Annotated in this window: 54 protein-coding genes (1 of these 54 cut by a window edge); 25 read left to right on the top strand and 29 right to left on the bottom strand. The window is 70.6% G+C overall.

The annotated features are described in order from the left end of the window. Positions 1-333: 333 nt before the first annotated feature. The 4 genes from ACSQ14_RS07905 (at position 334) to ACSQ14_RS07890 (ending at position 6,642) form a co-directional block, all read left to right on the top strand. Complete coding sequence (locus tag ACSQ14_RS07905) at positions 334-3,060, top strand: Rne/Rng family ribonuclease (protein ID WP_436011415.1); 2,727 nt, start codon at positions 334-336, stop codon at positions 3,058-3,060. Positions 3,061-3,165: 105 nt separating this feature from the next. Then, entirely contained in the window at positions 3,166-4,569 is a 1,404-nt protein-coding gene (locus ACSQ14_RS07900) for a M48 family metalloprotease (protein WP_436011413.1), read from the top strand. A gap of 72 nt (positions 4,570-4,641) precedes the next feature. Further along, a complete protein-coding gene (locus ACSQ14_RS07895; RefSeq protein WP_436011411.1) occupies positions 4,642-5,370 on the top strand; it encodes a DsbA family protein in 729 nt (242 codons plus the stop codon). A 93-nt stretch (positions 5,371-5,463) separates the two neighbouring features. Then, positions 5,464-6,642: a cation:proton antiporter domain-containing protein gene (locus ACSQ14_RS07890; protein ID WP_436011409.1), complete on the top strand. Its 1,179-nt coding sequence runs from the start codon at positions 5,464-5,466 to the stop codon at positions 6,640-6,642. Positions 6,643-6,782: 140 nt separating this feature from the next. Here the strand turns inward: ACSQ14_RS07890 and ACSQ14_RS07885 are convergent, their stop codons facing one another. Together ACSQ14_RS07885 and thiS are read right to left on the bottom strand one after the other, a co-directional pair. Next, a complete protein-coding gene (locus ACSQ14_RS07885; protein ID WP_436011407.1) occupies positions 6,783-7,574 on the bottom strand; it encodes a thiazole synthase in 792 nt (263 codons plus the stop codon). A 1-nt stretch (position 7,575) separates the two neighbouring features. After that, positions 7,576-7,776, bottom strand: coding sequence for a sulfur carrier protein ThiS (gene thiS / locus ACSQ14_RS07880; RefSeq protein ID WP_436011405.1), 201 nt, complete (start codon positions 7,774-7,776; stop codon positions 7,576-7,578). 72 nt (positions 7,777-7,848) lie between these two features. Here thiS and aroQ point away from each other — a divergent pair, with 72 nt between their 5' ends. The 4 genes from aroQ to aat all read left to right on the top strand — a co-directional run bounded on the left by aroQ (position 7,849) and on the right by aat (position 10,895). Further along, positions 7,849-8,286: a type II 3-dehydroquinate dehydratase gene (aroQ, locus tag ACSQ14_RS07875; RefSeq protein ID WP_436011403.1), complete on the top strand. Its 438-nt coding sequence runs from the start codon at positions 7,849-7,851 to the stop codon at positions 8,284-8,286. A gap of 30 nt (positions 8,287-8,316) precedes the next feature. After that, positions 8,317-8,799 (top strand): acetyl-CoA carboxylase biotin carboxyl carrier protein, encoded by a 483-nt coding sequence (accB, locus tag ACSQ14_RS07870; RefSeq protein ID WP_436011401.1) that lies wholly within the window; start codon positions 8,317-8,319, stop codon positions 8,797-8,799. 3 nt (positions 8,800-8,802) lie between these two features. Beyond that, on the top strand, positions 8,803-10,149 hold the full coding sequence (accC, locus tag ACSQ14_RS07865; protein ID WP_436011399.1) for an acetyl-CoA carboxylase biotin carboxylase subunit: 1,347 nt from the start codon (positions 8,803-8,805) through the stop codon (positions 10,147-10,149). 101 nt (positions 10,150-10,250) lie between these two features. Continuing rightward, on the top strand, positions 10,251-10,895 hold the full coding sequence (gene aat, locus ACSQ14_RS07860; protein ID WP_436011397.1) for a leucyl/phenylalanyl-tRNA--protein transferase: 645 nt from the start codon (positions 10,251-10,253) through the stop codon (positions 10,893-10,895). Here the strand turns inward: aat and ACSQ14_RS07855 are convergent. Then, the gene (locus ACSQ14_RS07855; protein ID WP_436011395.1) at positions 10,838-11,488 is read right to left on the bottom strand and encodes a DUF2155 domain-containing protein; all 651 of its coding nucleotides are present in this window, start codon (positions 11,486-11,488) and stop codon (positions 10,838-10,840) included. The genes aat and ACSQ14_RS07855 overlap by 58 nt on opposite strands. Positions 11,489-11,507: 19 nt before the next feature. Further along, positions 11,508-11,909, bottom strand: coding sequence for an NADH:ubiquinone oxidoreductase subunit NDUFA12 (locus ACSQ14_RS07850; RefSeq protein WP_436011393.1), 402 nt, complete (start codon positions 11,907-11,909; stop codon positions 11,508-11,510). 189 nt (positions 11,910-12,098) lie between these two features. On the opposite strand from ACSQ14_RS07850, the gene ACSQ14_RS07845 reads away from it, so the two are divergent. After that, positions 12,099-14,588, top strand: coding sequence for a TSCPD domain-containing protein (locus ACSQ14_RS07845; protein WP_436011391.1), 2,490 nt, complete (start codon positions 12,099-12,101; stop codon positions 14,586-14,588). A 117-nt stretch (positions 14,589-14,705) separates the two neighbouring features. Then, a complete protein-coding gene (locus ACSQ14_RS07840; RefSeq protein ID WP_436011389.1) occupies positions 14,706-15,560 on the top strand; it encodes a pentapeptide repeat-containing protein in 855 nt (284 codons plus the stop codon). 132 nt (positions 15,561-15,692) lie between these two features. Here the strand turns inward: ACSQ14_RS07840 and aspS are convergent, their stop codons facing one another. From aspS to parC, 6 genes are all read right to left on the bottom strand, one after another. Further along, entirely contained in the window at positions 15,693-17,471 is a 1,779-nt protein-coding gene (aspS, locus tag ACSQ14_RS07835) for an aspartate--tRNA ligase (RefSeq protein WP_436011387.1), read from the bottom strand. A gap of 173 nt (positions 17,472-17,644) precedes the next feature. Further along, positions 17,645-18,487: a flagellin gene (locus ACSQ14_RS07830; protein WP_436011385.1), complete on the bottom strand. Its 843-nt coding sequence runs from the start codon at positions 18,485-18,487 to the stop codon at positions 17,645-17,647. A 287-nt stretch (positions 18,488-18,774) separates the two neighbouring features. Further along, a complete protein-coding gene (locus tag ACSQ14_RS07825) occupies positions 18,775-19,644 on the bottom strand; it encodes a DUF2189 domain-containing protein (protein WP_436011383.1) in 870 nt (289 codons plus the stop codon). 139 nt (positions 19,645-19,783) lie between these two features. After that, positions 19,784-22,102, bottom strand: a complete 2,319-nt coding sequence (locus ACSQ14_RS07820) for an HWE histidine kinase domain-containing protein (protein WP_436011381.1) — start codon at positions 22,100-22,102, stop codon at positions 19,784-19,786. A 131-nt stretch (positions 22,103-22,233) separates the two neighbouring features. Further along, on the bottom strand, positions 22,234-22,740 hold the full coding sequence (locus tag ACSQ14_RS07815) for a thermonuclease family protein (protein ID WP_436011379.1): 507 nt from the start codon (positions 22,738-22,740) through the stop codon (positions 22,234-22,236). A 14-nt stretch (positions 22,741-22,754) separates the two neighbouring features. Beyond that, positions 22,755-24,995 carry a DNA topoisomerase IV subunit A gene (parC, locus tag ACSQ14_RS07810; protein WP_436011377.1) on the bottom strand — a complete coding sequence of 747 codons (2,241 nt, stop codon included), beginning with the start codon at positions 24,993-24,995 and terminating at the stop codon, positions 22,755-22,757. A 116-nt stretch (positions 24,996-25,111) separates the two neighbouring features. Here parC and ACSQ14_RS07805 point away from each other — a divergent pair, with 116 nt between their 5' ends. Together ACSQ14_RS07805 and ACSQ14_RS07800 are read left to right on the top strand one after the other, a co-directional pair. Next, positions 25,112-25,585 (top strand): VOC family protein, encoded by a 474-nt coding sequence (locus ACSQ14_RS07805; protein ID WP_436011375.1) that lies wholly within the window; start codon positions 25,112-25,114, stop codon positions 25,583-25,585. A gap of 37 nt (positions 25,586-25,622) precedes the next feature. Next, positions 25,623-26,564, top strand: coding sequence for a GNAT family N-acetyltransferase (locus tag ACSQ14_RS07800; RefSeq protein ID WP_436011373.1), 942 nt, complete (start codon positions 25,623-25,625; stop codon positions 26,562-26,564). Between the two features lie 769 nt (positions 26,565-27,333). On the opposite strand, the gene recO is transcribed toward ACSQ14_RS07800, so the two are convergent. The 4 genes from recO to lepB form a co-directional block, all read right to left on the bottom strand. Beyond that, complete coding sequence (recO, locus tag ACSQ14_RS07795; RefSeq protein ID WP_436011370.1) at positions 27,334-28,065, bottom strand: DNA repair protein RecO; 732 nt, start codon at positions 28,063-28,065, stop codon at positions 27,334-27,336. A 165-nt stretch (positions 28,066-28,230) separates the two neighbouring features. Beyond that, a complete protein-coding gene (gene era / locus ACSQ14_RS07790) occupies positions 28,231-29,163 on the bottom strand; it encodes a GTPase Era (RefSeq protein ID WP_436011368.1) in 933 nt (310 codons plus the stop codon). Further along, complete coding sequence (gene rnc / locus ACSQ14_RS07785) at positions 29,160-29,885, bottom strand: ribonuclease III (protein WP_436011366.1); 726 nt, start codon at positions 29,883-29,885, stop codon at positions 29,160-29,162. Before rnc ends, era begins: the two co-directional genes overlap by 4 nt. 10 nt (positions 29,886-29,895) lie before the next feature. Next, on the bottom strand, positions 29,896-30,678 hold the full coding sequence (gene lepB / locus ACSQ14_RS07780; RefSeq protein ID WP_436011364.1) for a signal peptidase I: 783 nt from the start codon (positions 30,676-30,678) through the stop codon (positions 29,896-29,898). A gap of 140 nt (positions 30,679-30,818) precedes the next feature. Between lepB and ACSQ14_RS07775 the strand changes: the two genes are divergently transcribed. Further along, positions 30,819-31,721 (top strand): EamA family transporter, encoded by a 903-nt coding sequence (locus tag ACSQ14_RS07775; protein ID WP_436011362.1) that lies wholly within the window; start codon positions 30,819-30,821, stop codon positions 31,719-31,721. Positions 31,722-31,734: 13 nt separating this feature from the next. Here the strand turns inward: ACSQ14_RS07775 and ACSQ14_RS07770 are convergent, their stop codons facing one another. The 8 genes from ACSQ14_RS07770 to folK form a co-directional block, all read right to left on the bottom strand. After that, positions 31,735-32,169 carry a hypothetical protein gene (locus ACSQ14_RS07770; protein ID WP_436011360.1) on the bottom strand — a complete coding sequence of 145 codons (435 nt, stop codon included), beginning with the start codon at positions 32,167-32,169 and terminating at the stop codon, positions 31,735-31,737. After that, complete coding sequence (locus ACSQ14_RS07765; RefSeq protein ID WP_436011358.1) at positions 32,166-32,801, bottom strand: DUF5671 domain-containing protein; 636 nt, start codon at positions 32,799-32,801, stop codon at positions 32,166-32,168. Before ACSQ14_RS07765 ends, ACSQ14_RS07770 begins: the two co-directional genes overlap by 4 nt. Before the next feature lie 18 nt (positions 32,802-32,819). Beyond that, positions 32,820-33,221, bottom strand: coding sequence for a holo-ACP synthase (acpS, locus tag ACSQ14_RS07760; protein WP_436011355.1), 402 nt, complete (start codon positions 33,219-33,221; stop codon positions 32,820-32,822). Beyond that, positions 33,218-33,979 (bottom strand): pyridoxine 5'-phosphate synthase, encoded by a 762-nt coding sequence (locus ACSQ14_RS07755; protein WP_436011353.1) that lies wholly within the window; start codon positions 33,977-33,979, stop codon positions 33,218-33,220. Before ACSQ14_RS07755 ends, acpS begins: the two co-directional genes overlap by 4 nt. Then, positions 33,976-34,560 carry an orotate phosphoribosyltransferase gene (gene pyrE, locus ACSQ14_RS07750; protein ID WP_436011351.1) on the bottom strand — a complete coding sequence of 195 codons (585 nt, stop codon included), beginning with the start codon at positions 34,558-34,560 and terminating at the stop codon, positions 33,976-33,978. The genes ACSQ14_RS07755 and pyrE overlap by 4 nt, the downstream gene beginning before the upstream one ends. Before the next feature lie 82 nt (positions 34,561-34,642). Then, the gene (locus ACSQ14_RS07745) at positions 34,643-36,721 is read right to left on the bottom strand and encodes a RelA/SpoT family protein (protein ID WP_436011349.1); all 2,079 of its coding nucleotides are present in this window, start codon (positions 36,719-36,721) and stop codon (positions 34,643-34,645) included. Between the two features lie 245 nt (positions 36,722-36,966). Continuing rightward, entirely contained in the window at positions 36,967-37,326 is a 360-nt protein-coding gene (gene rpoZ / locus ACSQ14_RS07740) for a DNA-directed RNA polymerase subunit omega (protein ID WP_436011347.1), read from the bottom strand. A gap of 48 nt (positions 37,327-37,374) precedes the next feature. Further along, a complete protein-coding gene (gene folK, locus ACSQ14_RS07735) occupies positions 37,375-37,869 on the bottom strand; it encodes a 2-amino-4-hydroxy-6-hydroxymethyldihydropteridine diphosphokinase (RefSeq protein WP_436011345.1) in 495 nt (164 codons plus the stop codon). A gap of 137 nt (positions 37,870-38,006) precedes the next feature. Here folK and ACSQ14_RS07730 point away from each other — a divergent pair, with 137 nt between their 5' ends. After that, complete coding sequence (locus ACSQ14_RS07730) at positions 38,007-38,669, top strand: uracil-DNA glycosylase (RefSeq protein WP_436011343.1); 663 nt, start codon at positions 38,007-38,009, stop codon at positions 38,667-38,669. A 135-nt stretch (positions 38,670-38,804) separates the two neighbouring features. Here ACSQ14_RS07730 and smpB read toward each other — a convergent pair whose 3' ends face one another. Together smpB and dapA are read right to left on the bottom strand one after the other, a co-directional pair. Further along, entirely contained in the window at positions 38,805-39,260 is a 456-nt protein-coding gene (gene smpB, locus ACSQ14_RS07725) for an SsrA-binding protein SmpB (RefSeq protein ID WP_436011341.1), read from the bottom strand. Between the two features lie 199 nt (positions 39,261-39,459). Continuing rightward, the gene (gene dapA / locus ACSQ14_RS07720) at positions 39,460-40,344 is read right to left on the bottom strand and encodes a 4-hydroxy-tetrahydrodipicolinate synthase (RefSeq protein ID WP_436011339.1); all 885 of its coding nucleotides are present in this window, start codon (positions 40,342-40,344) and stop codon (positions 39,460-39,462) included. Positions 40,345-40,467: 123 nt separating this feature from the next. Here dapA and ACSQ14_RS07715 point away from each other — a divergent pair, with 123 nt between their 5' ends. After that, complete coding sequence (locus ACSQ14_RS07715) at positions 40,468-42,591, top strand: transglycosylase SLT domain-containing protein (RefSeq protein ID WP_436011337.1); 2,124 nt, start codon at positions 40,468-40,470, stop codon at positions 42,589-42,591. A 123-nt stretch (positions 42,592-42,714) separates the two neighbouring features. Here the strand turns inward: ACSQ14_RS07715 and ACSQ14_RS07710 are convergent, their stop codons facing one another. The 4 genes from ACSQ14_RS07710 to ACSQ14_RS07695 are packed head-to-tail and all read right to left on the bottom strand — an operon-like array spanning position 42,715 to position 45,888. Next, a complete protein-coding gene (locus ACSQ14_RS07710; protein WP_436011335.1) occupies positions 42,715-43,479 on the bottom strand; it encodes an ABC transporter ATP-binding protein in 765 nt (254 codons plus the stop codon). Further along, the gene (locus ACSQ14_RS07705; RefSeq protein ID WP_436011333.1) at positions 43,476-44,462 is read right to left on the bottom strand and encodes a FecCD family ABC transporter permease; all 987 of its coding nucleotides are present in this window, start codon (positions 44,460-44,462) and stop codon (positions 43,476-43,478) included. Before ACSQ14_RS07705 ends, ACSQ14_RS07710 begins: the two co-directional genes overlap by 4 nt. Beyond that, positions 44,459-45,238, bottom strand: a complete 780-nt coding sequence (locus ACSQ14_RS07700; protein ID WP_436011331.1) for an ABC transporter substrate-binding protein — start codon at positions 45,236-45,238, stop codon at positions 44,459-44,461. Before ACSQ14_RS07700 ends, ACSQ14_RS07705 begins: the two co-directional genes overlap by 4 nt. Positions 45,239-45,249: 11 nt before the next feature. Next, the gene (locus ACSQ14_RS07695; protein WP_436011329.1) at positions 45,250-45,888 is read right to left on the bottom strand and encodes a TetR/AcrR family transcriptional regulator; all 639 of its coding nucleotides are present in this window, start codon (positions 45,886-45,888) and stop codon (positions 45,250-45,252) included. Between the two features lie 123 nt (positions 45,889-46,011). On the opposite strand from ACSQ14_RS07695, the gene ACSQ14_RS07690 reads away from it, so the two are divergent. The 6 genes from ACSQ14_RS07690 (at position 46,012) to ACSQ14_RS07665 (ending at position 49,177) form a co-directional block, all read left to right on the top strand. After that, a complete protein-coding gene (locus ACSQ14_RS07690; protein WP_436011327.1) occupies positions 46,012-46,917 on the top strand; it encodes a class I SAM-dependent methyltransferase in 906 nt (301 codons plus the stop codon). Then, positions 46,914-47,705: a TrmH family RNA methyltransferase gene (locus ACSQ14_RS07685; RefSeq protein ID WP_436011325.1), complete on the top strand. Its 792-nt coding sequence runs from the start codon at positions 46,914-46,916 to the stop codon at positions 47,703-47,705. Before ACSQ14_RS07690 ends, ACSQ14_RS07685 begins: the two co-directional genes overlap by 4 nt. 80 nt (positions 47,706-47,785) lie before the next feature. Further along, entirely contained in the window at positions 47,786-48,241 is a 456-nt protein-coding gene (locus ACSQ14_RS07680) for a carboxymuconolactone decarboxylase family protein (protein WP_436011323.1), read from the top strand. A 247-nt stretch (positions 48,242-48,488) separates the two neighbouring features. Next, positions 48,489-48,674, top strand: coding sequence for a hypothetical protein (locus ACSQ14_RS07675; RefSeq protein ID WP_436011321.1), 186 nt, complete (start codon positions 48,489-48,491; stop codon positions 48,672-48,674). Then, on the top strand, positions 48,671-48,892 hold the full coding sequence (locus ACSQ14_RS07670) for a hypothetical protein (protein ID WP_436011319.1): 222 nt from the start codon (positions 48,671-48,673) through the stop codon (positions 48,890-48,892). Before ACSQ14_RS07675 ends, ACSQ14_RS07670 begins: the two co-directional genes overlap by 4 nt. An 87-nt stretch (positions 48,893-48,979) precedes the next feature. Beyond that, on the top strand, positions 48,980-49,177 hold the full coding sequence (locus ACSQ14_RS07665; protein WP_436011317.1) for a hypothetical protein: 198 nt from the start codon (positions 48,980-48,982) through the stop codon (positions 49,175-49,177). Between the two features lie 32 nt (positions 49,178-49,209). On the opposite strand, the gene hrpB is transcribed toward ACSQ14_RS07665, so the two are convergent. Further along, positions 49,210-51,651, bottom strand: a complete 2,442-nt coding sequence (gene hrpB / locus ACSQ14_RS07660; RefSeq protein WP_436011315.1) for an ATP-dependent helicase HrpB — start codon at positions 51,649-51,651, stop codon at positions 49,210-49,212. Between the two features lie 135 nt (positions 51,652-51,786). On the opposite strand from hrpB, the gene ACSQ14_RS07655 reads away from it, so the two are divergent. The 4 genes from ACSQ14_RS07655 to ACSQ14_RS07640 form a co-directional block, all read left to right on the top strand. Further along, on the top strand, positions 51,787-53,331 hold the full coding sequence (locus tag ACSQ14_RS07655; RefSeq protein ID WP_436011313.1) for an amino acid permease: 1,545 nt from the start codon (positions 51,787-51,789) through the stop codon (positions 53,329-53,331). Between the two features lie 82 nt (positions 53,332-53,413). Continuing rightward, the gene (locus tag ACSQ14_RS07650) at positions 53,414-54,088 is read left to right on the top strand and encodes an MBL fold metallo-hydrolase (RefSeq protein WP_436011311.1); all 675 of its coding nucleotides are present in this window, start codon (positions 53,414-53,416) and stop codon (positions 54,086-54,088) included. A 48-nt stretch (positions 54,089-54,136) separates the two neighbouring features. Next, positions 54,137-54,871, top strand: coding sequence for a response regulator (locus tag ACSQ14_RS07645; RefSeq protein ID WP_436011309.1), 735 nt, complete (start codon positions 54,137-54,139; stop codon positions 54,869-54,871). Continuing rightward, positions 54,868-55,577: the 5' portion of an ATP-binding protein gene (locus ACSQ14_RS07640; protein WP_436011307.1), read on the top strand. The gene runs 640 nt beyond the window's last position; 710 of the gene's 1,350 nt are visible here — the first part of the coding sequence; the start codon lies at positions 54,868-54,870; its stop codon lies off the right edge, out of view. Before ACSQ14_RS07645 ends, ACSQ14_RS07640 begins: the two co-directional genes overlap by 4 nt.

The following is a 55,577-nucleotide window of genomic DNA, read 5'->3' as shown; positions in this document are numbered from 1 at the left end:
TTTCCGGGTTGCGACTTTTCGGAACGCTTCCAATTTGCCGCTCAGTGTTGCTAAAGTCCCATCGCGCGACGAGCCGCCCCGGCTTTGAGCAGGGCGAAGTCGCGCGCTCGCCGGCGTCGGCGCAAGGCCGTTGGCCACGACGCATCCTCCGTTCCGCGCCTATCCGGGCGCGCCAGGGAACACACCTGATGAGCTGCGCAGCTCAAGCCTTTACCGGCCCAGAAGCCGACCGGGACGCCGATTTCGGCGCCGTCCGCCGGCTCGCGCGCGCTCATCCCACCAGCCGGCAGCGCGGGGCCGAGATGCCCGCCGCGCGCCGTGGAGATCCGATTTATGACAAAGACGATGTTGATCGACGCCGCGCACGCAGAAGAGACGCGTGTGGTGGTGGTCGACGGAAACCGCGTTGAAGATTTCGATTTCGAGAGCCAGAACCGAAAGCAGCTCCGGGGGAACATCTACCTCGCCAAGGTGACGCGCGTTGAGCCGTCGCTGCAGGCCGCCTTCATCGAATACGGCGGGAACCGTCACGGCTTCCTGGCCTTCAACGAAATCCACCCCGACTATTACCAGATCCCGGTCGCCGACCGCGAAGCCCTGCTGCGCGAAGAGGCCGAGGACGACGACGACCATGAGCCGCGCGGCCGCGCGGCCTCGTCGGACGACGAGGACGAGGACGAAGCCGCCAGCGCCTCCGAGGACGACGACGACGTCATGGAGGAAGAAGTCGCCCGGCGCCGCCGGCGGCTGATGCGCAAGTACAAGATCCAGGAAGTGATCCGCCGCCGGCAGATCATGCTGGTTCAGGTCGTCAAGGAAGAGCGCGGCAACAAGGGCGCGGCGCTGACCACCTATCTGTCGCTGGCCGGCCGCTACGGCGTGCTGATGCCGAACACGGCGCGTGGCGGCGGCATCAGCCGCAAGATCACCGCGATCACCGACCGCAAGCGGCTGAAATCGGTCGTCCAGAGCCTCGAAGTACCGCAGGGCATGGGCCTGATCGTCCGCACCGCCGGCGCCAAGCGCACCAAGGCGGAGATCAAGCGCGACTACGAGTATCTCCTGCGCCTGTGGGAGAACATCCGCGAGACCACCCTGCACTCGATCGCCCCGGCGCTGATCTACGAGGAGGAAGACCTCGTCAAACGCGCCATCCGCGACCTCTACGACAAGGACATCGATAACGTCTTCGTCGAGGGCGAGGCCGGCTTCCGCGAAGCGCGCGAGTTCATGCGCATGCTGATGCCGAGCCAGGCCAAGAAGGTGCAGCTGTACCGCGAGGCTGCGCCGCTCTTCGTCAAGCACAAGGTGGAAGACCACCTGTCGCAGATCTATTCGCCGGTCGTGCCTCTGCGTTCCGGCGGCTACCTGGTGATCAACCAGACCGAGGCGCTGGTCGCCGTCGACGTGAACTCCGGCCGCTCCACCCGTGAGCGGAACATCGAGGCCACGGCGCTGAAGACCAACATGGAAGCGGCGGAAGAAGCCGCCCGCCAGCTGCGTCTGCGCGATCTCGCCGGCCTGATCGTCATCGACTTCATCGACATGGACGAGGCCAAGAACAACCGGGCCGTCGAGAAGAAGCTGAAGGACTGCCTGAAGGACGATCGCGCCCGGGTGCAGATGGGCAAGATCAGCCCGTTCGGCCTGATGGAGATCAGCCGCCAGCGCCGCCGCACCGGCGTGCTGGAAGGCACGACCCACGTCTGCGAGCATTGCGCCGGCACCGGCCGCGTGCGTTCGGTCGAGTCGAGCGCCCTGGCGGCCCTGCGGTCGATGGAGATCGAAGCGCTGAAGGGCGGCGGCGAAGCCACCCTGACCGCGCCGCGCGCCGTCGGCCTCTACATCCTGAACGAGAAGCGCGCCCACCTGGCGCGGCTGCACCAGTCCTTCGGCCTGTTCGTCACCATCGTCATCGACGACGAGATGGCGCACGCCGACTGCCTGATCGAGCGCACCGCCAGCGAGACCCGCGCCGAGCACGCCGCGCCGCTCGCCGCCCCGGTCCAACCTTACGTCCCGGCCCCGGAAGAGGCCTATGACGACGAGGTCGAGTTCGACGACGAAGAGGACGAGGAAGAGGACGAAGAGGTCGAGGAAACCGTCGAGCGCGAACCGGTCGCCCGCGACGGCCAACGCCGCGAAGTCCGCGAAACCCGCGATGACAGCGTCGAGGGCGAAGGCGGTCGTCGCGGCCGCCGCCGCCGCCGCCGCGGTCGGCGCGGCGACGAGGTCCGCGACGAGCCGCGTGAAGAGCGCGCGCCGTCCTCGCCCGTCGAGGCGCAGGAAGGCGACGACGAGCTCGGCCGCGATGGTCGCCGGCGTCGTCGCGGCCGCCGCGGCGGTCGTCGGATGCGCGACGACAGCCGTCCGCAGGACGTCTTCGCCTGGACCCGCCCGTGGGTGCCTTACGGCGAAGATCCGTTCGTCTGGTACGACCCGGCGGAAGACCTGAAGCGCGCCCCCGCGCCGCAACCGGCCAACGACCGGCGTCCGCCGGCGGCTGAACCGGCCTTTGCGGCGGTCGCGGCGGTCGCGGCCGAAACGGTCCTGGCGCCGTCCCCGGTGATCGCCCGCGAGCCGGCCTCCAACGAGGAGGTCTGGGTCGAACTGCCGGCTGTCGAGGAGAAGCCGAAGCGCGCCCGTCGCAGCCGTGGCCGTGGCCGTGGCGCCGCCGAGGACGCCGCCGTCGAGGCCGCGGTGGAAGCCGTGGCGGAAACGCCGGCCGAACCGGTTGCCGCGGCTCCGGTCGAAGCGCCCGCGGAGGTTCCGGCTGAAGCGCCGGTCGCCGCCAACAGCGATGCGCCGCCGGTGAAGAAGCCGCGCAGCCGCAGCCGCAAGGCCGCCGTTGCGACCGCGGACGCTGCGCCGGTCGAAACGCCGGCCGCCGCGCCGGCCGAAGTGGTCGTCGAAGCTCCGGCGCCCGCGCCCGAGCCGGTGGCGGCCGAAGCGGTCGTCACCGCGCCGGCGGCGGAGCCCGCCCCGGTGCGCGAGCCCGATCCGTCCGAAATCACCGCGCCGCCGGCGGCCCCGCGCCGCGGCTGGTGGCGGCGCGGCTGACCGCCGCGGAACTGAAGCCTGCCAAACCCGGCCCAGGCGGTTCCGCCTGGGCCGGAAAGGCTTTAGTCTCTGATCGGGATCGGGGGACGCTATAGAGAGTTGAGCATGGCCCCTGCCCGGTCGATCTCACGTTTCCTGCTGGCGGCGCTGCTGACGGCGAGCCTCGTGGCTCGTCCGAATCTCGCGGCGGCCCAGGACGACGGCGAGACGCTGATCCGCGACACTGAGATCGAGGAGATCTTGCATCGCGACGCCGACCCGATCCTGCGGGCGGCGGGCATCGAGCCGAAGACCGTGCAGATCGCCATCGTCGGCTCGAAGGAAATGAACGCCTTCGCCGCCCCGCGGCTGATGGGGATCAACACCGGCCTCATTCTGCAGACCAAGAACCCGAACGAACTGCAGGGCGTCATCGCCCACGAAGTCGGCCACTTGGCCGCCGGCCACAGCGCCCGCTCGGACGAGATGAGCCGCGCCGGCATGCGGCCTTTCCTGTTGACCATGGGCCTGGGCGTGCTGGCGGCGATGGCCGGCTCCGGCGACGCCGCCGCCGGTCTGATCGGCAGCGCCGGCTATTTCGGCACGCTGGGGGCCATGGGCTTCAGCCGCGAACAGGAATCCCGCGCCGACCAGGCGGGCGCCACCCTGCTCGAGAAGTCCGGGCTGTCGGGCCGCGGTCTCGCCGACTTCTTCGACAACTTCCGCTACCAGGAAGTGTTCGAGGAAGCCCGCCGCTACAGCTATTTCCGCAGCCACCCGCTATCGTCCGAACGGATCGACGCGCTGCGCCAGCGGGTCGAGGCCCTGCCGCATTTCAGCGAGACCGACAGCGCCGAGGCGACCACCGAGCACGCGATCATGAAGGCCAAGCTGGACGGCTTCCTCAATCCGCAGTCGGCGGTCGTGAAGTACACCGAGGCCGACAAGGGCTATCCGGCCCGCTACGCGCGCGCGATCGCCTACTACCAGATGAAAGAGCCGGACAAGGCGTTGAAGCAGATCGACGCCCTGCTGCAGGAGCAGCCGGACAACCCCTATCTGTGGGAGCTGAAGGGCCAGATCCTGTTCGAGTTCGGCCGCACCCAGGAAGCCGAGGCGCCGCAGCGCCGGTCGGTCGAGCTAAAGCCGGACGCGCCGCTGCTGCGCATCAACCTCGGGCAGACGCTGATCGCGCTCGACGACAACGCCAAGGTCGACGAAGGCGTGGCCGAGCTGAAGCGGGCGCTCACCGCCGAAGAGGACAACGCCGTGGCCTGGCGGCTGCTGGCCCAAGCCTACGACAAGCGCGGCCAGGAGGGCCTCGCCCGGTTGGCGACCGCCGAGTACCAGTTCTATGTCGGCGACATGAACCAGGCGCGGGTCTTCGCCATGCGCGCCCGCGAGAAGCTGTCGAAGAACACTCCCGATTGGCGGCGCGCGACCGACATCGTGCTGGTCTCCAAGCCCAGCAAGGACGACCTGAAGGAGCTCGCCAAGGAAGGCGCCATCGCCCAGTCCCAGGCGCACTAGACCCGAGGGCGCTCCTCGCGGACTGGCGACGCAGGGCTGGCTATGCCGGCGCCAGCAGCCTATCTCAGCGGTATGAAAATCGCTTCCGGCGCCCTGCTGGCGCTCACCGCCGCCCTCGCCCTCACCGGCTGCCAGAAGTCCGACGACGAAGCCTTCGGCAAGCGGGTCCACGCCTATCTGCTGGAGCACCCGGAGGTGATCCGCGAGGCGGCCGACAAGCTCCAGGCGAAGGAGCAGGCGGCCGTCGCCAAGGCGTCCACCGACGCCGTCGCCAAGCATCGCCAGGAGCTGGAACGGGATTCGCGCGATTTCGTCGCCAATCCCGATGGCAAGTACACGGTGGTGGAGTTCTTCGACTACCGCTGCGGCTACTGCAAGGTCGCGGCTCCCGAGGTCGCCGAGCTGATCAAGCAGCACCCGGACGTCCGCTTCGTCTTCAAGGAATTCCCGATCTTCGGCGACGTGTCGGACACCGCCGCCCGGCTCGCCCTGACGCCGCAGGTGAAGGCCAAGGGCCTGCAGGTCTATTCGGCCTGGATGGCCGAGAAGGCGCTGGACGACGCTTCGATCGACCGTGGCCTGCGCGACGCCGGCATCGACCCGGCCTCGGCCCGCAAGGCCGCCGCCGACCCGGCGATCAGCAAGCAGATCGCCGACGTCCGCGCGCTGGCCGGCGCGCTCAACCTCGAGGGCACCCCGGTGTTCATCATCGGCGACCACGTCGTGCCGGGCGCCGACCTGGGCGCGGTCCGCGCGGCCATCGCGGTGACCAAGGCCGGCCCGCTGAAGCAGACCAGCTGACCAAACGGCGCTAGTCTTCCGACTCTGAGGTTCGCTGCGGCGCATGCCTGCGCCAGCGGCCTTCGGATTCGGCACGCTGGCGAGGGGGGCCCGATGGCGCACGGCGGGGACAGCCTGATTCTGACCCTGGTCGCCGCCTTCGTGCTGGCCTTCCTGTTCGGTCTGGGCGCCCTGCGGCTGAAGCTGTCGCCGCTGGTCGGCTATCTGCTGGCCGGCGTCGCGGTCGGGCCGTTCACCCCGGGCCAGCTCGCCGACAGCCAGCTGGCGGGCCAGCTCGCCGAGATCGGCGTCATCCTGCTGATGTTCGGGGTTGGCCTGCATTTCTCGCCCCGCGACCTGCTCGCCGTGCGCCGCGCAGCCCTCCCCGGCGCCCTGGTGCAGGTCTCGTTCGGCGCGGCGCTGGGCTGGGGGCTCGGCCGGCTGATCGGCATGGGCGACGGCGAGGCGCTGCTGCTCGGCCTGTCGCTCGGCATCGCCTCCAGCGTCGTCGTGCTGCGCACCCTCGAGGAACGTCACGAACTGAAGACCGAGACCGGCCGAATCGCCATCGGCTGGCTGGTGGTGCAGGACCTGTTCGCGGTCATCGCCCTGGTGCTGCTGCCGCTGCTCGCCGGCCGCGACCACGCCGACCTCTGGACCTCCGCCGGCCAGATCATTTTCCGGCTGGCGAAGATCGGCGTGTTCATGGGGCTGATGTGGCTGGTCGGCGGCCGCGTCCTGCCGTGGCTGCTGGTCGGGCTGGCCCACACCCGCTCGCGCGAGCTGTTCACCCTCGGCGTGCTGGCCATCGCGCTCGGCATCGCCTGGCTGGCCTACGCCGCCTTCGGCGCCTCGTTCGCGCTCGGCGCCTTCGTCGCCGGCCTGGTGCTGAACGGCTCGCCGCTCGGCCACAACGCCGCCGAGCGGTCGCTGCCGCTGCGCGACGCCTTCGCCGTGCTGTTCTTCGTCTCGGTCGGCATGCTGTTCGACCCGAGCATCATCGTCCGCCAGCCGCTGGCCGTCGCCGGCGTGCTGTTCGTCGTCCTGGCCTCGGGCCTGGCGGCGGCGCTGGCGCTGCGCCTCGGCGGCCAGCTCGACCACACCAAGGCTGCGCTGCTGGCCGGGTCGATCCCGCAGATCGGCGAATTCTCGTTCCTGCTGGCCGCGCTCGCCGTCAGCCTGGGCGCGATGTCCCGCGCCGGCCACAGCCTGATCGTCATCGCCGCGATCCTGTCGATCGCGCTCAACCCGCTGGTCGTCTGGACCGTGCACAAGGCGGTGGGGCGGCGGTAGCCGCAAACGCCCCCTCCGTCTCGCGCCTGCGGCGCGATCCACCTCCCCCGCTGCGCGGTGGAGGATCTGGGCCAAAGATGCTCCCCCGCTTTAGCGGGGGAGCTGTCCGCGCAGCGGACTGAGGGGGCGTTCAGCCGCGGTCAGATCATCCCCGACAGCGGCGAGGACGCATCGGCGTACATCCGCTTGGCCATGCGGCCGGCGAGATAGGCCTCGCGGCCGGCGATCACCGCGTGGCGCATGGCGCAGGCCATGCGAATCGGGTCGCCCGCCTCGGCAATGGCGGTGTTCATCAGCACCGCGTCGCAGCCGATCTCCATCGCCAGCACCGCGTCCGAGGCCGTGCCGACGCCGGCGTCGACCAGCACCGGCACGCTCGACTGCTCGATGATCAGGCCGAGGTTGAGGAAGTTCTGGATCCCGCGTCCCGAGCCGATCGGCGCCGCCGCCGGCATGATCGCCGCCGCGCCCGCGTCCTCGAGCTTCTTGGCGTAGACTGGGTCGTCCGAGCAGTAGACCATCACCTGGAAACCGTCGGCGACCAGCATCTTCAGCGCCCGGAGGGTCTCCTCCATGTCCGGCAACAGGTGCTTGGTGTTGGACAGCACCTCCAGCTTGACCAGGTCCCAGCCGCCGGCCTCGCGCGCCAGCCGCAGGGTGCGCACCGCGTCCTCGCCGGTGTAGCAGCCGGCGGTGTTCGGCAGGAAGGTGAAGCGGTCGGGCTTCACATAGTCGACCAGCATCGGCTGGCTGGGGTCGGACAGGTTCACCCGGCGCAGCGCGACCGTGACGATCTCGGCGCCGGCGGCCTCGGCGGCCGCCGCGTTCTGGGCGTAGTCCTTGTACTTGCCGGTACCGACGATCAGCCTGGAGCGGAACGTCCGGCCGGCGACCGACCAGGTGTCCGACTCTGGGGTCTGGGTTCCGTCCACGTCAGCCGCCTCCAATGAAATGCACGATCTCGATCCGATCGCCGTCGTCCAGCGCGGTCCTCTCGTACGCCGAACGCGGCACGATCTCCAGATTTCGCTCAATCGCCACCTTGCGTCCGTCGAGGCCGAGCGCGGTCATCAGGGTCGCGATATCGCTCACGCCCTCCAGGATCCGAGCCTCTCCGTTGACGGTCAGGTTCATGCATAGCCTCCGCCGTGCTTGTGACCCCCGCCGCCGACCGGTACAAGACCGCGGAATCGACGGCGGAGCCGAATGTCGAAACCGATCTATGTGCTGAGCGGTCCCAATCTCAACCTCCTGGGCGCCCGCGAGCCGGAGATTTATGGACGCGAGACCCTTGAGGACGTGCGCCGCAGGTGCGAAGCGCGCGCCAAGGCGCTCGGTCGCGAACTGGTGTTCCGTCAATCGAACCACGAAGGCCAGTTGATTGACTGGATCCAGGAGGCCCGCGAGAAGGGCTGTGCGATCGTCATCAACCCCGCCGGCTACGGCCACACCTCCATCGCGATCCTCGATGCGTTGAAGGCCGCCGAATTGCCGGTGGTGGAGTGCCACCTGTCGAATCCTGCGGCGCGCGAAGAGTTCCGCCGCCACACCTACGTGTCGCTCGCCGCCACCGGCGTCGTCTCCGGCTTCGGAGCGGCGAGCTATGAACTGGCCGTTGAAGCGGCCGCGGGCCTGGCCCGCTGACGGCCCCTAACGATTAGCAAGGACGAACGAATGGCTAGCAGTCCCAAGGCTCCCGCCGATCCGATCGACGCGCGCCTGGTGCGCCAACTGGCCGACATCCTGACCGACACCGGCCTCAGCGAGATCGAGGTCGAGCACGGCGAGCTGAAAATTCGCGTGGCCAGGACGCTGATGGCGGCCCCGGTGCACGTCGCTGCCGCGCCGGTCGCGCACGCCCCGGTCGCCGCCGCTGCGGCGCCCGCCGCCGCGGCTGTGGCGGAAGCGCCCGCCCGCGCCCGCGGCGACACGGTGAACTCGCCGATGGTCGGCACCGTCTACCTGCAGCCGCAGCCGGGCGCCGATCCCTTCGTGAAGGTCGGCGACACGGTCCAGGCCGGCCAGACGATGTTCATCGTCGAAGCCATGAAGACCATGAACCCGATCCCGGCGCCGAAGGGCGGCCGGATCGTCGAGATCCTGGTCTCCGACGCCCAGCCCGTCGAGTTCGGCGAGCCGCTCGCCGTCATCGAGTAGGACATGTTCGACAAGATCCTCATCGCCAACCGCGGCGAAATCGCGCTGCGCGTGCACCGTGCCTGCAAGGAGATGGGCATCTCCACGGTGGCCGTGCACTCCGAGGCGGATTCCGGCGCCATGTGGGTGCGGCTGGCCGACGAAAGCGTCTGCATCGGCCCGGCCCCGGCGGCCAAGAGCTACCTGAACATCCCCTCGATCATCGCCGCGGCGGAGATCACCGGGGCGCAGGGCATCCACCCGGGCTACGGCTTCCTCTCGGAGAACGCCCGCTTCGCCGAGATCGTCGAGGCGCACGGCTTCACCTTCATCGGTCCCAAGCCCGAGCACATCAAGCTGATGGGCGACAAGATCACCGCCAAGCAGGCGGTGAAGGAAGCCGGGATCCCGGTGGTGCCGGGCTCCGACGGGGCGGTCACCACCGAGGCGGAGGCGCTGGCCGCCGCCCGCAACATCGGCTTCCCGGTGCTGATCAAGGCGGCCGCCGGCGGCGGCGGCCGCGGCATGAAGGTGGCCAAGACCGAGGATGACCTGCTGGAGGCGGTGCAGACCGCCCGCGCCGAGGCCAAGGCGGCGTTCGGCGACGACGCGGTCTATCTCGAGCGCTACCTGCAGACCCCGCGGCACATCGAGCTGCAGGTGATCGCCGACTCCTTCGGCAACGTCTGCCACCTGGGCGAACGCGACTGCTCGCTGCAGCGCCGCCACCAGAAGGTGCTGGAAGAAGCCCCCTCCCCGGTGATCGACGCCGCCGGCCGCGCCAAGATCGGCAAGGTGGTGGTCGATGCGGTCAAGGCGATCGGCTACCTCGGCGTCGGCACGATCGAGTTCCTGTACGAGAACGGCGAGTTCTTCTTCATCGAGATGAACACCCGCCTGCAGGTCGAACACCCGGTCACCGAGGCGATCACCGGCATCGACCTGGTGCGCGAACAGATCCGCATCGCCGCCGGCCTGCCGCTGTCGTTCAAGCAGGACGAGGTGATCTTCGAGGGCCACGCCATCGAGTGCCGGATCAACGCCGAGAACGCGAAGACCTTCGCGCCCTCGCCCGGCCTGGTGACCGACTTCCACGCTCCCGGCGGCCTCGGCGTGCGGCTCGATTCGGCGCTCTACGCCGGCTACACGATCCCGCCCTACTACGACAGCCTGGTCGGCAAGCTGATCGTCCACGGCCGCGACCGGGCCGAGTGCATCGCCCGGGTCAACCGCTGCCTGAACGAGATGGTCGTCGCCGGCATCGACACCAACATCGCCCTGTTCCAGGAGCTGCTGGCCAACCCGGAGATCGTCGCCGGGAACTACAACATCCACTGGCTGGAAAACTGGATGAAGGCGCAGAACGCCTGAGTTCTCTTCTCCTCCCCCTCTAGAGGGGGAGGAGGATCGCCCTACCGTCAAGCCAGCTTACGCTTTTGCGGAAGGCGTCCGGGCCCAATACAACTTCACCCATGGACCAATTCGGCCCGCGCGAGCTCCTGGCCTGCTACGCCCGCGGCGTCTTTCCGATGGCCGACGCCCGGGACGACGCGCGGGTCTTCCTGATCGATCCGGAGCGGCGCGGGGTGATTCCGCTGGACGGCTTCCACGTCGCGCGGCGGCTGGCCCGCACGGTGCGCGGCGAGCCGTTCGAGGTGCGGTTCGACACCGCCTTCGCCGAGGTGGTCGGCCTTTGCGCCGCGGCGCGCCCAGGCCGGCTGGAGACCTGGATCAACGCGCCGATCGAGCGGCTCTACAACGAACTGCACCGCCTGGGACACGCCCACAGCGTCGAATGCTGGCAGGACGGCGAGCTGGTCGGCGGCCTCTACGGCGTCGCACTGAAGGGGGCCTTCTTCGGCGAGAGCATGTTCTCGCGGCGCACCGACGCCTCGAAGGTGGCGCTGGTGCACCTGGTCGCGCGGCTGATCGCCGACGGCTTCGTGCTGCTCGACACTCAGTTCCTCACCGACCACCTGACTCAGTTCGGCGCCCAGGAGATCCCGCGCCGCGAGTATCACCGGCGGCTGGCGCGGGCGCTACGTGTCGAGCCGGAGTTTCAGCGCGAGGCGACGGCGGGCGCGGCGGCCCTGCAGCTGATCACCCAGGCGTCGTAGACCGGGTGCTGCAGCGGGTGCAGCCCCGGCGCGGACGCATACATCCAGCCCTTGAATACCTGCCGCGCCGGCGGCGTCGGCTTGCCGGCCTCGGCCCGCGGCTGGGAGTCGATGGTCAGGTAGGCGATCGAGTCGGCGACCGGCTCCTCGGCCGTCGAGCGTTCGCAGGCGCGCACCGTGAAGATCAGGCCCTTGAAGCGGACCGCCTTGCCGACCGGGGCCTCGAACACCAGGGTCTCGGCGGTGATCTTGTCGAGCGCCTCGAGCACGGCGACGTCGTAGCGGGCACGGCGGATCGGGGCCGGCGGCTTCTCGGGCACGGCCGGCGACGGCGGCGCGGGCTCGATCTCCTTCTCGGAGATCGGCGGCACGACGACCGGCGCGGGCGTCGGCACCTCTTGCGGCGGCGCCTCTTCAGGCTCCGGACTCACTGGACCCGGCGCCCCGGGCGGCGGCGCAGGCTGTAAGCCGGGCAACGGCGCAGGCGGCGTCACCGGCTGGGCCGAGACCAGCCCGGCGACCGCAACGGCGGCGACGCTGGCCAGCCAGACGCTCCGCTTGACGGTTCTGGCGATGGCGGAGGAGCGGGTCATCGGCGGCCTCCTAAGGGGCTTATTCGGGCGACCAGGCCTCGTAGTCGCCGCTGGCGCGCTGACGCTCGCCGCCGCGGGCGAGCGAGCCCTTCGGCTTGTAGGCGTGGATGGTGCCCGTCAGGTTCGGACGGTGCTCCTTCTCCCACGCCTTGGCCGGCAGCGGCGCGGTGGTCGGCGGCTCGGCGAAGGTGTAGTGCAGCCAGCCGTGCCAGTCCGGCGGCACCTTCGAAGCTTCGGCGTAGCCGTTGAAGGTCACCCAACGACGCTTGCGGCTGTCGTAGCTGTCCTTGTTGTCCTTCGCCTCGTAGTAGCGATTGCCGAAATCGTCCTGACCGACGAAGACGCCGCGCTTGGCGATGGTGAAGTGGATGCCGGCGGTGGCGCCGTTCCACCAGGTGAAGATCGTCTTCAGGAGCGACACGGGGACTCTTGCGGGCTGTTTTTGGGGTGGCCGATTGCGGCCGGACTATAGGCGGCCGGCCCCGGAGCGTCCAGCGCCGCCCAGCCGCAGCCTAGATGCAAGATGTTGGGGATGATTGCCCCATAGCCCACCACATCTATTGCCCGAGCCCGCTGCGGCCGCCTAAGCTTGCGCGATCGGGAGTGCGTCATGGTCACCCAAGCTTCGCCAGGCGGAATCGAAGAGCGAGCGCTCGAGCTCGCCGACCGCATCGTCACTGCGCGCGCGCCGGCCGGCTGGAGCGACGCGCGGGTCGAGGCCTGGTTCGACTGGGCCGGCGGCGAGCCGGACCTGGACGCCGCCATTGGCGAATTCGCCGAAACCCTCACCCGCCGCGCCCAGGCCAAGGGCCTGGTCAAGGACGCCGCCGAGCGGACGGCCTTTCGCGCGGCGCTGACCACTGCTCTCCTCGGCGGGGCGATCGCCATCGGCGCCGCGCCGCAGAGCCGCGCGCCGACGGTGCTCGACGGCGAGCGGCCGAGCGCGGCGCATGCGCTGCGCGACCTGACCGCCGCCTATCGCGGCGAGCAGGCGGCGGCCGCCGCCGCGCTTGAGTCGGGCGCCCGGCTGCAGGCGGTGATGGACGCGGTGCTGCGCTGTGAGGGCGAGGCCGCGGCCTGCGCCGATCCAGCGCGCAACCCGAGCCTGGCGCGCGCCGCGCAAGCGGCCCGGCAGATCGGCGCCCCGCCGGCCGAGATCCTCGACGCCGTGGCCCTCGCCCGCGCCGGTGAAACCGAATGGCGCGCGGCCGCGCCGGAAGCCACGCCCGACGCCCTGCGCCTGGTGCTCGCCACGCCGAGCGAGGGGCTGAACGAGGACGTCGCCCGCGCGGCGGCGCTCGCCGCCCACGCCACCGGCGCCATCGCCGTGGCCCCGTCCCGCGCCGCTGCTGAAGCCCTGGCTGACGCGCCGCGCGCGGTGCGCGGCGGCGTCGACCTGATGGCCTTCTGGTCCGACGAAGGCTTCGACATCGCCCGCTTCGAGGCGACCGTGGCGCTGCTGGCCCAGGCGCTGGCGGCGGCCAGCGGCGGCCCCGCCCTGCTCGGCCTCGCCGGCCTCGGCGACTGGCTAGCCGCCCACGGCCTCGACTACGACAGCGACGCCGGTCGCGAGACGGCGCACGAACTCTATCTGGCCGCGGCCGCCGCGGTGCGCGCCTCCGGCGCGCCGCTGAAGGGCGGCGTGACGGTCTTCGCCGATCCCGAGCTGTCGCTCCGGCTGGGCGGCGGCGATCTCGCCGCCGGCGCCTTCGCCGGGGCGGTGACGCTCGCCCAGACCGCCGACGGGGCCAGCGTGCGGGTGCTGTCCGACGCGGCGCTGCGCGGCTTTACGGCGCTGGGGCTCGACGCCGCCGAACTGCGCGCCGAACTGCTCGGCCGCGGCGATCTGCGCGACGCCCCGGGGATCGACCACCGGACACTGACCGCGCGCGGCTTCACCGACCATGAGATCGCCGCCGCCGAGGCGGTACTTCCCCTCGCGACGCGGCTGGCCGAGGCCTTCGCGCCGGAAGTGATCGGCGAGGGCTTCGTCCGCGACGTGCTGGGCGCCAGCGCCGATGAGATCGCCGAGCCGGGCCTGAACGTGCTGGCCCTGGCCGGCTTCAGCGATGAGGAGATCGCCGCGGCGGAAGCCTACGCGCTGGGCGGTGGAGACCTTTCGGAAGTCCCCGGCCTGCGCCCGGACCAGGCGCGCGTCTTCCGCAGCGCCGCCGACGTCGGCGCCCAGGCCCACACTCTGATGCTGCAGGCGATCCAGCCGGCGCTGGGCGTGCCGGTCCTGCTCGAGCGGCGGCTCGCCTGGAACGTCGGCCTCGCCGAGGTGCGCGCCGCGCTCGCCGGTCCGCTGGCGGTGCGGGTCCGCCGCGCCGCCGCCCCGGCCGAACTCGAACTCGACCTGCCGACCATCGCCGAGGCCCCTCGATCCGCCGCGCGCGAAGCCCCACCGCCGGAGCCGGAAGAGCGCATAATCGAGCGGATCGTCGAGCGCGACCGCACCCGCCGCAAACTGCCGGACCGCCGCAAGGGCTATATCCAGAAGGCCTCGGTCGGCGGCCACAAGGTCTATCTGCACACCGGCGAGTACGACGACGGCGAGGTCGGCGAAATCTTCATCGACATGCACAAGGAAGGCGCCGCCTTCCGCTCGCTGATGAACAACTTCGCCATCGCCGTCTCGATCGGCCTGCAATACGGCGTGCCGCTGGACGAATTCGTCGACGCCTTCGTGTTCACCCGCTTCGAGCCGGCCGGCCCGGTGACCGGCAACGACTCGGTGAAGTCGGCGACCTCGATCCTCGACTACATCTTCCGCGAGCTCGGCATCTCCTACCTCGGCCGCGACGACCTGGCGAACGCCGACCCGGGCGAGTTGAACGCCGACGGCCTCGGGCGTGGCGCGCTCGACGCCCAGGCGGACGAGCCGCAGCCGGCCAGCCGGTTCATCTCCCGCGGCTTCTCGCGCGGGGCGGCGCCCGACAACCTGGTCTTCCTGCCGATCGCCAACCGACCGGGCGCGTTCGAGGCGGCCGAGGTGTGCGCCGCGTGCGGCGACATCGCCGTGGTGCGCAAGGGCCAGGCGATGATCTGCGAGACCTGCGGGACGCGCGCCGCGCGGCCCAGCGGCGACCACGGCGGATAGACCCCGGCGGCGATTCCGCCTGACCGCACCGTGCCTTAGGGCCAAGAGTTACCGCGATTTAAGTGGCGCTGGTGGCTGGACGCCCTCAGATGGAAAGCCGGTGACAGGATTTCCCATTTGAAGCGTCTCCTTCTGGCTACGGCCCTGGCGATCTCCGCAGCGGGCGCGCTGCCCGCCGTGGCCGGCGACAAGGCTGTGGTCGCGCGACGCGACGCCTTCGGCGGGGCCTGCCCGCGATGCGAACTGTCGGGGCGCAAGCTGGCCGGCGCGCACTTCATGGGCGCGAACTTCGCCGGCGCCGCCCTGGTCGGCTCGGATCTCCGCCGGGCGCACTTCATGGGCTCGGTGTTCGTCGGCGCCGACCTGTCGCGGGCGGACTTGTCGGGCGCCCGATTCCTCGGCGCGAACTTCACCTACGCCAACCTCTCCAACGCCAAGCTTCGCTCGGCCGAGGCGCACGGGGTGAGCTTCGCCCGGGCCAATCTCGCCGGGGCCGACCTGCGCGACACCGAGGCGCTCGGGGCCGATTTCTCCGGCGCGTCGCTGCTGGGCGCCGACCTGCGCTCGACCGAATTCACCGGGTCGCAGTTCCGCCACGTCGACGCCCGCGGGGCCGACTTCGGCGACGCCGACATGCGCGGCGCAGTGCTCAGCGCCGGGCGTTTCGACAAGGCCTCGTTCCGCGGCGCGGCGCTCGACGGCGCGGTGCTCAGCGGCGCCAGCTTCCCGGGGGCCGACTTCAAGGGGGCCAGTTTGGACCACGCGATCATCGCCGGGGCTGACCTGTCGCGCGCCCGCGGCCTGGAGCAGGACCAGCTCGACGAAGCCTGTGGCGACAGCCGCACGCGGACGCCGCCAGGCCTGACGGCCAAGCTCTGCGCTTCACGACAGCTGGTGCACTCGCCGCCGCGGATCCCGCCCGCGCCGCCGATCCCGCCGGCGCCGCCGCGCTTCGTCGCCGCGGGGCCGTAGCCGGCGGATCCTCCCCATCAGGGGGAGGTGGCCCAAAGGGCCGGAGGGGGTTCCAGCCGCCAAAGCTTCGGCTTCCAACCCCCTCACCCGCTTCGCGGGAACTCCCCCTAAGGGGGAGCAACTTCTCTCAGCCTAGATCTTCACCGGCGGGGCGAGCCGGACGTGCAGCTCTTTCAGCTGCTTCTCGGCGACTTCCGACGGCGCGTTCATCAGCAGATCCTGGCCCTGCTGGTTCAGCGGGAAGGCGATGACCTCGCGGATCGCCGTCTGGCCGGCCAGCAGCATGACGATGCGGTCGATGCCGGGCGCCAGGCCGCCGTGCGGCGGTGCGCCGTGGCGGAAGGCGTTCAGCATGCCGCCGAACTGCTCCTCGACGACCTCGGGGCCGTAGCCGGCGATCTCGAAGGCCTTCAGCATCACGTCCGGACGGTGGTTCCGGATCGCGCCCGAGCAGAGCTCGTAGCCGTTGCAGACGATGTCGTACTGGTAGGCGAGGATCTCCAGCGGATCCTTGCCCTGCAGCGCGTCCATCTCGCCCTGCGGCATGGAGAACGGGTTGTGCGAGAAGTCGACGCGCTTCTCGTCCTCGTTCCACTCGAACATCGGGAAGTCGACGATCCAGACGAACTCGAAGCGGTCCTCGTCGACCAGCTTCAGGTCGGTCCCGACCTTGATCCGGGCGGAACCCGCGAACTTGTAGAAGACCTGCGGATCGCCGGCGACGAAGAAGGCCGCATCGCCCTGCCCCAGGCCCAGCTGGGTCATGACCGCAGTGGTCTTCTCCGGCCCGAGGTTCTTGGCGATCGGGCCGCCCCAGCCGCCCTGGTCCTCGCTCCAGAAGATGTAGCCGAGGCCCGGCTGGCCCTCGCCCTGCGCCCAGGAGTTCATCCGGTCGCAAAATGCGCGGCTGCCGCCCTTCGGCGCGGGGATGCCCCACACCGCATTCTTCGGCGTCTCGAGGATCCGCGCGAACAGGCCGAAGCCGCCGCCGCGGAACTGCTCGGAGACGTCCTGCATCTCGATCGGGTTGCGCAGGTCGGGCTTGTCCGAGCCGTACTTGGCGATCGCCTCACGGTACGGGATGCGCGGGAACGGATAGGGCGTGACCGGCTTGTCGCCGCCGAATTCGGTGAAGACGCCATGCATCACCGGCTCGATGGCGGCGAACACGTCGTCCTGGGTCACGAAGCTCATCTCGACGTCGAGCTGGTAGAACTCCAGGCTGCGGTCGGCGCGCAGGTCCTCATCGCGGAAGCAGGGCGCGATCTGGAAATAGCGGTCGAAGCCCGCGACCATCAGCAGCTGCTTGAACTGCTGGGGCGCCTGCGGCAGCGCGTAGAACTTGCTCGGATGCAGCCGCGAGGGGACCAGGAAGTCCCGCGCGCCTTCCGGCGACGAGGCCGTCAGGATCGGCGTCTGGTACTCCAGGAAGCCCTGGTCGATCATCCGGTTGCGGATCGACTGGATGACCTTCGAGCGCAGCACGATGTTGCGGTGCAGGGTCTCGCGGCGGAGGTCCAGGAAGCGGTTCTTCAACCGGATCTCTTCCGGATACTCCGGCTCGCCGAAGACCGGCAGCGGCAGCTCGGCGGCTTCGGAGATCACCACCACCTCGGCCACGCGCACCTCGACCTCGCCGGTGGGCAGGTTCGGGTTCACGGTCTCGTCGGTGCGGGCGACCACCTCGCCGTCGATGCGGATGACGCTCTCGGCGCGGACGTGCTCGACCAGGTTGAAGCCAGGCGTCGACGGGCTGATGACCAGCTGGGTGAGGCCGTAATGATCACGCAGGTCGATGAAGATCAGCCCGCCGTGATCGCGCTTACGGTGGATCCAGCCCGCAAGGCGGACTGACTTGCCGGTATCGGCGGCGCGGAGCGCGCCGCAAGTGTGCGTGCGGTAAGCGTGCATTCTCTTGGGAAATCGGCTGATTTATGAGCCGCGGAAGGGCGCACGCGGCCCCCCGATTGTCAAGGCGATGAGCTAGAGGTCGCCCGTTATATGGCCGCCTTCGAGGCCGCGCCGGCGTAACGCCGGAAGCTTCGCCGGCGGGAGGACCCGCCTCCCACCGGCTTGGCTTTAGTTTAGCGGAACAGAGACAGCAGCGATCCAGACGACTGGTTCGCGATCGACAGGGCCTGCACGCCAAGCTGTTGCTTGGTCTGCAAGGCCTGCAGTTTCGCGCTTTCCTTCGCCAGGTCCGCGTCCACCAGGTTGCCGACGCCGGCGTCCAGGGTGTCCTGCAGCTTGCCGACGAAGTCCAGGTGAGCCTGGATCGACTTCGAGCCGGTGCCCAGCTTCGACAGCGCGCTCGACACGTTGGTGATCGCCGAGTTGACGGTGGCGATCATGTTCTGCGCGTCGGTCTGAGTGCTGATCGACGCGGTGTCGGTGATCCCGCCCATCGCCGTGCTGCCCAGCGAGAGGTCCTGGGATTCCACGGTGATGAACTGGTTGCCGTCGGCGTTGGCCAAAGCCATCACCGTCGTCGGGTTGCTGGCGGTCGCCTTGAGCATGTTGGCGCCGTTGAACTCGGCGTTGTCGACGGCCTTCTGGATCTGATCGCGGAGCGACTTGAAGTCGTCGTTGAGCGCGACCCGGCTGTTGGTGTCGAGCGTCGTGTCCGAGGCCGAAAGCGCCTTGGTCTTCATCTGCAACAGCAGGTCGGAGATGCTCTCGCCGGCGGCGATCGCCACGTCCACGGTCGACGAGCCGCGCTGGAGCGACTCCTTCACCGAGTCGAGCGACTGCGAGGTGGCCCGCTGGTTCTGGGCGATGGCCCAGATCGCGCCGTTGTCCTTCGCCGAGGCGACCTTCAGACCCGTGTTGATGCGCGTCTGAGTTGTCGCAAGCGCCGAGTTGGTGCTGTTGAGGTTCTGGAGCGCAGCCAGGGCGCTCACGTTCGTGTTCACGCTATTCATAGGCACTGGGTAGTCGTCCTTCTTTCGAGGGGCCGGCCGGTCATTTTGACCACCGGGGGCATTTTGCCCGGCAAAGGACGACGCAAGCCGGGCGCCAACTCGGCAAAAACGGAAACTGCTCAGTTTTTTCCGACCCGGACTTGCCGGCCGGCAAGATCTGCAGGGTCGAATGCGCCGATCGGCAAAAATCGCCACGTCGGGCGCGGCGCGCCTGTCGCGACCGCAACCGTTAACGTGAAGCGGCGACCCCGGATCGCTCCGGAGCCGCCGCTACAATCAGGCCTTGCAGGACCTCAGTCGCCCGGAACCAGCTTGCGGTAGAGCCGCCACGTGGCGTGGCCGAACAGCGGCAGGACGAACATCAGACCGATCAGCGCCGGGATCGAGCCGAGCACCATGGCGCCGGCGATGACCAGGCCCCAGACCAGCATCGGGCGCGGATTGGCCCGCACCGTCGCGATAGAAGCGCGGATCGCATTGGTGACGCCGACGTCGCGGTCCAGCATCAGCGGCACGGAGATCACGCTGATGGCGAAGGCGAAGGCCGCAAAGACCGCGCCCACCGCCGTGCCGAGCACGATCATCGCCCAACCGGCGGCCGTGCCGAACACGTCGTTCATGAACGAGCCCAGCGAGGTCGGCGCCTCCGGCCCGATCGTGATGGCGTAGATCCCCCAGGCGGCGGCCACCCAGGTGAAGAAGACCAGCGCCAGGATCGCGCCAAAAGCGAGGATCGAGGTGAACGCCGGCGAGCGCCTCACCTCGAACGGCGTCGACCAGGAAACCGGCTGGCCGACCTCCAGACGCCGGCTGATTTCATAGAGACCGACCGCCGCCACCGGCCCGAGCAGCGCAAAGCCCGAGACCAGCGGCGCGACCAGGGGCAGCATGTTCATGCTGAACATCAGCCGGCCGAGCACCAAGCCGGCCAGGGGATAGAACAGCGCGATGAAGACCACGTCTGAGCGCGCAACGCCCAGATCGCGCAAGCCTTCGCGCAGCGCCGCCCACAGGTCGGCGACCTCGATGCGGCGGATTTGCGGAACCGCGGCCGTGTGGCGAAGCGGCGGCGCATCCAGGGTTCGGCGGACGTCCGAAGCCGCCCAACTGGCCCGTTCGAAGATGAACTCTAGGGGATTCTCAACGTGGTTCCGCGGCGGCATGCTCTACCTCCCGAGCCTCTGGCGAAGGCGGGTGGCGGTCGAATCGCCGGCCGACAGGTCTTGAGCCGACGGCGGCCACAACCCGTAATCCCAAAGACACTAACACGTCCGCGGGGCGGGTCCAGCCGCCAGCGCCGCCTCAGCCCGCCTGCAGGTCCGCCATCCAGCCGTCGACCGGCTCGTCCGGCAGATGCGCCTCGACCACGCACACCAGGCCCGTGGGCCGGAAGTCGAGTGACACCTGGCCCTGCAGTTCGCTCGCCAGGCCGCGCTGGATCAGGCGCGTGCCGAAGCCGGTGCGCTCGGGCGGCCGCACCTGGGGTCCGCCGGACTCCTGCCAGGTCAGGCGCAGCTCACGGCCGCCCGCCGCCCGCTCCACGCGCCAGGCGATGCGCACGCTCCCCCCGGGCGCCGACAGCGCGCCGTACTTGGCGGCGTTGGTGGCCAGCTCGTGGAACGCCAGTGCCAGCGCGATCGCGGTCTTCGGCGGCAGGAAGACGCTCGGCCCCTGGATCTCGAACGGACTGGTCCCCGACAGGCTGATGTAGGGCGCAGCGGCCTGGCCGGCGAGTTCGCTGAGCTCCGCGCCCGACCACTTCTCGTCCGTCAGCACGTCGTGGGCGCCCGCCAGCGCGATCAGCCGCGAGGCCAAGGCGTCGCGCACCGCTTCGGGGACCTCGCCCCGCCGCAGGGTCTGCGCGGTGATCGCCTGCACCGTCGCCAGCGAGTTCTTCACCCGGTGATTGAGCTCATTGACCATCAGGCGCATGTGCTCATCGCCCGCCTTGCGCACCGTGATGTCGATGGCGGTGCCGATCAGGCGGACGCATTCGCCGGCCTCGTTGAAATACCCCCGCCCCTTCGCCGCCACCCAGCGGGTCCGGCGGTCGTCCTTGCCGACCGTGCGATACTCGACGTCGTAGAGCGCGCGCCTGGCCGGATCGACCGCGGCGTGAAAGGCGGCGTGGACGCGAGCCTGGTCCGCCGGATGCACGCCGCCGAAGAAGTCGTCCAGCGTCACCGGGAAGTCCGGCGACATGCCGAACATCAGCTTCACCCGCGGCGACCAGATCAGCGACCCGGTGGTGGGATCGAGATCCCAGAAGCCGACCTCGGCCGCCTCGGTGGCCAGTTGCAGCCGCTCGGCCGTTTCCTCGAGCTCCTGGCGCGCACGATGCGCCAGAGTGACGTCGCTGGCCGCGCCGAACCATTCGACGACGGCGCCGCGCGCGTCGCGCAGCGGCACGGCCCAGGTCCGGATCCACAGCTCCCGGCCCGCGACCGCCACCTGGTGCTCCAGCTCGAAGTTGCCGTGCGACGCCAGCGCCGCCTGGATCGCCGTCTGCACGCGTTGCTGCTCTTCGGGCGGCAGCAGGCTGGACAGGTCCGACACGCGCGGCCGCGCCGACAGCGCCGGCAGGTCGTGGCCCTCCAGTTCGCGCAGCTCCGTCCAATCGGCGCTGACCCGGAAGATGATGTCCGAGCTGGCGCCGACCAGGGCGCGCAGGCGCTGTTCGCTGTCGCGCACCCGCGCCTCGGCGCGCGCCCGCTCCGCGCGGGTCCAGGCGCGCTCGGCGACGTCGCGGATCAGCTGGCGCTCGTCGTCGCGCCAGCGCCGGGGAGCCAGCGTGTGGACGCACAGCGCCGCGCGCCAGATCCCGCCGCGCAACAGCGGCACGCTGAGCGCGCCGACCAACCAGTCCGGCCTGAGCGCCGTCTCCGCCGGGTCGTCCGGCTCCGGCAAGTCGCGCGAGATATCCTCCACCGACACGATCAAGCCCGCGCTCATCTCGCTGAGCATCGCCGGCCCGAACGCGCTCAGGCGGTGGCGGCCAATCAGGCTCGAAACCCCTGGCGCGCGCCACTCGTGGTCCACCTCGAAGGCGTCGCCGAGGACATCGACCCCCGCCCAATGCACCCGGTCGCCGGCGAAATGCTCGCCCAGCAGACTGGCGCTGACCGCGAGGATCTGGTCGGCGTCCTCGAGATCGCGCAGCCGATCGTCGAACCGGGCGATGAAGGCGCGTTGCGACTCCGCGCGCACCCGGCGGGTGGTCTCGACGACGGTGCAGAACATCCCCGCGACAGCGCCCGCCTCGCCCTCGATCGGCGAATAGCTGAAGGTGAACCAGGTCAGTTGCTCGGCGCCGTAGCGCATCACCACCAGCGGCAGGTCCTCGTCGTAGATCGTCTCGCCCTTCCGCGCCCGCGCGGTCAGCGGCTCGATCTCCGACCAGGTCTCGCTCCAGACGTCCTGAAAGCGCGCGCCCAGGGCCATCGGGTGCTTGTCTCCGAGGATCTCGGTGTAGTCGTCGTTGTAGAGCAGGCGCAGTTCCGGGCCCCAGGCCACGAACATCGGAAACTTCGAGCCGAGCAGCAGGCTGACGATCGAGCGCAGCGACGAGGGCCAGGTCTCCGGCGGCCCGAGCGCCGAGCGCGACCAATCGTGCGCGCGCATGAGCGCGCCGACTGTTCCGCCACCATTCGGCCAGACGCTCGCCATCAGCGGTTCCAATTGTCGGGAACGTCAGTCAATCACGCCCCGGCGGGCACGTCATCCTCCGCAACCGCCCAGATCGGAAGCGTCGCTTAGCGGCTGAAATCCATCAGCGATTTCACGTCCGGCGCGCCGGGCTCCTGCAGGCTCACCGGCGCGCACCAGCCGAACCGCCCCGTCGAACTGGTCGCGACGAGCCCCTGGCGGTGCAAGGTGTCGGCGAGGTCCTGGTTGTCGAGACTGACATGGGCGATGGCCCGATTGTACTCGTCCGTGCGCCCGGTCGGTTCGACGCGGACGTCCCGCGCGCCGGCGACCAGGTCGCGGACGGCGGCGGTGGCGAGCCGGGCGGCCAATCCCTCGGCCCAGCAGCGGGCGTCGGGAACCGGCTGCGGGGCCGCGGCGTCGGCCAGCCGCACGTGGCGGCCGTCGATGACCAGCACGTCGGCGTTCAACACCTTCACCCGCTCGGCCATCGTGGCGCCGACGTCGGGCGGCGCCTGCAGCGGCGGTTCCGGCGTCCGCCGGCAGGCCGCTACAGCCAGCGTCAGCGCCAGGACCAGCCCGGCGGCCGCAGGTGCGGAGAGGCTGCGCGCCATGTCCGCCCCCTCGCCTACTTCGGCCGGAACCGCTTGCTGGCCGGGAAGCCCTTGGGCGCGAGCTTGCCCGCACCGGCGCGGCGGGCGAGCCACTCGCGCCACTCCGGCCAGGCGCGGGTGCGCCCGTCGGCGGTGGTCCAGGCCGCGCCCTCGTCGCCCTTGAAGATCAGCGCGTCGCGCAGGCCGCCCTCGCGGTAGGCCTGCAACTTGACGCCCTTGCCGCGCGGCATCTCCGGCAGTTCGTCGATCGGGAAGATCAGGATCTTGCCGTTGTCGCCGACCACGCCCAGGTGGTCGCCGGTCACCGGAAGCGAGATCGCCGCGCCCTTGGCCCCGGCGTTCAGCACCTGCTTGCCAGCCCGGCGGAAGGCGATCGCCTCGTCCTCCGGCAGGACGAAGCCGTAGCCCTCCTTCGACGCCAGCACCCGCTTGGCGCCCGGCTTGTGCACGAAGACGTCGACCAGCCCGACCTTGTCGTCGAGGTCGATCATCAGCCGTAGCGGCTCGCCATGGCCGCGGCCGCCCGGCAGCTTGTCGCAGCCGAGGGTGAAGAAGCGGCCGTCGGAGGCGAAGATCAACAGCTTGTCGGTGGTCTCCGCCGGCACCAGGAAGGCCAGCTTGTCGCCCTCCTTGAACTTCAGCTCCGAGGGGTCTTCGACCCGGCCCTTGGCGGCGCGGATCCAGCCCTTATCGGAGAGTATGACGGTGATCGGCTCGCGCACGATCATCGCCTCGATAGCGGCCTCGGCGTCGACCTGCGGGGCGTCGGCGAACACCGAGCGGCGCACGTTCAGCTCGCTCAACGCCTTCTTCACATCGCGCAGGCCCTGCCCGACCAGCTTCCACTGGGCGGCGTCGGAGCCGAGCATCTTCAAGATGCCGTCGCGCTCTGCGGAGAGTTCGGCGTGCTCGCGGCGGATCTCCATCTCCTCGAGCTTCGCCAATTGGCGCAGCCGGGTGTTGAGGATCGCGTCGGCCTGGATCTCCGACAGGCCGAAGGCCGCCATCAGCTTGGCCTTGGGCTCGTCCTCGTAACGGACGATGCGGATCACCTCATCGAGATTGAGGTAGGCGATCATCAACCCGTCGAGGATGTGCAGACGGGCTTCGATCTTCTCCAGCCGATGCCGCGCGCGGCGCACCAGCACCTCGCGCCGGTGCTCGAGGAAGGCCTTCAGCACGGCCTTCAGCCCCATCACGCCGGGCGTGCCGCGCGCGTCCAGGACGTTGATGTTGACCGAGAAGCGGATCTCCAGGTCGGAGAGCTTGAACAGGCTCTCCATCAGCACTTCCGGCTCGACGTTGCGGTTCTTCGGCTCCAGCACCAGCCGCACGTCCTCGGCGGACTCGTCGCGCACGTCGCCCAGCAGCGGCGCCTTCTTGGTCTCGATCAGCTCGGCGAGCTTCTCGACCAGGTCGGCCTTCTTCACCTGGTAAGGCATCTGGGTGACGACGATCTGATAGACCCCGCGCCCCATATCCTCCTTTTCCCAGGTCGCGCGCAGGCGGACCCCGCCGCGGCCGGTCTCGTAGGTCTCCAGCAGCGAGGCGCGCGGCTCGACGATGACCCCGCCGGTCGGGAAGTCCGGCCCCTGGACGTGGGCCATCAGCGCCTCGGTCGAAGCCTCGGGCTGATCCAGCAGCAGCAGACAGGCGTCGATCAGTTCGCCGGCGTTGTGCGGCGGGATCGAGGTCGCCATGCCGACGGCGATCCCGGTGGTGCCGTTGGCCAGCAGGTTGGGGAAGCCGGTCGGCAGGACCACCGGCTCGTCGTCCTGGCCGTCGTAGGTCGGCTTGAAGTCGACGGCGTCCTCGTCGATGCCGTCCAGCAACAGCATCGCCGCACGGGTCAGCCGCGCCTCAGTGTAGCGCATGGCCGCGGCGTTATCGCCGTCGATGTTGCCGAAGTTCCCCTGCCCGTCGGCCAGCGGATAGCGCTGGGCGAACAGTTGCGCCATCCGCACCAGGGTGTCGTAAATCGACTGGTCGCCGTGCGGGTGGTAGCCGCCCATCACCTCGCCGACCACCTTGGCGCATTTGCGCGGCGCGGAGTCCGGGTTCAGCCGCATCTCGCGCATCGCGTACAGCACGCGCCGCTGCACCGGCTTCAGCCCGTCGCGCACGTCGGGCAGCGCCCGGTCGGTGATGACGCTCAGCGCATAGGCCAAGTAGCGCCGCGACAGCGCTTCGGACAGCGGCTCGTCGATGATGCGGTCGCCGTCGCCGTCGGACGGCGGAGGAGTTTGCAGGGTCATGTGAGAATCATACCGGTTAGGCCGGCCAGCTTACCCGCTTTGGCGGCTGTGCGTCGCTGCGGCGCGAAGCGCGTTTCTGTCGGGTGGATCAGCCGCCGTCAACGTAGGAGCCGCCCATGGACGATCCTTGGAACCGCGCCGTCTTCACCCCGTCCGCCAACTACCGCGATCCCAACGCGGCCCTCGACTGGCTGGAGCGCGTCTTCGGCTTCCAGCGGATCATGGTGCTCACCGACGACCAGGGCCGGGTCTCCCACGCCGAGATGAGCTTCCAGGGCCGCGGCCAGGTGATGATCGGCGGCGACGACTGGGCCGACTACGTCGCCTCCCCGGCCTCGACCGGCGGCCGCAACACCCAGCGGGTCCACGTGACGCTGGCCGACGGCCTCGACGCTCACTGCGAGCGCGCCCGCGCCGCCGGCGCCGAGATCCTCCGCGAGCCCGAGGATCAGTTCTACGGCGACCGCACCTATGTCGCCCGCGACCTCGAAGGCCACGTCTGGGCCTTCGGCCAGCCGGTCCGCAAGGTCGGCCGCGCAGAGGCCGAAGCTGCCTCGGGCCTGAAGATCGAGGGCTGGCTGAAGGACTGATCCTCCGGTCTAATCAGAGCGATTGGGGAGCCGCCGAATGGACATCAGCATCCGTCCCCTCCGCGAGGAGGACCTGCCCGCCGCCGACCATGTGTTTCGCCTCGCGTTCGGCACGCACCTCGGCTTGCCCGATCCACTGAGTTTCGTGGGCGATGCGGACCTGGTGGCGACACGCTGGCGCGCCCGCCCGGAGGCGGCGGTCGGCGTCTTTGCGGACGGCCGCCTGATCGGGTCGAGCTTCGCCACCGATTGGGGCGACTTCGGCTTCTTCGGCCCGGTGACGGTGCACCCGGACTTCTGGGGCCACGGCGTCGCGCAACGCCTGCTCGTCCCGACGATGGCGCAGTTCGACGCCTGGGGGACGCGCCAGGCGGCGCTCTTCACCTTCGCCGACAGCCCCAAGCACCACGCGCTCTACGGCAAGTTCGGCTTCACGAAGCAGGCGCTCACGCCGGTGATGGCCAAGGCGGTGGAGCCGCAAGCGGCGTCTGGTCAGTGGGCGAGCTTGTCCTCCCTGCAGCAAGACGCCCGCGCGGCCAGCCTCGCCGCCTGCCGGACGCTGACCGACGCGGTGAGCCCCGGGCTCGACCTGCGACGCGAGATCCAGGCCGTCGCGGACCAGGGCCTGGGCGACACGGTTCTCGTCTACGACGGTTCGGATCTCGCCGGATTCGCGGTCTGCCACGTTGGCGGCGGCAGCGAGGCGGGCTCCGGCGCCGCCTACCTCAAGTTCGGCGCGGCGCGGCCTGGCCAGCACGCCGCCCGCGACTTCGAGCGCCTGCTGTCGGCCTGCGAGGCCTTCGCCCATGCCCAGGGCGCCGAACAGCTGATCGCCGGGGTCAACGCCGCGCGGCGCGACGCCCACCGGCTGATGTCGGAGCGCGGATTCGCCGTGACCTTCGAGGGCGTGGCCATGCAACGGCCCGACGAACCCGGGCACAACCGCCCGGATTGCTTCGTGGTCGACGACTGGCGCTAAGAGTTCACCAGCGGCGGACACCGCTCGATAACTACGTTCATTGGCCGAAGCTTAGGTTGTCGACCTCTACGCTGGGTGCAGGCTGGCGGACCTCCGCCGATCGTCCGGACCCGTGATGCTGACCCAGAATTTCCGCGCCAGCGCCCAGAGCGCATTGATCTCCGCGATCATGGCCGTCTCCACCTTCGCCCTGGTGATCGGGCCCGATCCGGTGCGCTACGGCGCGCTGGCGGCCCTGCTGGTGCTCGCCCCCAGCGCCTTGCTGGCGATCCGCCTGGGCACGGTCCAAGCCCCCGACGTCGATCCGGCGAGCCTCAAGACGCTGGAGGTCGCCCCGGCGCCGAAGGTCGACCAGGTGCTGATCGCCGCCGCCTGGCTGGGCGTCGCCGGCGCCTTCGTCACCGGCCTGGCGGCGATCGACCGCTTCGCCCTGGCCGGCGGCCTGCCGCTGCAACTGGCGGCGATGGCCGGCGCGGCGCTGATGGCGCTGGGCGCGACCCCGGTGGTGGCGGGCCTGGTCCGGCCCTGGCCGCAGGTGGAGGTCAGCCCAAATGGCCTGCGCCTGACGCCGACCCGGCAGATCCGCTGGCGCGACATCGACCAGGCGCGGATCGTCAGCCTGGGCGTCAACCGGCTGGCGATCACCCTGAAGCCGTCGCCGCGCGATCCGGGCGGTCCGGCGCAGCGCGTCACCGTCCGCCTGCCCGCGGTCATGGAGCCGTGGATGCGCGTCGCCGCGACGACGCTGATCGCCCGCAACCTTGCGGCGTCAGAGGCGCCCCGCCGCACTCAGCTGGTCCACCAGCCAAAGCCGCGCCGGCGGCAGCGGGCGATTAAGCGGATTGAAGATAAACGCTTCGAGAAAGTGGCCGGTCAGGGCGAGCCCCGCGCCCACGTCGCCGGGGCCTAGCCCCGCCTGCGCCCCGAGCATGAAGGGCGGAAGCTTCAGCATCCGGTCCTTGTAGGGTTCGCCGGCCTTGCGGCTCACCGCACGGCCGGTCTTCGGGCTGACGTAGATCAGGTCGTCGCGTTCGCCGGTCGCGGCGCACTTCGACAGATCGAGGCCGAACCCCAGGTCCTGCAGCAGGCCGGCCTCGAAGCGGACGAACACCGCCGGCCAGATGTCCGGGTGGAGCAGCGCCCGGGTCAGGGCCTCGAACGCCAGATAGGCTCCCGGATGCGGCTCGCGCTCGGGCAGCGCGCCGGCCGCCACCGCCGCGGCGGCCGAAAGTCCGGTCAGCGCCATCCGGTCGTCGAACAGCGCCGCCGGCCCCTCGCCGACCGGCTCGACGCTGGCCGAGCCCAGCTGGTCGGCGACCCGGGCGCGAAAGCGGGCGATCACCTGGGCGCCCGGCTGCAGCGCCGGCTTCATGCGCCGGGACGCGCCGCCGGCCACATGGGCGGCGTACTTGCCGTGCTGCGCGGTCAGGAACTCGACGATGGCGCCCGCCTCGCCATGGGCGCGCGCGCTCAGCACGAAGGCGTCGTCTTCGAATTCCATGCTACTTCAACTGTCATCCCGGCCAAGGAGCGTCAGCGACGCCGAGCCGGGACCCATGAACACCGATTTCAGAGGTAGAGTCTCGGCGAACATGCCGCCCAACCCGGCGGCGCCCTGTGCATGGGTCCCGGATCGGCCTCCGGCCGTCCGGGATGACACGTGGCCTCAGACGTCGAAGTCCAGCCCGACGTCGCCATAGAACTCGCGCTTGTCGGCCCAGCGCTCGTCGACCTGCACGTGAAGGAACAGGTGCACCGGCCGATCGAGGATGACGTTCAGCTCCTCGCGCGCCTTCTGGCCGATCCACTTCAGGGTCTGGCCACCCTTGCCGAGGACGATCGGCCGCTGGCTTTCACGCTCGACGTAGATGGTCTGCTCGATGCGCACCGAGCCGTCCTGGCGGTCCTCGAACTTGGTCGTCTCGACCGCCGCCGCATAGGGCAGCTCCTCGTGGACACGCAGGTAAATCTTCTCGCGGGTGATCTCGGCGGCCAGCAGCCGCGCCGGCAGGTCGGCGGTCTGGTCCTCCGGATAGAACCAGGGGTTCTCCGGCATCAGCTCGGCGAGCCGCGCCTTCAGGTCGTCGACGCCCGAGCCGGTCGTGGCCGAGATCATGAACACTTCGGAATAGACGCCGGTCGCGAACAGCCGCTGGGAGAGCTCCAGCAGCTTGTCGCGCTTGACCGCATCGACCTTGTTCAGCGCCAGGATCGCCTGGCGGCCCGAGGTCTTCAGCCCCTCGACGATGGATTCGACGTCGATGGCGGCGCGCTTGTCGGCGGCCTTGGCGCCCGGCTCGGCGACGGCGAGCTCAGCGGCGGCGTCGACGAGGTGGACCACCGCGTCGGCGTCCTGGGCGCCGCCCCAGGCGGCGCGGACCATGGCCCGGTCGAGCCGACGGCGCGGCTGGAAGATCCCGGGCGTGTCGACCAGCACGATCTGGGCGTCGCCCGCCATCGCCACGCCACGCACCGGAAAGCGCGTTGTCTGCACCTTCTGGGTGACGATCGAGACCTTAGCCCCGACCAGACGATTGGTCAGCGTCGACTTGCCCGCGTTGGGCGCGCCGATAATGGCGGCGAAACCGGCGCGGCTCATGGGCTTGTCTCCTGAACGGGGTCGGGTTCCGGCCCCTCACGCTTCAACAACATCACTTGGGCGGCGGCCTTCTCGGCGTCCTGCCGAGAGCGGCCCTGCGCCTGTTCGGGCGGGAAGCCCTCGACCACGACCTGCACCGTGAAGCTGGGCGCATGGTCCGGCCCCTCGCGGCCAACCACCTGATAGGCCGGCAGCGGCAGGCCCAGGCCTTGCGCCCACTCCTGCAGCTGGGTCTTGGAATCCTTGCTCCGCGGCTCGCTCAGGCGATCGAACTCCTCCTGCCAGAATTCCAGGAAGAAAGCCCGTGCACATTCCAGGCCGCCGTCGATGTACAGCGCCGCGATCAGCGCCTCGCAGGCGTCGCCCAGCACCGCCTCGGAGCGGCGCGCGCCGACCTTGGTGGCGCTGGCCGAGAACCGCATCGCCTCGGGCAGGCCCACCCGCTTCGCCGCCCGGGCGCAGGCGTGGTAGTTCACCAGGCTGGCGAGCAGGCGCGACATCTCGCCTTCGCGCGAATCCGGGTCCAGCGCCATCAGCCGTTCGGCGGCGCAAAGGTTCAGCACCCGGTCGCCCAGGAACTCCAGCCGCTCGTTGTGGCGCACCGACTTGGCGCCGTCGCCGACGCTGGCGTGGGTCAGCGCCCGCTCCAGCAAGTCGCGGTCGTTAAAGACGTGGCCGATCCGGCGCTCCAATTCGGCGACGGCGGCCGCGCGAACGTTCATCGGGCCGCAATCACTGCAGCACGCGGAAGAAGCGGCTCGGCTGGGCGTCGAACACCCAGGTCCAGGGCTTCAGGATCGAGGCGCTGGGCTTCCACGACAGCAGGATGATCTGCGCCTTGCCGACCAGGTTCTCGGCCGGGACGAAGCCGACGCCGCCGGCTTCCGGGGGCACGCGGCTGTCCGAGGAGTTGTCGCGGTTGTCGCCCATCATGAAGTAGTGGCCTTCCGGCACCACGAAGACCTCGGTGTTGTCGAGCTCGCCGTCAGCGCCGAAATCGCTGGTCAGGAAGGTCCGCCCGCCGGGCAGGGTTTCGCGGTAGTTGGCCACGTCGCGGACGAAGCCAAAGCCGGTGTCCTCGCTGCGCGTGCCGGCGAACTGGCGCTGCACCTGCTGGCCGTTGAGGAAGAGCAGGCCGTCCTTCATCTGGATGCGGTCGCCCGGCAGGCCGATCACCCGCTTCACATAGTCGGTGTGCCCGTCGCGCGGCAGCTTGAAGACCACGACGTCGCCACGCTCGGCCGGCTTGCCCAGCACGCGGCCGGGAAAGATCGGCGGGCTGAACGGGATCGAGTGGCGCGAATAGCCGTAGCTGAACTTCGAGACGATGATGTAGTCGCCCTGGTACAGGTTCGGCTCCATCGACGCCGACGGGATCGTGAACGGCTGGAACAACAGCACCCTCAGGACCAGGGCGATCAACAGCGCGTAGAAGACGGTCTTGACGATCTCGACGATCTCGCCGACGGCGCCGGTCTTCTCGGGGGGCTGTGCAGCCTGCACGTTGTCGCTCATGGATGGTCCCTGACGGCGTCCGGCGCACCGGACCGGCTGTTGCTACGCGTTGCATAGCCGACGAGCAAGGCCGCGCGCCCGTGAACTCGTGCTCATTCGGCTATTGGCCGTAGCAGTCGAATAGACCATATGGGCGCCCGATGAACCGTGACGCGCTGCCGCCCCTCCACCTGCTACTCGCCATCGCCATCGTCGCCGTCTGGGGGGTGAACTTCGTGGTCATCAAGGCGGCGCTCGAGGCGCTGCCGCCGCTGACCCTGGCGGCCCTGCGGTTCACCGTCGCGCTGATCCCCGCCGTCTTCTTCCTGAAGCGCCCCGACGTGCCGTGGCGCAACCTGGCCGCCTACGGCCTGCTGATCGGCGTCGGCCAGTTCGGCCTGATCTTCATCGCGCTGCGCGGGCACATCTCGCCGGGCCTGGCCTCGCTGGTCGCGCAGATGCAGGTGTTCTTCACCATCGGCATGGCCGTGATGATCTCCGGCGAACGGCTGCGCGCCCACCATCTGGCCGCCCTGCTGCTCGCCGCCGCCGGGCTCGGCTGGCTGATGCTGCACGCCAACGGCGACGTGACGCCGCTTGGCCTGATCCTGACCCTGCTGTCGGCCGCCGCCTGGGCCGGCGGCAACGTCGTCACCCGCGCGACGCCGAAAGCCAACATGCTGGCCTATGTGGTCTGGGCGAGCCTGTTCTCCGTCCCGCCGCTGTTCCTGCTGGCCTTCGCCTTCGAAGGCTGGACCGCGGTGACGCAGAGCATCGTCCACGCCTCGCCGGCGACCTGGGCGGCGGTGGCCTGGCAGGCCTACGGCAACACCCTGTTTGGCTACGGCATGTGGGCCTGGCTGCTCGCCCGCCATCCGGCGGCGACGATCTCGCCGCTGTCGCTGCTGGTGCCGGTGTTCGGCATGGGCGCCTCGGCAGTGCTGCTGGCCGAGCCGCTGCAGCCCTGGAAGCTGACCGCCGCGGCGCTGGTGCTAGGCGGCCTGGTGGTCAACATGGTCGGCCCGCGCCTGGCGCAACGCCGACGCGCGGCGCTCACCGTCTAGGACCGGGCCCGATCTAGCGCGAACCGTCGGCGGTCCGCTTCGGCTGCGGCGCGGTGAAGCTGTAGCAGGCCTGCCCGCGGCCGTGCCGCCAGCGGATCGGCGTCTGGGCGTCGCTTGCCGCCGAGAACCGCGCGCAGAGCTGGTAGTCGGCCGGGCCCCTGCGCTGATAGCCGTAAGCCACGCCGGTCGCGGGATCCTGCAGCGCCGCAGGCGCGAGGTCGCCGGCTTCCGCCGCCAGCGCGGAAAGGTTGGCCGGCAACTCCTGGCGCGCCGCGTAGTGGCCGTCGATTTCCGAAGCGAGCCGCTGCAGGCTCTGCAGCCGCTCGTCGTCGAACTTGCGCAGCCGGGCCGAACCCGGGCCGCCGACAATCCAGATGCCGCTCGCCACCGCCGCGCCGACCAGCAGACTGGCGCAGCTCAGAAAGATCGTCGAAGCGCGCGGCCTCATGCCCGCTCGCCCCGACGAATGTCCGACAGGAAGTAGGCGAACACGCCGCCGGCGATCACCCCGACCGTGGCCACCTTCAGCAGGAAGCGGATCGTCAGGTCGCCGCCGAGCAGCCGGTAGACCAGGCCGGACAGATCGCCGATCAGCACCGCCGCGGCGATGAACAGCGTCAGGTAGGTCAGCCACTTGCGCGGCTTGGACTCCCGCTTCGTCGGGTCGGCGACGAGCCCGCGCTCATTGGCCCGAAACAGCAGGAGGAACAGCGGGAAGGCGACGATCAGCGCCGCGATATTGCCTCGCATCGCCTCGTACGCCCGCAAGCCCTGCGGGACGTCGGTGAAGCGCGGCTCGGCGACGGCGAGATCGATGAAGTGGAAGACCAGCGCCACCAGGTTGAAGGCGCTGACGTAGAGGGCGGTGAACAGCAGCGCGTAGGTGAACACCTCCTGCGCCGAGAGATAGGGCCTGGGCCGCGGCACCGGGATCGGGAAATCGACCTCGGCGAAGGCGCCCAGCGCCGCGCGGATGTCAGGTTCGCTCCAGCCGGCGCGCGTCAGCGCCTCGGCCACCTGATCGCGCGACAGCCCCTTTTCGAGCGCGCGGCGGACGAAGTCCAACAGTTCGGCGTTCATGGAGCCCCCCGCCCCGCCTCAGCCTGCAGGCAGAGCCTCGATGATCACGAAGGCCTGGGCGTAGGGGTGGTCGTCGGTCAGGCTGAGGTGGATCGCCGCCACATGCCCCTCCGGCGTGATCGCCTGCAGGCGCTCCAGCGCGCCGCCGGTCAGCACCATGGTCGGCTTGCCGGACGGCAGATTGGCCACCCCCATGTCGCGCCAGAAGACCCCGTGGCGGATGCCGGTGCCCAGCGCCTTGGCGCAGGCCTCCTTGGCGGCGAACCGCTTGGCGTAGCTGGCCGCGCGGTCGGTCTTGCGCTCCGAGCGGGTCCGCTCGATCTCGGTGAAGACACGGTTGGTGAAGCGCTCGCCGAACCGCTCCAGGCTCTTCTCCACCCGACGGATGTCCGAGAGATCCGAGCCCAGGCCGATGATCATGCCGCCCTCGCCGCGGCGCGCGCATCGTCCATCAGCGCGCGCATGCGCTGGATCGCCGGGCCAAGGCCAATGAAGATCGCCTCGCCGATCAGGAAATGGCCGATGTTCAGCTCGACCACCTCGGGGATCGCGGCGATCGGCTTCACCGTCTCGTAGTCGATGCCGTGGCCGGCGTGGACCTCCAGGCCGAGGCGCTGCGCCTCGCGGGCCGCGGCCTTCACCTGCTCGAGCAGGCGGGCCGCTTCGGGCGAGCGGTGGCGCACCGCCTCGCAGTAGGCGCCGGTGTGGAATTCGACCACCGCCGCCCCCGCCGCCTTCGCCGCGGCGACCTGCGCCAGGTCGGCGTCGATGAAGCAGGAGACGCGGATGCCGGCGGCGGCGAGCCGGCCGACGAGCGGTGCGATCCGCTCCAGGCCGCCGACGACGTCGAGGCCGCCCTCGGTGGTGACCTCCTCGCGCCGCTCCGGCACCAGGCAGGCGGCGTGTGGCCGGTGAGCCAGCGCGATCGCCTCCATTTCGGCGGTGACCGCCATCTCCAGGTTCAGCGGCCGGCCGCGCTTGCGGGTGATGTCGGCGAGCGCGTCGATGTCGGCGTCGGAGATGTGCCGGCGATCCTCGCGCAGGTGGGCGGTGATCCCGTCCGCCCCGGCCGCCAGCGCCGCCTCGGCGGCGCGCACCGGGTCGGGATAGCTCTCGCCCCGGGCGTTCCGAACGGTCGCCACGTGGTCGATGTTCACGCCGAGGCGAAGATGGCTCATTTGCTCAGCCGCCGGCTGCCAGGATCCTCGGTCGGGATCGCCGCCAGCTCCGGCGGCAGCTGGTCCGCCGGATAGGCCGGCACGTCGAGCCGGGCCAGCGCCACGAACGGCGCGCCGGGATCGGCCTTGCCGCCGGAACGGTCGACCAGGCAGGCGGCGACCACGACGTTGCCGCCGGCCTTGCGGATCGCCTCGACGCATTCGCGCGACGACAGGCCGGTGGAGACGATGTCCTCGACCATGGCGACGCGGGCGCCCTCGGGGATCTCGAACGCCCGGCGCAGCTTGAACTCACCGCCCTCGCGCTCGACGTAGACCGACGGCACGCCGAGGTGCCGCGCGGTCTCGTAGCCCGGGATGATGCCGCCGACCGCCGGCGAGACGCAGATGTCGACCTCGCCCACCGCCTCGCGGATCTTCGCCGCCAGCGCCTTGCACAGCCGCTCGGTGCGCTCGGGATACTGGAAGACCAGGTTCTTCTGCAGGAAGACGCCCGAGTGCAGGCCGGACGACAGGACAAAATGGCCTTCGCGCAGCGCGCCCGCGGCCCGGAACTCGTTGAGGACGTCTTCGGTGTTCATGACCCGGAGATAATCCGGAAAAGCGCCGCGCGAAAGTCTTCGCCCTCTCCCCGCACGCGGGGAGAGGTCAGGCTGCGCGCCCCTAAGCCTTCGTCCGGTCCACCGTCTCGACGCTGGGATTGGCCCTCAGCGCGGCGGCGATGTGCGTCACGTGGCGGGCGTCCTGGACTTCGAGGTCGAAGTCGACGTCGAAGAAGTCCTTCTGCCGGTGATGCATGTGCAGGCCGACGATGTTGCCGCCGGACTCGCCGATGATGCTGCAGGCCTGGCCGAGCACGCCGGGCGCGTTGCGGATGGTGGCCGTCAGTCGGGCGCGGGCGATGGCGTTGCGCTCGGCTTCCGGCGTCCACTGCAGGTCGCGCCACAACTCTTCGCGGTCCTCGTACTCCTCGAGCCGCTCGCAATCGATGGTGTGGACGGTCAGGCCCCGGCCGTCGCCTTCCAGGATGCCGACGATCCGGTCGCCCGGCACCGGCGAGCAGCAGGGGCCGAAGTGGATGCTGACGCCGGGCGTCAGACCGCCGCCGCGGACGTAGAGGCGCGCGCCCTTGCCTTCCTCGATGCGCCGGCGCGCCGAGGCCGCCTCGCGTTCGGTGGCCTTCAGTCCCGGGAAGATCGCGTCGAGCACCTGCGGCGGGGTGACCCGCCCGCGGCCGACGCTCTCGTACAGCTCTTCCTCGCCGGGCGCCGCGAAGCGGTCGAGCGCAGGCCGCAGCGAGACCTCCTTCAACACCTTGCCGGCCGCCTCGAAGGCCTGGTCGACGGTCACGCGGCCCAGCCGGGTGAACTCTTCCTTCTCGGTCTGGCGGATATGCCGGCGGATCGCCGAGCGCGCCCGGCCGGTCACCGCCAGCGAGCGCCAGTCCGGCGGCACGACCGGCTTGCCGCCGCGGATCACCTCGACCACGTCGCCGTTCTGCAGCGTCGTGCGCAGCGGCTTCAGCTCGCCGTTGATCTTCACCCCGATGGTGGTGTCGCCGATGTCGGTGTGCACCGCATAGGCGAAGTCGAGCGGCATCGCGCCGCTCGGCAGGCTGACCAGTTGGCCCTTCGGCGTGAAGACGAAGACCTGGTCGAGGAACATTTCGAGCTTGGCGTGCTCGACCAGTTCCTCGGCGTCGCCGCCGTGCTCCAGCACCTGGACCAGGTGGCGCAAGTTGACCAGCGGGTCGCGGCCGCCAGCGGCCTTCTGATGCTCGACGTCGAAGCCGTAGGACTGGTCCTTGTAGCGCCAGTGGGCCGCGACGCCCTCCTCGGCCACCAGATCCATCGCCTCGGTGCGGATCTGCATCTCGATGCGCATGCCCTTGGGCCCCACCACCGTTGTGTGCAGCGAGCGGTAGTTGTTCCGCTTGGGCGTCGAGATGAAGTCCTTGAACCGCTCGGGCACGCTCGGCCAGGCGCGGTGGATCACGCCCAGCGCCCGATAGCAGTCGTCCTCGGTGTCGGTGATCACCCGGAAGGCGTAGATGTCCGACAGCTGCGAGAAGCCGATCGATTTCCGCTGCAGCTTGCGCCAGATCGAATAGGGATGCTTTTCGCGGCCGAACACGCGGGCCGGAATGCCGGCCGCCTCCAGACGCGCGGCGATTTCCCCGGAGACCAGCGACACCGCCCCGCCCTGCTCCTGGCGCAGTGTCTCGAGCCGCCGGTGGATGGCGTCGCGCGCGACCGGATTGAGGTGCGCGAAGGCCAGTTCCTCAAGCTCGGTACAGATCCGGTGCACGCCGATCGAGCGCGCCAGCGGGGCGTAGATGTCGAGCGTCTCGCGCGCGATCCGCTCCCGCTTAGCTGGGCTCTTGATGTAGTGCAGCGTGCGCATGTTGTGCAGCCGGTCGGCCAGCTTCACCAGCAGCACGCGCACGTCCCGGCTGATCGCCAGAATGAATTTCCGAAGGTTTTCCGCCTGGCGGAGATGCTCGGAGGAAAGCTCCAGCTTGGAGAGCTTGGTCACCCCCTCGACCAGCTCGCCGATCTCCGGCCCGAAGAGCTCGTCGATCTCCTTGCGGGTGACCGGGGTGTCCTCGATCACGTCGTGCAGCAGCGCCGTCACGATCGTCGCCGTATCCAGGCGGTAGTCGGTGAGGATGCCCGCCACCTCGATCGGGTGGGCGAAATAGGGGTCGCCGGAGGCGCGCGTCTGCGCCCCGTGCATCCGCATGGCGTAGACGTAGGCGCGGTTCAGCAGCGCTTCGTCGGCGGTCGGGTCGTAGGACCGGACCTTCTCGATCAGCTCGAACTGGCGAAGGAACCGGGGCCGCTTGGCCGAGGCCGTCTGGCCCGGTGCGGTCTGGCCCGGAGCGGCTGGGACCGAGGCGGCCTGCGCCGCCCCGTCCTTAGGGCCGTCCTTCAGCGCGGCGGCCGCAGGGGTCGCCTCAACGGTAAGAGGGTCTGCGCCTTCCGGGCTCAGTACCGCTCCTCCTGACCGCCGTCGCGGTCGCTTTGCAGCGCGCGGACGAGCTCGAGTTCGCTCATCTGCATGTGCGTCGGATCCGCCAGCAGGGCCAGAGTCTCCGCCTCTTCCTCGGCCTCGGAGCGCTCATCGACGCGCTGCAGGGTGCCGATCAGATTCTCGCGCAGGTCGTCGGCGTCGACGACGTCGTCGGCGATCTCGCGCAGCGAGACCACCGGGTTCTTGTCGTTGTCGCGATCGACCAGGAGCGGCGCGCCGGCCGAAATGGCGCGGGCGCGGTGGGCCGCCAGCAGCACGAGGCTGAAGCGGTTGGGGACCTTCTCGATGCAATCTTCGACGGTGACGCGAGCCATGGAGTCCTCAGACGGGAGATAGAACGAGCGAAAATAGAGGGTCGGACCTCATTGTGCAACGCCGCATGGCTCTGCATCCAGCCCTACCGTCGCCGCAGCCGCGAGATTCGCCGCCGTTTGGCCGAGCAGCGGGTGGCGCCAGGCCGGCGCGATCTGCGCCAGCGGCCCCATGACGAACAGCCGTTCGTGGGCGCGCGGATGCGGCAAGGTCAGGCCCGGAGTGGCGATCACGCTGCGGCCGTGAGCGATCAGGTCGAGATCCAGGGTGCGCGGCGCGTTGCGGGCGTCGCGGCGACGGTTGAAGCCGGCTTCCACCTGCAGCAGCGCCGCCAGGGTCGCTTCCGGGCCGCCCGCGCTCGCCGCCAGAGCCACGCCGTTGCGGTACTCCGGCCCGGCCGGATCGGGCCAGGCGGCCGAGCGCCACCAGGCCGAGCGGGCGAGCACGCGCAGGCCGGCCGCCGGGAAAGCCGCCAGCGCCGCCTCCAGCAGCGCCTCGGACGAGGCGTAGTCGCCTGCCAGATTGCTGCCCAGCGCCACCACCACGGCGGCGTCGAGGTCGGGGCTGGCGAGGTCCGTGGCTATGGCGCGTCCTTAAGGCTCGGCCGCCAGCCTGTTCATCGGCGGCGGCGCTGGCTATTCGTGCGCCGCGTTTACGCCTGACCGATGAGGAAGAACAGCCGGTGACGAAGCTTGATCTGGCGGCCGCGGCCTGCGGCCCGGAGCCAGCCCGCGACTGCCCGCTCTGCCCGCGGCTGGTGGCCTACCGCGAGACCAACCGCACCGCCCATCCGGACTGGTTCAACGGCCCGGCCCCGTCGTTCGGCGATCCCGGCGCGCGGCTGCTGGTGGTCGGCCTCGCGCCCGGCCGCCAGGGGGCCAATCGCACAGGCCGGCCGTTCACCGGCGACTACGCCGGCGTGCTGCTCTACGATACCCTGATCAAGCTGGGCTTCGCCCGCGGCCGCTACGAGGCGCGCCCCGACGACGGGCTGGAGCTGGTCGACAGCATGATCACCAACGCGGTCCGCTGCGCCCCGCCCGGCAACAAGCCGGAGACCGCCGAGGAGGCCAACTGCCGGCCGTTCCTGACCGCCCGGATCGCCGCCCTACCGCGACTGAAGGTGATCGTCACCCTGGGCGACGTCTCGCGCCGCAACCTGCTGCGCGCGCTCGGGCTGAAGGCCTCGGCCGGCGTCGCCGGCCACGGCTCGGAGTTCCAGGCCGGCCCCTACACGGTGCTGAACAGCTATCACTGCTCCAGACTGAACACGAACACCGGCCGGCTGACCGCGGAGATGTTCGAGGCGGTCTTCGTGCGGGCGAAGGAGCTGATCGAGGGATAGGCAGAGCGTCGCCAATCTCCCCGGTCGTCCCCGCGAAAGCGGGGATCCAGGCGTTTTGCGTTCACCACACCCGGGCCAACAAAAAAGCCTGGGCCCCCGCTTGCGCGGGGTGAGCGGAAAAAGGGGCGCGGGGACCTACCCGTGGTCCTTCATCAGGCGGGCCTTGTCGCGCTGCCAGTCGCGCTCGGCGGCGACGTCGCGCTTGTCGTGCAGCTTCTTGCCCTTGGCCAGGGCGATCTCGAGCTTCGCCAGCCCCTTGTCGTTCCAGTAGAGCTTGGTCGGCACGAGGGTGCGGCCTTCGCGCTGCACCGCGCCGATCAACCGCTCGATCTCCTTGCGGTGCAGCAGCAGCTTCCGCGGCCGGCGCGGCTCGTGGTTGAAGCGGTTGGCCTGGGTGTAGGGCGGGATGTCGGCGTTGATCAGGACGATCTGGTTGCCCTCCACCGCCGCATAGCTTTCGGCGATGTTGGCGCGGCCGTTGCGCAGCGATTTGACCTCCGAGCCGGTCAGCGACAGCCCCGCCTCGAACGTCTGCTCCAGGAAATAGTCGAACCGCGCGCGGCGGTTCTCCGCAATCAGATTACCGGCCATGTCATCCCCGCCCGCTCAGGCGGACATATGGTGTCTGGAGCCACGAAAACACGAACGCCGCGAAAAGGATCTTCCGCTCCTCCTCCGTCATGGCCCGGCTTGTCCGGGCCTTCCAGCCCAAAGCCCCGCCGCAGCTGCTGCGGAACGACTTCGGGATGGGTCGCCCGGACGCGCCGGGCGATGACGGACTGTAGGGCGATCAGATCACGCCCGCGTCGTGCATCGCCGCCAGCACTTCGGTCCGCGACGCTTCGGACGCCGCCACCAGCGGCAGCCGCACCTCGTCGGTGCACAGGCCGAGGTGGGCCAGGGCGAACTTGCACGGCGCCGGCGAGGCGTCGGTGAACATCGCCCGGTGCAGCCGGATCAGCCGGTCCTGGTGCTGCAGCGCGCCGGCCCAGTCGCCGCTCATCGCCGCGTTGTAGAAGGCCGAGGTCTGCTCCGGCGCGACGTTGGAGGTCACCGAGATGCAGCCGTGGCCGCCGTGCGCCAGGTAGCCAAGGCCGCTGGGGTCGTCGCCCGACAGCATCACCCAGTCGTCGCCGCACATCAGCCGCTGCATGCTGGCCCGCGGCAGGTCGCCGGTGGCGTCCTTGATTCCGACGATGTTCGGCAGCGTGGCGAGCCGAGCCAGCACCTCGTTGGAGATGTCGACGCCGGTGCGGCCGGGCACGTTGTAGACCATCACCGGCAACTGCACGGCGTCGTTGATCGCGCGGTAGTGGGCGTAGAGCCCTTCCTGGTTCGGCCGCACGTAATAGGGCGTGACCACCAGGGCCGCGTCGGCGCCGATCGCCTTGGCGTGGCGCACCAGCTCGATCGCCTCCTCAGTGGAGTTGGAGCCGGCGCCGGCGATCACCGGCACGCGGCCGTGCGCCGTCTTGACGCAGAGCTCGACCACCCGGCGGTGCTCGTCATGGGAAAGCGTGGCCGTCTCGCCGGTGGTGCCGACGGGCACCAGCCCGTGCACCCCGCCGGCGATCTGGCGTTCGACGAGGCGAATGAACGCCTCCTCATCGACGCCGCCGTCGCGGAAGGGGGTCACGAGCGCCGGGAACAGGCCCTTGAACAAAGGCTGGGACATATCTGCAAAATGCCGTGAATAAGGCGCTTGTTGAAGCGACGTTCAGAGTCGCCGCGACAATATGGACGGTGAGTTGCCGCTGCAACGCCCGTATGCGTACCAGCGTCACCAAGGGGGCGAGAGTTGCACGCCAAGACCCGTAATGCGTTGCTGCTGACCAGCATGATCCTGGTGTCCGGGAGCGTGGCTCAGGCGCAATCGATGGACGCCATCGGCGCACTGCTGCAGCGCAGCGAGGCCCAGTCGGCCGAGTCCGGGATCGCCGCCGCGCCGGTGGCGGCCAGCCAGCAGACCGTGCGCCAGCCGCTGTCCGCCTCGGACTTCACCTACTTCCGGATGGCGGTGGAATCCGCCCGCCGCGGCGACGTCTACGGCGCGCGCGGCGCGCTGGCGGCGATCAGCGACCGAGCGGCGCGCAAGACCGCCACCTGGGTGCTGGTCGACTACGCCGGCGATTCGCTGACCTTCCAGGAAGCCGAGCAGGCCCGCCGCGATCTGATGGCCTGGCCGCGCGCTTCCCGGCGCCAGGCGGCCGTCGAGAAGCTGGTCGAGACCTCGGGCAAATCGCCGCGGCAGATCATCGACTGGTTCGATGGGCTGGAGCCGACCACCGCCCAAGGCGCGATGGCGCTGGCCCAGGCCTACCGCAACACCGGCCAGTCGGCGCAGGGCGCCGAGCTGATCCGCCGCTGGTGGCGCACCAAGAGCTTCGAGCTGAACGTTCAGCGGATGATGCAGGCGCGCTTCAGCGACGTGCTGACGCCTGACGATCACGCCGCCCGCGCCGACATCCTGCTGTACGGCCCGCAGGGCCCGGCGGCGCGAGAGATGATCCCGCTGCTGGCCGCCGACCAGCAACTGGCGGCCTATGCGCGGATCGCCTACCGCGGCGACGCCTTCAACGCCAACGAGCTCGGCAATTCGCTGCCGCAGAGCGTCGCCATGAGCCCAGGCGTCGCCTTCGAGCGCGCCGCCTACCTGCGCCGCCGTGGGCTGACCGAGCTCGCCGCCGCCCAGCTGCCCTTCTTCCCGAAGGTGGTGCACACCGACGATCAGGCCGACCGGCTCTGGGCGGAGCGGCGCCAGCTGGTGCTGGCCAAGCTCAAGCTCGGCGACTCCAAGGGCGCCTATGCGGCAGTCGCGGAATGCGGCTTCACCACCGGCACCGAGGCGGCGGAGGCCGAGTTCTACGCCGGCTGGCTGGCGCTCACCCGACTGAAGGATCCGGAGCGCGCGGCGCGCCACTTCGCGGTGATCGACCGCGTCGGCACCTCGCCGATCACCCGCGCACGGGCCCTTTACTGGCAGGGTCGGGCGGCCGAGGCCCAGGGCAACCGCTCGGCGGCGCAGAGCTTCTATGCGGCCGGCGCGCAGCACGCGACGACCTTCTACGGCCAGCTCGCCGCCGAAAAGGCCGGCCTGCAGCTGGCGCTGGGCGATGACCCGCTGATCACGCCCGGCGACCGCGCCCGCTTCGAAGGTAGCGACGTGGTCCAGGGTGCGCGCCTGCTGCACGACGAAGGCCAGCGCGACGTCTTCCGCTCGTTCGTGCTGGCGCTCGACGACATCCTGCCGACCGCAAAGGACCAGGCGCTGCTGATCGACCTGGTGCGCGGCTACGGCGACCAGGACACCTCGATGAAGATCGCCCGGGGCGCGGCCCAGCGTGGCTTCATCCTGCCGCAACGGGCCTATCCCTACCGCACGCCGCCACAGGTGATGGGCGCGCCGGAGCCGGCCCTGGTGCTCGCCATCACCCGTCAGGAAAGCGGCTTCGACCCGCTGGTCCGCTCCGGCGTCGGCGCGCGCGGCATGATGCAGCTGATGCCGGCCACCGCGCAGATCACCGCGCGCAAGATGGGCGTCGACTATTCGCCGTCGATGCTTGACGAGCCGGATTACAACATGCGCCTCGGCTCCAGCTTCCTCGGCCAGCTGGTCGGTCAGTTCTCCGGCTCCTACGTCATGGCCGTCGCCGGCTACAACGCCGGCCCGGGCCGCCCACCGCAGTGGGCCGCCTACTGCGGCGACCCGCGCGGCGGCTCGACCGACCCGATCGACTTCATCGAGTGCATCCCCTTCTCCGAGACCCGCAACTACGTGATGCGGGTGATGGAAGGCGTGCAGGTCTACCGCGCCAAGCTGAACGGCGGCTCGACGCCGATCAGCCTCAGCGCCGACCTGAAGCGCGGCGGCTACGGCTATTCGCCGACGATCGCGACCGTGACGGAGCAGGCGGGGAGCTGAACCGCCCTTCTCCGCTCGTCCCCGCGAAAGCGGGGATCCAGGCGTTTTTCGTTTGAAGCACAATCCGCGCTTCACCGGCCCGACAAAAAACCTGGGTCCCCGCTTTCGCGGGGATGACCGGATTTAGGGGCCGGCTCCGCGCTGCGCCGCGACCACCAGGCCGGCGCTGGTCTCCTCCAGCCGCCCGTCGAGCCCGAACGCCTGCGCCAGCACCTCCGGCGACAGCGCCGCGCGCGGCGGCCCGTCGGCGATCACCCGGCCGGCGCTGAGCACGATCAGCCGATCACAGGCCCGCGCGGCCAGGCTGAGGTCGTGCAGCGTCAGCACCACCGCCGCGCCGCGCTCGGCCTCGGCGCGCAGCAGCTCGAGCGCCAGCAGCTGGGCGTCGGGATCGAGCCCCGCGCCCGGTTCGTCGGCGACCAGCAGCGGCGCGTGCGAAGCCAGCAGCCGCGCCAGCAGCACCCGGCCGCGCTCGCCGCCGGACATCTCCAGCACGCCGCGGCCGGCCAGCGTCGCCAGCCCCACCCTGGCCAGCGCTTCGTGCGCCCGCTCGCGGGCCGCGCTTGGCGACAGGTGCGCCGCGCCGAGGCTCGCCACCCGCCAGGCCGGCAGGTTCCAGCCGACCCGCCGCTCCTGCGGCAGATAGGCTGCGCGCGCCGCCCGCTCGCGATCGTCGAGGGTGCGCACCTCATGGCCGCCCAGCTCCGCGCGCCCGTGCTCCAGCCGCGCCAGGCCGAGCGCCGCGCGCAGCAGCGTGGTCTTGCCGGCCCCGTTGGCGCCGATCACCCCCAGCACCTCGCCGAAGTGCGCCTCGGCGCTGACGTCTTGCAGCACCAGGGCGCGGCCGCGACGGACCGCAGCGCCTTGCAGGGCGAAGGCGGCGCTCATCCGCGCCAGCTCCGCGCCGCGCGCCAGGCGATCATCGCGAACAGCGGCGCGCCCAGCAGCGCGGTGACGACGCCCAGTTTCAGTTCGATGTCGGTCGGGATCAGCCGCGCCGCGAGGTCCGCGCCCATCAGCAGCACCGCGCCGGTCAGCGCCGAGGGCAGCAGCACCCTGGCCGGATCGGCGCCGGCGCGAGTGCGCACCAGGTGCGGCGCAGCCAGGCCGACAAAGCCGACGATCCCGGCCATCGCGACCGCCCCGCCGGTGAGCAGCGAGGCCCCGGCCACCGCCGCCCCGCGTAGCCTGGCCATCGGCAGGCCCGACATCACCGCGCTCTCTTCGCCGAGGCTGAGCATGACCAGCCCGCGCGCCGAATAGGCGCAGAGTCCTGCCCCGATCGCCATCGGCGCCAGCCCGCGGCCGATGTCGCCCCAGTCGCGGTTGGCGACCGAGCCGAGCAGCCAGGAGAACACTTCGGCCAGGGTCACCGGCGACGGCGCGAAGTTGAACACCAGCGAGGTCAGCGCCCCGGAGAAGGAGGAGATGGCGACGCCGAACAGGATCAGGGTCTCCGGCTCGCGGAAGCGCGCGGCCAGCGCGGTCAGCGCCAGCCCCATCAGCACCGCCGCGATCAGCGCCGCCCCCTCGATCACGCCGCTCTGCGCGCCGAGCCCGGCGGCGATGGCGATCGCCGCGCCCAGCCCGGCCCCGCCGGAGACGCCGAGCACGCCGGGATCGGCCAGCGGGTTGCGCAGCAGCCCCTGCATCACCGCCCCGGCCAGCCCGAGCGCCGCGCCTACCACCGCGGCGGCGACGCTGCGCGGGCAGCGGATCTGCCAGAGCACTTCGCCCGGCGCCGAGCCGGGATCGGCGAAGGCCTGGGCGAACTGCGCGGCCGTCAGCGGGACCTCGCCCAGCAGCAGGCCGGCGGCGATCATCGCCGCGACCGCGATCAGCAGACCGCCGTTGAGCCGCAGGTCGTTCATTTCGGGGCCTGCGCGGCGAGCCGTTCGGCCGCCTCGGCCGCGCCCCAGTTGGCGCAGGCGATCGTCGCCCCCGGCAGGCTGGCGACGGCGCGCTCGCGCAGCCGCTTCTGCATCAGCGCATGGCGGCCCGGGGCCCAGCTCGAGCTGGCGTAGGTCGGGGTGTCGAAGAAGGCCAGCACCACCGCCTCGGGCGGCTCCAGCACGAAGCGCTCCAGCGGGACCTCGTTGTAGCCTTGCCGGCGCTCGACGTTGACCAGCCCGGCGGCGCGCAGGATGCCGTCGGCCAGCGTCCCCGGCCCGGCGGTGAAGCCGCTCGGCGTCAGATAAAGCGCGCTGCGGCCCTTCCAGGCGCCGGCCGCGCGGCCCAGCCGGCGATCCATGTCGGCGACCATCGCCTCGCCGGTCTCAGGCGCGCCGACCGCGGCGGCGACGTGCCGGAGGTTGCGCCGCACGCCGTCAAAGTCGGCGGCCTCCTCGAGCGTCAGCACCCGCACGCCGCGCCGTTCCAGCGCGCGGATCAGGCCAGCGTCGCCGCCATAGGTGCGAATCACCAGGTCCGGGCGGGCGGCGAGCGCGGTCTCCAGGTTCACGCGCCGCAGCGGCAGCCCTCGCGCCCTCTCCCGCATCAGCGAATCCGCGTCGTCGGCCCGGGTGGAGAGCCCGGCGATCCCCGGTCGCGGCGCGAGCGCCAGCACGTACTCGTCGGCGCATTGGTCGAAGGAGAGCACCCGCGGCGAGGCCGCGGCGGCCGGGGCCAGCGCCAAGCCGAGCAGCACGGCGAGCCCGCTCAGTCGGCGATGAGCCCGCCCATCAGCGCCTCGAGCGTCGTGGCGATCAGCTCGTCGGTGTCCGCCCATTGAAATTTCGGCCGCGCGCAGATCAGCGCGACCACGCCATGGCTGCCCATCCAGAAGGCCTGGGCCGCGGAGTCGGCGGTCCCGACGCGCAGGCGACCCTGGGCGGCGATCTCGCGCACCACGTCGGCGAAGATCTCGTAGCATTGGACGCTCAGATCGACCGTGTCTTCGGACCAGACGCCTGCGGAGTACGGACGCGGCGCCGAATAGACAAGCTGATAGGCGTTGGGATGGGCCAGGCCCCAGCGCATATAGGCCTCCAGCATCGCCCGGATCCGCGCCGCGGCGTCCTGCCGCTGGGCGGCGAGTTCGCGGTTGCGCGCCAGCAGCAGCTCGAGCGTGCGCTTGCCGATCTCGCCGAGGATCGCCGCCTTGTCGGGAAAGTGGATGTAGAGGGCGGTGGGCGAGACGCCGACCTCGTCGGCGATCTTGCGGATGGTTGCACCGTCGTAGCCCTCGGCGATGAAGATCCGCTCGGCCGCATCGAGGATCTCGCCGCGCCGCAGGTGGCCGGCGCCCCGCGCCTTGCGGGCCGATCTCGGCTTGGCGGAAGCAGTCTCGTCTCGCACTAAAGATACCTTCGTTACCTATACTGTTACAAATCCGCAGAATCCGCGTCGTGGCAAGCGGCGGCTGGGCGGCGACGCGCTCAAGGCTGGACGGCGACCGCGCTGACCGCGTAAGCCGCGCTCATGAGCGCACGCGCCCCCAAGGTGGCTGAAGCGCCCGGCGTGATGCGCACGCGGGGCTGGGCCGACTACGCCCTGTTGGACAGCGGTAACGGCCGCAAGCTGGAACGCTACGGCCGCTACACTGTGGTGCGGCCGGAGCCGCAATGCCTGTGGGCCCCGCGCCTGCCGGCCGAGGCCTGGGCGCAGGCCGACGCAGTGTTCGACCCGAGCGACGAGGAGGACGCCGGCCGCTGGCGTTTCCGCGACAAACCGGTGGAGTCCTGGCCGCTCGGCTGGGGCGACGAGGTGAAGTTCCACGGCCGGTTCACCGCCTTCCGCCACCTCGCCTTCTTCCCCGAGCAGGCGGCCAACTGGGCGTGGCTGGACGAGCGGGTCCGGGCGCACGGCGGCCAGCCGAAGGTGCTCAATCTGTTCGGCTACACCGGCGTCGCCAGCCTGGTGATGGCCGCCGCCGGCGCGGCGGTGACCCATGTCGACGCCTCGAAGAAGGCGGTGGCCTGGGCGCGCGAGAACGCCGAGCTCTCCGGCCTCGCCGGCCGGCCGATCCGCTGGATCACCGAGGACGCGCGCAAGTACGTGCAGCGCGAAGTGCGCCGCGGCTCGCGCTATGACGGCATCATCCTCGACCCGCCGAAGTACGGCCGCGGCCCGACCGGCGAGGTCTGGAGGCTGTTCGAGGACCTGCCGGAGCTGGCCGGGCTGTGCGCCGAGCTGCTGTCCGACGACGCCAGCTTCCTGGTGCTGAACGCCTACGCCGAGCGGATCTCCGGCGCGGCCCTCTCCGGCCTGCTGGCCGAGAAGCTCGAGGGCCGCGGCGGCGGCATCGAATGGGGCGAACTGGCGCTGGTCGAAGATGCCGAGGACCGGCAGATCGGCATGAGCTTCTACGCCCGGTGGGCGGCATGAGTTCGCGCGCCGTCACCTCGCTATCCAACCCCACGGTCAAGGCCGTGCGCGCCTTGCATCTGCGCAAGGAGCGCGATGAAACCGGCCTGTTCGTCGCCGAGGGGCTGAAGAACGTCACCGAGGGCGTCGAGCTCGGCCACGCGCCGCAGATCCTGATGTACGGCCGCGACGCCGGCGACCATCCGCTGCTGCAGAAGGCCGTGCAGGCGACGCTGGCCGCCCGCGGCGAGGTGATCGAGGTCACCCAGGACATCCTGGCCAAGGTGTCGCGACGCGACAATCCGCAGGCCGTGGTCGGCGTCTTCCGCCAGGGCTTCCGGCCGCTCAGCGAGATCGATCCGGCCGAGGCGCCCTGCTGGGTCGCGCTGCACCGGGTGCGCGATCCGGGCAACCTCGGGACCATCATCCGCACCGCCGACGCCGCCGGCTGCGGCGGGGTGATCCTGGTCGGCGAGTGCTGCGACCCGTTCGCGGTCGAGGCGGTGCGCGCGACCATGGGCTCGATCTTCGCCGTGCCGCTGAGCCGGGCGAGCGAGGCCGAGTTCACCGCCTGGCGGCAGCGCTGGCCGGGCTCGGTGGTCGGCACCCTGCTCTCGGCCGCCGTCGACCACCGCGGCGCCGACTACCGCAAGCCGTCGCTGATCCTGATGGGCAACGAACAGCAGGGCCTGCCGCCGGACATGGCCGGGCTCTGCGATGTGGCGGTGAAGATCCCGATGCGCGGCCGCGCCGACAGCCTGAACCTGTCGGTCGCCACCGGGATCATGATCTACGCCGCCACCGGCTGAGGCGCGTTTCTCCCGCAGACCATGTCACGGACTGGCCGGCTGATCCGTCCTTGCGGCGTATCGAGAACGGGAGATCGACGATGACCAAGCGGCTGAACTACTACCAGGTGGCGCCCGACGCGGTGAATCCGCTGCTGGCGCTGGAGGAGCGGTTCAAGAACGGCCCCCTGCCCCACACCTTGATCGAGCTGGTGAAGACCCGCGCCTCGCAGATCAACGGCTGCGCCTACTGCCTGCACATGCACACCAGCGACGCGCTGAAGGAAGGCGAGCGGCCGGAACGGCTGTTCCTGCTCGACGCCTGGCGGGAGTCGGTGATGTACACGCCACAGGAGCGCGCGGCCCTCGCCTGGACCGAGGCGCTGACCAAGGTGGCCGACACCGGCGCGCCGGACGAGGACTACGACGGCCTGCAGGACCACTTCTCGCCGGAGGAGATCGTCGAGCTGAGCCTGCTGATCGCCACCATCAACGCCTGGAACCGCATCGCCATCGGCTTCCGCAGCCACCATCCGCACGACCGGGCGGCGGCGTAGCGCGCCGCACCTCAAGCCGCCCCGCCTGTGAAGCCACGAGCGGGGCGGCTAGCAATTCGACGGCAACATCACCATATGGGTGGCAGGCGCCGTCGGGCGTGTGCCGTTAGCCAAGCGGTTTATCCCTTCCGGCGCGGCGCTGCAGTCCCTGGGACAGCATGTCTCCGCTCATTGTAGCTTCTGCGACGTGCGTGCTCGGCGCGCTCGCCGCGCCATGGGCCTACGCCCTCGTCCGGCGCATCCGCCGATGACGGTTCCCGCCTCACCCGACGCTCTGGCGCGGGAGAACACTTACCTGCGCCAACGCAACGCCCAACTGCAGACCGACGTCGCTGAACTCGGCGCTGAGGTGGAACGCCTGCGCCAGATTGTCGAACGGCTGCACGGCCGCACCGCGATGCGGCCGCCGAACCCGCTGGGCGGGGGCCAATGAATCCGGCCGTCCGTCGGGAACTGAACGCGGCCCGCTACCGCGCGCTGGCGGCGGCCGCCGAGTCGGCCCGCGACGGCGCCAGCCTCGAGCAGGTCCGCGCTCGCCACGCCGACGCCGCGCAACGGTGGACGGCCTTGGCGGACGGCGAAGATCTGCAGAACGAATCTGTGCGGATCTTCCTGGGAAAACCGAAGCCGGACCCGTCGGAAGGACGGTAAGGCCCTGGCCAAAGGCCAGAAGCGATCGCGCCGCGAGACGCGCAGACTCAAGCCGCCGAAGCCTTAGGCTCGGCCAGGAGCATCGGCATGACTGACCTGACAGACGCCCAGTTGCACGCGCTAGAGAACCTCAGGCGCAAGAAGCACGGCGAAGAGGTGCCATTCGTCAATATCGCCGACGCCCGCGCCCTGACGGAGTTGGGGCTGGCCGAACGCAGCCGTGAGGGCTGGGACATCACGGCCGCCGGCGCTGCGTTCCTGGTCAGGCGCCCGAACGAAGCGTAGGTCGTCGCCGCTCACGTCGCGGCGCCTCGATCCTACGTACCCCGCGGCTTGGCCCGGGTGGTCGGCGCGGCGGTCGCGGGGTCTTCCGGCCAGAGGTGCTTGGGATAGCGGCCGCGCATGTCCGAGCGGACGTCCTTCCACGAGCCTTTCCAGAAGCCCGGCAGGTCCTTGGTGGTCTGGATCGGCCGATGCGCCGGCGACAACAGCGCCAGGGTCAGCGGCGCCCGGCCGCCGGCGACCGCCGGATGCTCGGCCAGGCCATAGACCTCCTGCACCCGCACCTCGACCCGCGGCCCGCCCTCGGCGGCGTAGTCGATGGCGAAGCTGTTGCCGGTCGGCGCGGTCCAGCGGCCGGGCGCGGCGGTGTCCAGGTCGCGCTGCCGCTCCCACGGGATCAGGGTGCGCAGCGCCCCGTCGAGCACGGCAGGCTTCAGCGCCGCCAACGACCGCACACCGCTCAGCAGCGGCGTCAGCCAGTCGTCCAGCCGATAGACCAGCGCCGGGTCCGAAAGGTCTGGCCAGCTGTCGTCGAACCCGCGCAGGAAGGCGATCCGCTCGCGCAAGGCGCTGGCCGCCTCGCCCCAGGGCAACTGCCCGACGCCGTCGCGCCGCACGCGCTCGGCCAGGGCCGCAGCGATCAGCGCCGGGTCGGGATTGTCGTCGACCTGTTCGCGCACCGCCAGGCGACCTAGCCGGGTGATGCGCTTCACCCGCAGCCGGCCGCCACCGCTCTCGTCGAGCCGCTCCTCGGTCTCCAGCTGACCGGCGAAGGCGTCGACCAGTTCGGCCTCGTCCAGCGGCGCGGCCAGCAGGATGCGGTCGCGGCGCTCGCCGCCCCCGAGCTCGGCGACCGCCAGCCAGGTCTCGCGGGCCAGCGCGTCGGTCGGCTCGAGGAAGGCGCCGCGGCCGTTGACCAGCTGGAACTCGCCGAGCGGCCCGCGAGCCCGGGCGATCCGCTCCGGATAGGCGAAGGCGAGCAGCAGGCCGTCGGCGAGCGGTTCCTCGCGCCCGGCCCGGCCGGCCAGTCCGGCCCAGCGGTCGGCCAGCGCGCGGGCGTCGCGGGCGCGCGGGCCGCGGTCCCGCTCCAGCCCCTCGAGCCGGTGGCGCAGGTCGACGTCGCGGCCGCCCAGGCCGCGCTCGGAGATCAGGGCGGCGATGCGCGCGGCGCGGCCCGCCTGGCCGGAGGCGGCCGCCTTCAACACCATGTGCGCCAGCCGCGGCGCCAGCGGCACGTCGGACAGCGCCCGGCCGTGAGCGGTCAGCACCCCCTTGTCGTCCAGCGCCTCCAGCCGCTGCAGCAGCGCCCGCGCCTCCTTGAAGGCGGTCGCCGGCGGCGGATCGAGGAAGGCCAGCTCGGCCGGGTCGGCCGCGCCCCAGCGGGCGAGATCGAGCGCCAGGCCAGACAGGTCCGCCTCCTTGATCTCGGGATCGGCGAAGGCCGGCAGGGCACGGGTCTCGGCCTCGTCCCACAGCCGGTAGCAGACGCCGGGCTCGGTGCGGCCGGCGCGGCCGCGGCGCTGATCGGCGGCGGCGCGGCTGACGCGCACGGTGGCCAGCCGGGTCAGGCCGCTCGCCGGATCGAAGCGCGGGACCCGCGCCTGGCCCGAGTCGATCACCACCCGGACGCCCTCGATGGTCAGGCTGGTCTCGGCGATGGAGGTGGCCAGCACCACCTTGCGCCGCCCGAGCGGCGCCGGGCTGATCGCCCGATCCTGCTCGGCCGGGCCCAGCGCGCCGTACAGCGGGTCGATGTCGACATCAGGGCGGCGCACCCGCTCGACCAGACGCTCGGCGGTGCGCAGGATCTCCCCCTGCCCCGGCAGGAAGACCAATAGGCTGCCGGTCTCCTCGGCCAGCGCGCGTTCGACCGCGCGCACCGTTTGGTCCTCCAGCCGCAGCCGGTCGTCGCGGCCGAGGTAATGGGTCGCGACCGGAAAGGCGCGGCCCTGGCTCTCGATCACCGGCGCGTCGCCCAGCAGCCGCGCCACCGCCGCGCCGTCGAGGGTCGCCGACATCACCAGCAGCCGCAGGTCGTCCCGCAGCACCCCTTGCGCGTCGCGCGCCAGCGCCAGGCCGAGGTCGGCGTCCAGGCTGCGCTCGTGGAACTCGTCGAAGATCACGCAGCCGACGCCGGCCAGCTCCGGATCGCCGAGCACCATGCGGGTGAAGACGCCCTCGGTGACGACCTCGATGCGGGTCCTGGCCGAAACCTTCGACTGCATCCGCACGCGGAAGCCGACGGTCTCGCCGGGCTTCTCGCCGAGCGTCTTGGCCATCCGCTCGGCGGCGGCCCGGGCGGCCAGCCGGCGCGGCTCCAGGACGATGATCTTGCCGTCGCCCAGCCAGGGCTGCTCCAGCAGTTCCAGCGGCACGACCGTGGTCTTGCCGGCGCCCGGCGGCGCGACCAGCACCGCGGCGGTCCGGGCGGCTAGCGCCGCCTTCAGTTCAGGCAAGACCTCGTGCACGGGAAGCATGGGTCCGCGTCTAACTGCGCTACGGCGACGCGCCAAGGCTTGCCGCTTGACCGCGGTGGGCGGCGCACGCAACGGTCCGCTCGGATATCGGGGGGATATCGGGGGGCGGCCGCAAGGCCGCGGCTTGGAGGAAACATGTGGCGCGTTAAGCCGCTCGACGCGATTATTGCGTCTGCCGAGAAGAAAGCACTGCACCGTTCGCTAGGCCCGTTCCAGCTGACCATGCTGGGCATCGGGGCGATCATCGGCACCGGGATCTTCGTCCTGACCGCCGAGGCGGCGCAGAAGGCGGGCCCGGGCATGATGCTCGCCTTCATCATCGCCGGCTTCGTCTGCGCCGTGGCGGCGCTCTGCTACGCCGAGATGGCGGCGATGGTGCCGGTCTCCGGCTCGGCCTACACCTACAGCTACGCCGTGATGGGCGAACTGATCGCCTGGATGGTCGGCTGGGCGCTGATCCTCGAATACGCGATCGCCGCCGGCGCGGTCTCGGTCGGCTGGTCCGGCTATGTGGTCGGCCTGATCGAGAACGCCTTCCACCTCGACATCCCCAACACCCTGGTGCGCGGCCCGCTGGACGGCGGGCTGGTCAACCTGCCCGCCGCGCTGATCGCGCTGGCGGTCACCGGCCTGCTGGTCATCGGCACCAAGGAATCGGCGACGGTGAACGCCGTCCTGGTGGCGGTGAAGGTGGCGGCGCTGACCTTGTTCTGCGTGCTGGCCTGGCCGGCGATCCAGATGGACAACTTCACCCCGTTCACGCCGCTCGGCTTCGGCGGGGTGTCGGCGGCCGCGGCCTCGATCTTCTTCGCCTATGTCGGCTTCGACGCGGTCTCGACCGCGGCGGAGGAGACGCGAAATCCACAGCGCAACATGCCGATCGGGCTGATCGGCTCGCTGGCGATCTGCACCACCTTCTACCTGCTGGTCGCCGCCGGCGTGATCGGCACGGTCGGCGCGCAACCGGTGCTCGGCGCCGACGGCGCCGGCCTGCGCCCGGGCAGCCCCGAACTCGCCTCGGCCTGCGCCGCGCTCGGCGACGCCAAGGTGGTCTGCTCGAAGGAGGCGCTGGCCTGGACCCTGCGCTCCATCGGCTGGGAGAAGATCGGCAACCTGATCGGCCTGGCGGCCGGCCTCGCCCTGCCCTCCGTCATCCTGATGATGATGTACGGCCAGACGCGGATCTTCTTCGTCATGAGCCGCGACGGCCTGCTGCCGGAACGCCTCTCGGCGGTGCACCCGAAGTTCCACACGCCGCACATCATCACCGTGATCACCGGGGTGTTCGTCGCGATCTTCTCTGCCTTCTTCCCGGTCGGCGTGCTGGCGGACGTCTCGAACTCCGGCACCCTGTTCGCCTTCGCGGTCGTGGCGATCACCGTGCTGGTTCTGCGGCGGACCGATCCCAACCGGCACCGGCCGTTCCGCACGCCGGCGGTGGTCGTGGTCGCCCCGGTCGCCGCGCTCGGCTGCCTCTATCTGTTCTTCAGCCTGTCGAAGGAGACCCAGATCCTGTTCGCCGCCTGGGCGGTGATCGGCCTGGTGGTCTACTTCCTCTACGGCTACCGCAAGAGCCACGTGGCCCGCGGCCTGATCGAGACGCCCGAGCTGTCGCCCGACGCGCCGCACACTGCGGTGCCGCCGATGCCCGGCGCGCCCGCCCCCGGCGAGCGCCGCTGACCATGCGCCGTCATCGCCCGGCCGCGCCGGGCGATGACGGACGGGTCTTTCCTTCCGCCTCGAGAACCCCGATTTACCCGGCATGAACGCTACCGCCCCCGCGCCCGCCATCCGCGCCATGATCGCGCCGGTGACCCCGCTGCAGCAGAACTGCACCATCGTCTGGTGCGCCAAGACCCTGAAGGCCGCGATCATCGATCCCGGCGGCGAGGTGCCGAGCCTGCTGGCGGCGCTGAAGCAGCACGGGCTGACGCTGGAGAAGATCTGGATCACCCACGGCCATCTCGACCACGCCGGCGGAACCGCCGAGCTGCAGGCAGCGACCGGGGCGATCATCGAAGGCCCGCACCGCGAAGACGCCTTCTGGATCGAGCAGATCGAGGAGTCCGGCCGCGCCTACGGCATGCCCGACGCCAAGCGCTTCGCCACCGACCGCTGGCTGGAGGACGGCGACCGGGTGACCCTGGGCGAAACCGAGTTCGAGGTGTTCCACTGCCCGGGCCACACGCCCGGCCACGTGATCTTCTTCCATCGCGGCGCGCGGCTGGCTCAGGTCGGCGACGTGCTGTTCCAGGGTTCGATCGGCCGCACCGACTTTCCGCGCGGCGACTACGACACCCTGATCAGATCGATCACCGGTCGGCTTTGGCCGCTGGGCGACGACGTCGCCTTCGTGCCGGGCCACGGGCCGATGTCGACGTTCGGCCAGGAGCGGCAGACCAACCCGTTCGTTGCGGACAACGTCCTGGCGCGCTGATTTCAACGGTGAAATCCGGATGTTACGCTGCCTTCCTTAGATGGCGGCATGGAGCTTGAAGCCGAAATGAGCGCCGCGACCGCGCGCATCCTGATGGTGGACGACGACCCGGGCATCCGGGACGTGGTGTCAGACTTCCTCGGGAAGCACGGCTATGACGTCGAGACCGCCGCCGACGGTCGCGAAATGGACGCCGCGCTCGAGCGCGGCCCCGTCGACCTGATCGTGCTCGACCTGATGCTGCCCGGCGAGGACGGCCTGGCCATCTGCCGCCGCTTGGCCAGCGCCGAGGACGCGCCGCCGATCATCATGCTGTCGGCGATGGGCGAGGACACCGACCGCATTGTCGGCCTCGAGGTCGGCGCCGACGACTATGTCTCCAAGCCGTGCAATCCCCGCGAGCTGCTGGCGCGGGTGCGCGCGGTGCTGCGGCGCACCGAGCAGCGCCTGCCGGATGCGCCGTCGACGGCCGGCTGCGAGTTCGCCGGCTGGCGGCTGGACCTGGTGAAGCGCGAGCTGCGCTCCCCGCAGGGCGTGGTGGTGCACCTCTCGTCGGGCGAATTCGGCCTCCTGCGCGCCTTCGTCGAGCATCCGCAGCGGGTGCTGACCCGCGACCAGTTGCTGGAGCTCGCCCGCGGGCCGGCGTCGGAGGCCTTCGACCGCGCGATCGACGTGCAGATCAGCCGACTGCGGCGCAAGCTCGACGACGGCGGCGGCCAGGACCTGATCCGCACGATCCGCAACGAAGGCTACATGTTCACCGCCAAGGTGAAGCGCCAATGAGCTTCGTCGGGCGCGGCCTGCCGACGGTCTCGCTATTCGTCCGACTGCTGATTTTCGCGTTCACCACGCTGCTGGCCGCCAACGCGATCAGCGTGGTGATGCTGTTCAAGCTGCCGCCGCCGATGCCGGACTTCTACCGCGTGTCGGAGGTCGAGCAGGCCTTGCGCGGCGCACCGGTGCCGATCACCGAGCGCCGGCCGCTGCAGGTCCGCACCCAGAAGGTAGCACCGGGCCCGTCGATGGATTCGCGCACCGCGCCGTTGATCCGCGACCGGCTGGCCGACAACCTCAAGATTTCGCAGGACCGCATCGTCATCGCCGGCGACTACGGCCCGCTCGCCGACCGGCGCGTCTTCCGCACCCTGCGCAACCGCCTCGAGCGGGAGGGCGCGACCGAGGAGCAGTTCCTGATCGCGCCGTTCAAGGTCGGCGTCCGCCAGTCGGACGGCCTCTGGCGCGTGGTCGAGCCGCAGCCCAGCTTCGGGCTCAGCCCCTGGGAGCGGGCGGTGATCCTCTGGCTCGGCCTGTCGACCCTGGCGATCACGCCGATCGCCTACATCTACGCCCGCCGGCTGGCGGCCCCGACCAAGCTCCTGGCCTGCGCCGCCGAGCGGCTTGGCCGCGATCCGCAGGCGCCGCCGCTGGAGGTCCGCGGCTCGCCCGAGATCACCATGGCCGCGGCGGCGTTCAACGACATGCAGGAGAA

Source organism: Phenylobacterium sp. LjRoot219 (assembly GCF_964252995.1).
In the GTDB taxonomy this organism is placed as follows: domain Bacteria; phylum Pseudomonadota; class Alphaproteobacteria; order Caulobacterales; family Caulobacteraceae; genus Phenylobacterium.
Note: the sequence above shows the minus strand (reverse complement) of the source record. Positions and strands in the feature narration are given on the sequence as shown.

Coding starts and splice junctions, on each gene's coding strand:
- ACSQ14_RS07825 (WP_436011383.1), bottom strand. CDS start 19,644: ATGCCGCCGCGGAACCACGTTGAGAATCCCCTAGAGTTCATCTTCGAA.
- dapA (WP_436011339.1), bottom strand. CDS start 40,344: ATGTCCCAGCCTTTGTTCAAGGGCCTGTTCCCGGCGCTCGTGACCCCC.
- ACSQ14_RS07670 (WP_436011319.1), top strand. CDS start 48,671: ATGAATCCGGCCGTCCGTCGGGAACTGAACGCGGCCCGCTACCGCGCG.
- accB (WP_436011401.1), top strand. CDS start 8,317: ATGGCTAGCAGTCCCAAGGCTCCCGCCGATCCGATCGACGCGCGCCTG.
- aroQ (WP_436011403.1), top strand. CDS start 7,849: ATGTCGAAACCGATCTATGTGCTGAGCGGTCCCAATCTCAACCTCCTG.
- ACSQ14_RS07855 (WP_436011395.1), bottom strand. CDS start 11,488: ATGACCCGCTCCTCCGCCATCGCCAGAACCGTCAAGCGGAGCGTCTGG.
- era (WP_436011368.1), bottom strand. CDS start 29,163: ATGAGCCGCGCCGGTTTCGCCGCCATTATCGGCGCGCCCAACGCGGGC.
- accC (WP_436011399.1), top strand. CDS start 8,803: ATGTTCGACAAGATCCTCATCGCCAACCGCGGCGAAATCGCGCTGCGC.
- ACSQ14_RS07680 (WP_436011323.1), top strand. CDS start 47,786: ATGACCAAGCGGCTGAACTACTACCAGGTGGCGCCCGACGCGGTGAAT.
- ACSQ14_RS07845 (WP_436011391.1), top strand. CDS start 12,099: ATGGTCACCCAAGCTTCGCCAGGCGGAATCGAAGAGCGAGCGCTCGAG.
- aspS (WP_436011387.1), bottom strand. CDS start 17,471: ATGCACGCTTACCGCACGCACACTTGCGGCGCGCTCCGCGCCGCCGAT.
- ACSQ14_RS07770 (WP_436011360.1), bottom strand. CDS start 32,169: ATGAGGCCGCGCGCTTCGACGATCTTTCTGAGCTGCGCCAGTCTGCTG.
- ACSQ14_RS07755 (WP_436011353.1), bottom strand. CDS start 33,979: ATGAGCCATCTTCGCCTCGGCGTGAACATCGACCACGTGGCGACCGTT.
- smpB (WP_436011341.1), bottom strand. CDS start 39,260: ATGGCCGGTAATCTGATTGCGGAGAACCGCCGCGCGCGGTTCGACTAT.
- ACSQ14_RS07710 (WP_436011335.1), bottom strand. CDS start 43,479: ATGAGCGCCGCCTTCGCCCTGCAAGGCGCTGCGGTCCGTCGCGGCCGC.
- parC (WP_436011377.1), bottom strand. CDS start 24,995: ATGACCCTGCAAACTCCTCCGCCGTCCGACGGCGACGGCGACCGCATC.
- thiS (WP_436011405.1), bottom strand. CDS start 7,776: ATGAACCTGACCGTCAACGGAGAGGCTCGGATCCTGGAGGGCGTGAGC.
- recO (WP_436011370.1), bottom strand. CDS start 28,065: ATGGAATTCGAAGACGACGCCTTCGTGCTGAGCGCGCGCGCCCATGGC.
- lepB (WP_436011364.1), bottom strand. CDS start 30,678: ATGAGCGACAACGTGCAGGCTGCACAGCCCCCCGAGAAGACCGGCGCC.
- ACSQ14_RS07895 (WP_436011411.1), top strand. CDS start 4,642: ATGAAAATCGCTTCCGGCGCCCTGCTGGCGCTCACCGCCGCCCTCGCC.
- acpS (WP_436011355.1), bottom strand. CDS start 33,221: ATGATCATCGGCCTGGGCTCGGATCTCTCGGACATCCGTCGGGTGGAG.
- ACSQ14_RS07690 (WP_436011327.1), top strand. CDS start 46,012: ATGAGCGCACGCGCCCCCAAGGTGGCTGAAGCGCCCGGCGTGATGCGC.
- hrpB (WP_436011315.1), bottom strand. CDS start 51,651: ATGCTTCCCGTGCACGAGGTCTTGCCTGAACTGAAGGCGGCGCTAGCC.
- rnc (WP_436011366.1), bottom strand. CDS start 29,885: ATGAACGTTCGCGCGGCCGCCGTCGCCGAATTGGAGCGCCGGATCGGC.
- ACSQ14_RS07900 (WP_436011413.1), top strand. CDS start 3,166: ATGGCCCCTGCCCGGTCGATCTCACGTTTCCTGCTGGCGGCGCTGCTG.
- ACSQ14_RS07820 (WP_436011381.1), bottom strand. CDS start 22,102: ATGCGCGCGCACGATTGGTCGCGCTCGGCGCTCGGGCCGCCGGAGACC.
- ACSQ14_RS07745 (WP_436011349.1), bottom strand. CDS start 36,721: ATGCGGATGCACGGGGCGCAGACGCGCGCCTCCGGCGACCCCTATTTC.
- aat (WP_436011397.1), top strand. CDS start 10,251: ATGGACCAATTCGGCCCGCGCGAGCTCCTGGCCTGCTACGCCCGCGGC.
- ACSQ14_RS07655 (WP_436011313.1), top strand. CDS start 51,787: ATGTGGCGCGTTAAGCCGCTCGACGCGATTATTGCGTCTGCCGAGAAG.
- ACSQ14_RS07685 (WP_436011325.1), top strand. CDS start 46,914: ATGAGTTCGCGCGCCGTCACCTCGCTATCCAACCCCACGGTCAAGGCC.
- ACSQ14_RS07705 (WP_436011333.1), bottom strand. CDS start 44,462: ATGAACGACCTGCGGCTCAACGGCGGTCTGCTGATCGCGGTCGCGGCG.
- ACSQ14_RS07665 (WP_436011317.1), top strand. CDS start 48,980: ATGACTGACCTGACAGACGCCCAGTTGCACGCGCTAGAGAACCTCAGG.
- ACSQ14_RS07890 (WP_436011409.1), top strand. CDS start 5,464: ATGGCGCACGGCGGGGACAGCCTGATTCTGACCCTGGTCGCCGCCTTC.
- ACSQ14_RS07800 (WP_436011373.1), top strand. CDS start 25,623: ATGGACATCAGCATCCGTCCCCTCCGCGAGGAGGACCTGCCCGCCGCC.
- ACSQ14_RS07675 (WP_436011321.1), top strand. CDS start 48,489: ATGACGGTTCCCGCCTCACCCGACGCTCTGGCGCGGGAGAACACTTAC.
- ACSQ14_RS07645 (WP_436011309.1), top strand. CDS start 54,137: ATGGAGCTTGAAGCCGAAATGAGCGCCGCGACCGCGCGCATCCTGATG.
- pyrE (WP_436011351.1), bottom strand. CDS start 34,560: ATGAACACCGAAGACGTCCTCAACGAGTTCCGGGCCGCGGGCGCGCTG.
- ACSQ14_RS07650 (WP_436011311.1), top strand. CDS start 53,414: ATGAACGCTACCGCCCCCGCGCCCGCCATCCGCGCCATGATCGCGCCG.
- ACSQ14_RS07765 (WP_436011358.1), bottom strand. CDS start 32,801: ATGAACGCCGAACTGTTGGACTTCGTCCGCCGCGCGCTCGAAAAGGGG.
- ACSQ14_RS07815 (WP_436011379.1), bottom strand. CDS start 22,740: ATGGCGCGCAGCCTCTCCGCACCTGCGGCCGCCGGGCTGGTCCTGGCG.
- ACSQ14_RS07775 (WP_436011362.1), top strand. CDS start 30,819: ATGAACCGTGACGCGCTGCCGCCCCTCCACCTGCTACTCGCCATCGCC.
- rpoZ (WP_436011347.1), bottom strand. CDS start 37,326: ATGGCTCGCGTCACCGTCGAAGATTGCATCGAGAAGGTCCCCAACCGC.
- ACSQ14_RS07905 (WP_436011415.1), top strand. CDS start 334: ATGACAAAGACGATGTTGATCGACGCCGCGCACGCAGAAGAGACGCGT.
- ACSQ14_RS07805 (WP_436011375.1), top strand. CDS start 25,112: ATGGACGATCCTTGGAACCGCGCCGTCTTCACCCCGTCCGCCAACTAC.